53 protein-coding genes and 1 pseudogene (1 of these 54 running past the window's edge) are annotated in these 56,876 nt (G+C 70.3%); 20 read left to right on the top strand and 34 right to left on the bottom strand.

Annotated features, from left to right (window positions below; translation table 11 throughout):
• The 3 genes from ACFUJR_RS21550 to ACFUJR_RS21540 form a co-directional block, all read right to left on the bottom strand.
• Positions 1-727: the start of a bifunctional serine/threonine-protein kinase/ABC transporter substrate-binding protein gene (locus ACFUJR_RS21550; protein ID WP_383165876.1), read on the bottom strand. 1,460 nt of this gene lie to the left of the window's left edge; 727 of the gene's 2,187 nt are visible here — the first part of the coding sequence; it begins with the start codon at positions 725-727; the stop codon falls past the left edge of the window.
• Entirely contained in the window at positions 724-1,548 is an 825-nt protein-coding gene (locus ACFUJR_RS21545; protein WP_383165874.1) for a hypothetical protein, read from the bottom strand. Before ACFUJR_RS21545 ends, ACFUJR_RS21550 begins: the two co-directional genes overlap by 4 nt.
• An 84-nt stretch (positions 1,549-1,632) precedes the next feature.
• Positions 1,633-2,040 carry a winged helix-turn-helix transcriptional regulator gene (locus ACFUJR_RS21540; RefSeq protein WP_383165871.1) on the bottom strand — a complete coding sequence of 136 codons (408 nt, stop codon included), beginning with the start codon at positions 2,038-2,040 and terminating at the stop codon, positions 1,633-1,635.
• Between the two features lie 97 nt (positions 2,041-2,137).
• Here ACFUJR_RS21540 and ACFUJR_RS21535 point away from each other — a divergent pair, with 97 nt between their 5' ends.
• Entirely contained in the window at positions 2,138-2,998 is an 861-nt protein-coding gene (locus ACFUJR_RS21535) for an NAD(P)H-binding protein (RefSeq protein WP_383165868.1), read from the top strand.
• A 102-nt stretch (positions 2,999-3,100) separates the two neighbouring features.
• Complete coding sequence (rarD, locus tag ACFUJR_RS21530) at positions 3,101-4,099, top strand: EamA family transporter RarD (protein WP_383165865.1); 999 nt, start codon at positions 3,101-3,103, stop codon at positions 4,097-4,099.
• 207 nt (positions 4,100-4,306) lie between these two features.
• Here rarD and ACFUJR_RS21525 read toward each other — a convergent pair whose 3' ends face one another.
• Both ACFUJR_RS21525 and ACFUJR_RS21520 read right to left on the bottom strand, forming a co-directional pair.
• Positions 4,307-4,639, bottom strand: a complete 333-nt coding sequence (locus ACFUJR_RS21525; RefSeq protein ID WP_383165862.1) for a DUF6401 family natural product biosynthesis protein — start codon at positions 4,637-4,639, stop codon at positions 4,307-4,309.
• Between the two features lie 26 nt (positions 4,640-4,665).
• Positions 4,666-6,087: an MFS transporter gene (locus tag ACFUJR_RS21520; protein ID WP_383165886.1), complete on the bottom strand. Its 1,422-nt coding sequence runs from the start codon at positions 6,085-6,087 to the stop codon at positions 4,666-4,668.
• Between the two features lie 108 nt (positions 6,088-6,195).
• On the opposite strand from ACFUJR_RS21520, the gene ACFUJR_RS21515 reads away from it, so the two are divergent.
• Positions 6,196-6,654, top strand: coding sequence for a winged helix-turn-helix transcriptional regulator (locus tag ACFUJR_RS21515; protein ID WP_383165859.1), 459 nt, complete (start codon positions 6,196-6,198; stop codon positions 6,652-6,654).
• A 482-nt stretch (positions 6,655-7,136) separates the two neighbouring features.
• Positions 7,137-9,359, top strand: a complete 2,223-nt coding sequence (locus ACFUJR_RS21510; protein WP_383165857.1) for an FG-GAP repeat domain-containing protein — start codon at positions 7,137-7,139, stop codon at positions 9,357-9,359.
• 172 nt (positions 9,360-9,531) lie between these two features.
• Here the strand turns inward: ACFUJR_RS21510 and ACFUJR_RS21505 are convergent, their stop codons facing one another.
• The 3 genes from ACFUJR_RS21505 to ACFUJR_RS21495 form a co-directional block, all read right to left on the bottom strand.
• The gene (locus ACFUJR_RS21505; protein ID WP_383165854.1) at positions 9,532-10,038 is read right to left on the bottom strand and encodes a DUF1203 domain-containing protein; all 507 of its coding nucleotides are present in this window, start codon (positions 10,036-10,038) and stop codon (positions 9,532-9,534) included.
• A 61-nt stretch (positions 10,039-10,099) separates the two neighbouring features.
• On the bottom strand, positions 10,100-10,291 hold the full coding sequence (locus ACFUJR_RS21500; RefSeq protein WP_383165851.1) for a DUF397 domain-containing protein: 192 nt from the start codon (positions 10,289-10,291) through the stop codon (positions 10,100-10,102).
• Complete coding sequence (locus ACFUJR_RS21495; RefSeq protein ID WP_383165848.1) at positions 10,288-11,154, bottom strand: Scr1 family TA system antitoxin-like transcriptional regulator; 867 nt, start codon at positions 11,152-11,154, stop codon at positions 10,288-10,290. The genes ACFUJR_RS21500 and ACFUJR_RS21495 overlap by 4 nt, the downstream gene beginning before the upstream one ends.
• Before the next feature lie 142 nt (positions 11,155-11,296).
• On the opposite strand from ACFUJR_RS21495, the gene ACFUJR_RS21490 reads away from it, so the two are divergent.
• The 9 genes from ACFUJR_RS21490 to ACFUJR_RS21450 all read left to right on the top strand — a co-directional run bounded on the left by ACFUJR_RS21490 (position 11,297) and on the right by ACFUJR_RS21450 (position 19,063).
• Positions 11,297-11,716 carry an ATP-binding protein gene (locus ACFUJR_RS21490; protein WP_383165846.1) on the top strand — a complete coding sequence of 140 codons (420 nt, stop codon included), beginning with the start codon at positions 11,297-11,299 and terminating at the stop codon, positions 11,714-11,716.
• 38 nt (positions 11,717-11,754) lie between these two features.
• Positions 11,755-12,249 carry a hypothetical protein gene (locus tag ACFUJR_RS21485; RefSeq protein WP_383165843.1) on the top strand — a complete coding sequence of 165 codons (495 nt, stop codon included), beginning with the start codon at positions 11,755-11,757 and terminating at the stop codon, positions 12,247-12,249.
• A 133-nt stretch (positions 12,250-12,382) separates the two neighbouring features.
• Positions 12,383-12,832: a hypothetical protein gene (locus tag ACFUJR_RS21480; RefSeq protein ID WP_383165840.1), complete on the top strand. Its 450-nt coding sequence runs from the start codon at positions 12,383-12,385 to the stop codon at positions 12,830-12,832.
• Complete coding sequence (locus ACFUJR_RS21475; RefSeq protein WP_383165837.1) at positions 12,832-14,916, top strand: hypothetical protein; 2,085 nt, start codon at positions 12,832-12,834, stop codon at positions 14,914-14,916. Before ACFUJR_RS21480 ends, ACFUJR_RS21475 begins: the two co-directional genes overlap by 1 nt.
• Positions 14,916-15,452 carry a hypothetical protein gene (locus tag ACFUJR_RS21470; protein WP_383165834.1) on the top strand — a complete coding sequence of 179 codons (537 nt, stop codon included), beginning with the start codon at positions 14,916-14,918 and terminating at the stop codon, positions 15,450-15,452. Before ACFUJR_RS21475 ends, ACFUJR_RS21470 begins: the two co-directional genes overlap by 1 nt.
• Positions 15,453-15,516: 64 nt before the next feature.
• Positions 15,517-16,068, top strand: coding sequence for a hypothetical protein (locus ACFUJR_RS21465; RefSeq protein ID WP_383450635.1), 552 nt, complete (start codon positions 15,517-15,519; stop codon positions 16,066-16,068).
• Between the two features lie 299 nt (positions 16,069-16,367).
• On the top strand, positions 16,368-16,766 hold the full coding sequence (locus ACFUJR_RS21460; protein WP_383165829.1) for a hypothetical protein: 399 nt from the start codon (positions 16,368-16,370) through the stop codon (positions 16,764-16,766).
• 65 nt (positions 16,767-16,831) lie between these two features.
• Complete coding sequence (locus ACFUJR_RS21455) at positions 16,832-17,383, top strand: hypothetical protein (RefSeq protein WP_383165826.1); 552 nt, start codon at positions 16,832-16,834, stop codon at positions 17,381-17,383.
• Between the two features lie 363 nt (positions 17,384-17,746).
• The gene (locus ACFUJR_RS21450; protein WP_383165823.1) at positions 17,747-19,063 is read left to right on the top strand and encodes a M28 family metallopeptidase; all 1,317 of its coding nucleotides are present in this window, start codon (positions 17,747-17,749) and stop codon (positions 19,061-19,063) included.
• Positions 19,064-19,235: 172 nt separating this feature from the next.
• Here ACFUJR_RS21450 and ACFUJR_RS21445 read toward each other — a convergent pair whose 3' ends face one another.
• Together ACFUJR_RS21445 and ACFUJR_RS21440 are read right to left on the bottom strand one after the other, a co-directional pair.
• Positions 19,236-20,429 (bottom strand): outer membrane lipoprotein carrier protein LolA, encoded by a 1,194-nt coding sequence (locus ACFUJR_RS21445; protein WP_383165820.1) that lies wholly within the window; start codon positions 20,427-20,429, stop codon positions 19,236-19,238.
• A gap of 291 nt (positions 20,430-20,720) precedes the next feature.
• Entirely contained in the window at positions 20,721-21,731 is a 1,011-nt protein-coding gene (locus ACFUJR_RS21440; protein ID WP_383165817.1) for a polyprenyl synthetase family protein, read from the bottom strand.
• A gap of 297 nt (positions 21,732-22,028) precedes the next feature.
• Between ACFUJR_RS21440 and ACFUJR_RS21435 the strand changes: the two genes are divergently transcribed.
• On the top strand, positions 22,029-24,056 hold the full coding sequence (locus ACFUJR_RS21435; protein ID WP_383165814.1) for a CocE/NonD family hydrolase: 2,028 nt from the start codon (positions 22,029-22,031) through the stop codon (positions 24,054-24,056).
• Between the two features lie 60 nt (positions 24,057-24,116).
• Here the strand turns inward: ACFUJR_RS21435 and ACFUJR_RS21430 are convergent, their stop codons facing one another.
• Positions 24,117-25,373, bottom strand: a complete 1,257-nt coding sequence (locus ACFUJR_RS21430; RefSeq protein ID WP_383165811.1) for an LPXTG cell wall anchor domain-containing protein — start codon at positions 25,371-25,373, stop codon at positions 24,117-24,119.
• Positions 25,374-25,674: 301 nt separating this feature from the next.
• Between ACFUJR_RS21430 and fahA the strand changes: the two genes are divergently transcribed.
• Entirely contained in the window at positions 25,675-26,901 is a 1,227-nt protein-coding gene (gene fahA / locus ACFUJR_RS21425) for a fumarylacetoacetase (protein ID WP_383165809.1), read from the top strand.
• 75 nt (positions 26,902-26,976) lie between these two features.
• Here the strand turns inward: fahA and nuoN are convergent, their stop codons facing one another.
• Genes nuoN through ACFUJR_RS21355 form a run of 14 tightly spaced genes read right to left on the bottom strand, consistent with a single transcriptional unit; the run spans position 26,977 to position 42,778 of the window.
• Complete coding sequence (gene nuoN / locus ACFUJR_RS21420) at positions 26,977-28,638, bottom strand: NADH-quinone oxidoreductase subunit NuoN (protein ID WP_383165806.1); 1,662 nt, start codon at positions 28,636-28,638, stop codon at positions 26,977-26,979.
• Positions 28,635-30,254 carry an NADH-quinone oxidoreductase subunit M gene (locus ACFUJR_RS21415; RefSeq protein ID WP_383165803.1) on the bottom strand — a complete coding sequence of 540 codons (1,620 nt, stop codon included), beginning with the start codon at positions 30,252-30,254 and terminating at the stop codon, positions 28,635-28,637. The genes nuoN and ACFUJR_RS21415 overlap by 4 nt, the downstream gene beginning before the upstream one ends.
• Positions 30,255-30,259: 5 nt before the next feature.
• Complete coding sequence (nuoL, locus tag ACFUJR_RS21410; RefSeq protein WP_383165800.1) at positions 30,260-32,155, bottom strand: NADH-quinone oxidoreductase subunit L; 1,896 nt, start codon at positions 32,153-32,155, stop codon at positions 30,260-30,262.
• Positions 32,156-32,166: 11 nt separating this feature from the next.
• A complete protein-coding gene (gene nuoK / locus ACFUJR_RS21405) occupies positions 32,167-32,466 on the bottom strand; it encodes an NADH-quinone oxidoreductase subunit NuoK (protein WP_260229523.1) in 300 nt (99 codons plus the stop codon).
• On the bottom strand, positions 32,463-33,290 hold the full coding sequence (locus ACFUJR_RS21400; RefSeq protein ID WP_383165797.1) for an NADH-quinone oxidoreductase subunit J: 828 nt from the start codon (positions 33,288-33,290) through the stop codon (positions 32,463-32,465). The genes nuoK and ACFUJR_RS21400 overlap by 4 nt, the downstream gene beginning before the upstream one ends.
• Positions 33,287-33,883: an NADH-quinone oxidoreductase subunit NuoI gene (nuoI, locus tag ACFUJR_RS21395; RefSeq protein ID WP_383165794.1), complete on the bottom strand. Its 597-nt coding sequence runs from the start codon at positions 33,881-33,883 to the stop codon at positions 33,287-33,289. Before nuoI ends, ACFUJR_RS21400 begins: the two co-directional genes overlap by 4 nt.
• Positions 33,858-35,219, bottom strand: a complete 1,362-nt coding sequence (gene nuoH, locus ACFUJR_RS21390; RefSeq protein WP_383165791.1) for an NADH-quinone oxidoreductase subunit NuoH — start codon at positions 35,217-35,219, stop codon at positions 33,858-33,860. Before nuoH ends, nuoI begins: the two co-directional genes overlap by 26 nt.
• Complete coding sequence (locus ACFUJR_RS21385; protein WP_383165788.1) at positions 35,216-37,702, bottom strand: NADH-quinone oxidoreductase subunit G; 2,487 nt, start codon at positions 37,700-37,702, stop codon at positions 35,216-35,218. The genes nuoH and ACFUJR_RS21385 overlap by 4 nt, the downstream gene beginning before the upstream one ends.
• Positions 37,699-39,051 (bottom strand): NADH-quinone oxidoreductase subunit NuoF, encoded by a 1,353-nt coding sequence (nuoF, locus tag ACFUJR_RS21380; RefSeq protein WP_383165785.1) that lies wholly within the window; start codon positions 39,049-39,051, stop codon positions 37,699-37,701. Before nuoF ends, ACFUJR_RS21385 begins: the two co-directional genes overlap by 4 nt.
• Entirely contained in the window at positions 39,048-39,791 is a 744-nt protein-coding gene (nuoE, locus tag ACFUJR_RS21375; RefSeq protein ID WP_383165782.1) for an NADH-quinone oxidoreductase subunit NuoE, read from the bottom strand. Before nuoE ends, nuoF begins: the two co-directional genes overlap by 4 nt.
• Entirely contained in the window at positions 39,788-41,119 is a 1,332-nt protein-coding gene (locus ACFUJR_RS21370; RefSeq protein ID WP_383165779.1) for an NADH-quinone oxidoreductase subunit D, read from the bottom strand. Before ACFUJR_RS21370 ends, nuoE begins: the two co-directional genes overlap by 4 nt.
• Positions 41,119-41,850, bottom strand: a complete 732-nt coding sequence (locus ACFUJR_RS21365) for an NADH-quinone oxidoreductase subunit C (protein WP_383165776.1) — start codon at positions 41,848-41,850, stop codon at positions 41,119-41,121. Before ACFUJR_RS21365 ends, ACFUJR_RS21370 begins: the two co-directional genes overlap by 1 nt.
• Positions 41,847-42,401, bottom strand: a complete 555-nt coding sequence (locus ACFUJR_RS21360) for an NADH-quinone oxidoreductase subunit B family protein (protein ID WP_361265313.1) — start codon at positions 42,399-42,401, stop codon at positions 41,847-41,849. The genes ACFUJR_RS21365 and ACFUJR_RS21360 overlap by 4 nt, the downstream gene beginning before the upstream one ends.
• Before the next feature lie 17 nt (positions 42,402-42,418).
• On the bottom strand, positions 42,419-42,778 hold the full coding sequence (locus ACFUJR_RS21355; protein ID WP_030494815.1) for an NADH-quinone oxidoreductase subunit A: 360 nt from the start codon (positions 42,776-42,778) through the stop codon (positions 42,419-42,421).
• 680 nt (positions 42,779-43,458) lie between these two features.
• On the opposite strand from ACFUJR_RS21355, the gene ACFUJR_RS21350 reads away from it, so the two are divergent.
• Positions 43,459-44,283, top strand: a complete 825-nt coding sequence (locus ACFUJR_RS21350) for a C40 family peptidase (protein WP_383165773.1) — start codon at positions 43,459-43,461, stop codon at positions 44,281-44,283.
• 79 nt (positions 44,284-44,362) lie between these two features.
• On the opposite strand, the gene ACFUJR_RS21345 is transcribed toward ACFUJR_RS21350, so the two are convergent.
• The gene (locus ACFUJR_RS21345) at positions 44,363-45,235 is read right to left on the bottom strand and encodes an NAD(P)-dependent oxidoreductase (RefSeq protein ID WP_383165770.1); all 873 of its coding nucleotides are present in this window, start codon (positions 45,233-45,235) and stop codon (positions 44,363-44,365) included.
• An 87-nt stretch (positions 45,236-45,322) separates the two neighbouring features.
• Here ACFUJR_RS21345 and ACFUJR_RS21340 point away from each other — a divergent pair, with 87 nt between their 5' ends.
• Positions 45,323-46,318, top strand: coding sequence for a helix-turn-helix domain-containing protein (locus tag ACFUJR_RS21340; RefSeq protein WP_383165767.1), 996 nt, complete (start codon positions 45,323-45,325; stop codon positions 46,316-46,318).
• Here the strand turns inward: ACFUJR_RS21340 and ACFUJR_RS21335 are convergent.
• The 6 genes from ACFUJR_RS21335 to ACFUJR_RS21310 all read right to left on the bottom strand — a co-directional run bounded on the left by ACFUJR_RS21335 (position 46,284) and on the right by ACFUJR_RS21310 (position 53,340).
• Positions 46,284-47,570: a geranylgeranyl reductase family protein gene (locus ACFUJR_RS21335; protein WP_383165764.1), complete on the bottom strand. Its 1,287-nt coding sequence runs from the start codon at positions 47,568-47,570 to the stop codon at positions 46,284-46,286. The two genes, ACFUJR_RS21340 and ACFUJR_RS21335, sit on opposite strands and share 35 nt — an antisense overlap.
• A 194-nt stretch (positions 47,571-47,764) precedes the next feature.
• Positions 47,765-48,682, bottom strand: coding sequence for a glutaminase (locus ACFUJR_RS21330; protein WP_383165761.1), 918 nt, complete (start codon positions 48,680-48,682; stop codon positions 47,765-47,767).
• Between the two features lie 3 nt (positions 48,683-48,685).
• Positions 48,686-49,381: a demethylmenaquinone methyltransferase gene (locus ACFUJR_RS21325; protein ID WP_383165758.1), complete on the bottom strand. Its 696-nt coding sequence runs from the start codon at positions 49,379-49,381 to the stop codon at positions 48,686-48,688.
• A gap of 91 nt (positions 49,382-49,472) precedes the next feature.
• Positions 49,473-50,147, bottom strand: coding sequence for a hypothetical protein (locus ACFUJR_RS21320; RefSeq protein ID WP_383165755.1), 675 nt, complete (start codon positions 50,145-50,147; stop codon positions 49,473-49,475).
• A gap of 7 nt (positions 50,148-50,154) precedes the next feature.
• Positions 50,155-51,357 carry a cyclic dehypoxanthinyl futalosine synthase gene (gene mqnC / locus ACFUJR_RS21315; RefSeq protein WP_383165752.1) on the bottom strand — a complete coding sequence of 401 codons (1,203 nt, stop codon included), beginning with the start codon at positions 51,355-51,357 and terminating at the stop codon, positions 50,155-50,157.
• Between the two features lie 60 nt (positions 51,358-51,417).
• Positions 51,418-53,340, bottom strand: coding sequence for a protein kinase (locus tag ACFUJR_RS21310; protein WP_383165749.1), 1,923 nt, complete (start codon positions 53,338-53,340; stop codon positions 51,418-51,420).
• Positions 53,341-53,540: 200 nt separating this feature from the next.
• On the opposite strand from ACFUJR_RS21310, the gene ACFUJR_RS21305 reads away from it, so the two are divergent.
• Complete coding sequence (locus ACFUJR_RS21305; RefSeq protein WP_383165747.1) at positions 53,541-54,581, top strand: alpha/beta hydrolase; 1,041 nt, start codon at positions 53,541-53,543, stop codon at positions 54,579-54,581.
• Positions 54,582-54,624: 43 nt separating this feature from the next.
• Here ACFUJR_RS21305 and ACFUJR_RS21300 read toward each other — a convergent pair whose 3' ends face one another.
• Positions 54,625-55,497 carry a menaquinone biosynthetic enzyme MqnA/MqnD family protein gene (locus ACFUJR_RS21300; RefSeq protein WP_383165744.1) on the bottom strand — a complete coding sequence of 291 codons (873 nt, stop codon included), beginning with the start codon at positions 55,495-55,497 and terminating at the stop codon, positions 54,625-54,627.
• 269 nt (positions 55,498-55,766) lie between these two features.
• Between ACFUJR_RS21300 and ACFUJR_RS21295 the strand changes: the two genes are divergently transcribed.
• Together ACFUJR_RS21295 and ACFUJR_RS21290 are read left to right on the top strand one after the other, a co-directional pair.
• Complete coding sequence (locus ACFUJR_RS21295; RefSeq protein WP_003967102.1) at positions 55,767-55,970, top strand: cold-shock protein; 204 nt, start codon at positions 55,767-55,769, stop codon at positions 55,968-55,970.
• Positions 55,971-56,071: 101 nt separating this feature from the next.
• Positions 56,072-56,503 carry a DUF1992 domain-containing protein gene (locus tag ACFUJR_RS21290; protein ID WP_383165740.1) on the top strand — a complete coding sequence of 144 codons (432 nt, stop codon included), beginning with the start codon at positions 56,072-56,074 and terminating at the stop codon, positions 56,501-56,503.
• Positions 56,504-56,675: 172 nt separating this feature from the next.
• On the opposite strand, the pseudogene ACFUJR_RS21285 reads toward ACFUJR_RS21290, so the two are convergent.
• Positions 56,676-56,876, bottom strand: a pseudogene (locus tag ACFUJR_RS21285) (IS4 family transposase); the annotation flags it as partial.

The following is a 56,876-nucleotide window of genomic DNA, read 5'->3' as shown; positions in this document are numbered from 1 at the left end:
CCGGTACGCCGGCGAGGTCGGGCTCGTCGTGGACCGTGCGGTACAGCAGGGCGTCGATCGCCCCCGTGCCGAAGGGCGGGCGGCCGGTCGCCGCGTGGGCGAGGAGGCAGCCGAGCGCGAAGACGTCGCTGGGCGGGCCGATCTCGCCGGCGCGGGCCTCGGCCTGTTCGGGCGCGAGGAAGCCGGGGGTGCCGACGACCATGTCGGTGGAGGTGAGCGCGGTCTCCCCGGTCACCCGGGCGATGCCGAAGTCGATCAGGCGCGGCCCGTCGAGAGCGAGGAGGACGTTGCCGGGTTTGACGTCCCGGTGGACGAGTCCGGCCGCGTGCACCGCGGCCAGCGCGCGGGCGAGCGCGCCGCCGAGGATCCGTACGCTCCGCTCCGGCAGCGGGCCGTGCGCGGCGACGGCCTCGCCGAGGGAGGGGCCGGGGACGAAGGCGGTCGCCATCCACGGCTGGGGGGCGTCCGGGTCGGCGCCGGTGACGGGGACGGCCCAGGGGCTGGCGACCCGGCGGGCGGCCTCGACCTCGCGGCGGAACCGGGCGCGGAAGTCGGCCTGGTCGGCCTGGTCGCCGTGGGTGACCTTCACGGCGGCGAGTTCGCCGTTGTCCGTGCGGCCGAGGTAGACCACGCCCATGCCACCGGCGCCGAGCCGGCCGAGCAGCCGGTATCCGGCGATCGCCGACGGGTCGGAGGTCCGGAGCGGCTGAAGGACCGCGGGGCTCATGACTGCACCTCCAGATTGTCCTCGGCGCGCCCGACCATGGTCACCAGGGCCTGGACCTGCGCGCTGTCGACCTCCTTGGCGACATGGCCGGGAGCGCCCTTGACGACGGCCGCGACGGTGACCTGTCCCACGCGGGACTGGTGCCAGGAGTACGTCTGCTCGCCCTTGACCGCGTCGTTGACGTACGACCCCGCCTCTCTGAGCGTGTCCGCGGCGATGAAGTTGCCGCCGGCGCCGTAGAGGCTGCCGAGGGACAGCAGGCCGGTGATCCGCTCTCCGTCGCGCAGCCGCTGGTCGGGGCAGCGGAGCGCCTCCTCCAGGGTCTCGGCCATCTCCCAGTCGGCGTCCGTCTCGGTGCGGTGGACGGTGACGGTCGCGGAGACCCGGAGCGCCCCCCGGCCCGGCCGGGCGGGGATCTCACCGTAGGCGGTGACACTGTGGAGCACGGTCCGCGGGCGGGTCCCGGTCTCCCAGGTGCACTGTGCGGAGAGGACCGGCCAGTAGTCGTCGGCGCTCAGGTACGGGGTGCGCTTGACGAAGTCCGCCCCCCAGGACTCGGGGCCGGCGACGATCGCGAGGGCGAGCCGCTTGGCCTCGGCCTCGTTCTTCGGGGCCCGCTTCGGGTCGGCGGTGAAGCCGAGCTTCGAGGGCGCCGGCGCGGGCTGCGCGGTCGCCGCTCCGGACGCCGCCGCCGAGGGCGTACCCCCCTTGCCGTCGGTACGTCCGCCGTCGTCGCCCGCGTCGGAGCACCCCGTCAGGATCAGGCCGCACGCGAGAACTCCCCCGCAGGCGCGCAGCACTCTTCGGTACCCGTATGTCACGTATCCCCCACGCACGCTCACACTTGCCCCGAGTGGTGAGGAGATCGTACGACGCGTGGGCACCAACTCGCCGCGTTTACAACATCATTGGGGCGAACCTGTGGCCTTCCCGGGACGTGCCGCGTCATAGCGGGCACGGGCCTCCCGGACCGCCGGGACCCGGGCCTCGGTCCAGCGGGCCAGTTCCCAGACGCGGCCGGCGGCCTCCTCGCCGAGTCCGGTGAGGCTGTAGTCGACGCGTGGCGGGATGACCGGCTTGGCGTCGCGGTGCACGAAGCCGTCGCGCTCCAGGGTCTGGAGCGTCTGCGTCAGCATCTTCTCGCTGACCCCGCCGACCTGTCGGCGCAGCTCGCTGAAGCGGTAGGAGCGCTCCCGCAGGGCGATCAGGATCAGGACGCCCCACCGGCTGGTGACGTGCTCCAGGACGAGCCGCGCCGGGCACATCGCGCCGTCGGCACCGGCCGGCGGACTCTTCGGGTCACTTACTTCCATGCCAGTACCTTACTTCAAAGTGGGTACTTTCATATAGTTAGCGCCCCTCGTACGGTGAGTGCATCACCCACCGCACCCCACGGGAGCAGGAACCACCATGAGCATCGTCGTCACCGGAGCCACCGGACAGCTCGGCCGTCTCGTCATCGACGAGCTCCTCGCCCAGGCACCCGCCGAATCCGTCGTCGCCGTCGTCCGGGACGAGGCGAAGGCCGCCGACCTCGCCGAGCGAGGCATCGAGCTGCGGATCGCCGACTACGGCAGGCCGGAGACCCTCGCGGGCGCCTTCCGGCCCGGCGACCGCGTGCTGCTGATCTCCGGCAGCGAGGTCGGGCAGCGCGTGGCCCAGCACGCGGCCGTGATCGACGCGGCCAAGGCCGCCGGCGTCGCCCAGCTCGCGTACACCGGCATCCTCGGCGGGCCGGAGGCCGACTTCGACCTGGCCGCCGAGCACCGGGCGACGGAGACGCTGATCCTCGACTCGGGGCTGCCGTACACGTTCCTGCGCAACGGCTGGTACACCGAGAACTACACCGCGAACCTCGCCCCCGTCCTCGCCCACGGCGCCGTCGTCGCCAACGCCGGCGAGGGCCGCGTCGCCTCCGCCGCGCGCGCCGACTACGCCGCCGCGGCCGCCGCCGTCCTGACCGGCCCGGCCGAGGAGCACGTGAACAGGGCGTACGAGCTGAGCGGCGACACCGCCTGGTCGCTGGCCGAGTACGCGGCCGAGGTCGCCCGCCAGACCGGCCGGGAGATCGGGTACGACAACGTCCCGGCCGAGGCGCACGAGGCGATCCTGACCGCCGCCGGGGTCCCTGCGGCCTTCGCCGCGATCCTCGTGGACGTCGACAGGGCCATCGAGCGCGGGGCGCTCGCCCGGCGGACCGGCGACCTGTCCCGCCTCATCGGCCGCCCCACCACCCCGCTCGCCGAGACGGTCGCGAAGGCCCTCGCTTAGCGCCGCCGCGAAGGTCATGACCGTATCGCGGTACGGACATGACAGCCTGCCCTGTCCGGCGCTACCTTCATCAGGACGGCGTGGCGCAGGGCAGGAGGTTCGGTGAAGACGGACAACGAGGGACGAGCGGGTCTCCTCTACGGGATCGGTGCCTACGGGATGTGGGGTCTGGTCCCGCTCTTCTGGCCGCTCCTGAAGCCGGCCGGGGCGGTCGAGATCCTCGCCCACCGGATGGTGTGGTCCCTGGCCTTCGTCGTCGTCGCGCTCCTCGCGGTCCGCCGCTGGGGCTGGATACGCGAGCTGGTGCGCAGCCCGCGCAAGCTCGGCCTGATCACGCTGGCCGCGGCGGTGATCACCGTCAACTGGGGCGTCTACATCTGGGCGGTCAACGCCGGCCAGGTCGTCGAGGCGTCCCTCGGCTACTTCATCAACCCGCTCGTCACGATCGCGCTGGGCGTCCTGCTCCTGAAGGAGCGGCTGCGGCCCGCGCAGTGGGTGGCGGTCGGCGTGGCCGCCACGGCCGTGCTCGTCCTCTCCGTCGGGTACGGGCGTCCGCCGTGGATCTCGCTGATCCTGGCCTTCTCCTTCGGCGTCTACGGCCTGGTGAAGAAGAAGGTCAACATCGGCGGCCTCGAGTCCCTGGCGGCCGAGACCGCGATCCAGTTCCTGCCGGCCCTCGCCTACCTGCTGTGGCTCGGCTCGCGGGGTTCGGCCACCTTCGGCACCGAGGGCACCGGGCACGCGGCCCTGCTCGCCGCGACCGGCATCGTCACCGCCGTACCCCTGATCTGCTTCGGAGCGGCGGCGATCCGCGTACCGCTGTCGACCCTGGGGCTTCTCCAGTACCTGGCCCCGATGTTCCAGTTCGTGCTGGGGATCGCGTACTTCCACGAGGCGATGCCCCCGGAGCGCTGGGCGGGCTTCTCGCTGGTGTGGCTGGCGCTGACGATCCTGACCTGGGACGCGCTGCGGACGGCCCGGCGGAGCAGGGTGGCACTGGCGGTCGCCGAGCGCGCGGCGGCCGCGGCGGCGACGACCGGCACCGTGCGCCCCGACGCCGCGGCCGCCTCCGACCCCGGCCGGACCCCGGCCGTCTCCTGAGCACCCAGGCCGCCGTACCCCCGGGCCGCCGTACCCCTGAGGCCGCCGTGCCCCCGGGCCGCCGTACCCCTGAGGCCGTGGTGTCCCGGGGCGCCATGTCGCGGGACGCCGTGCCCCCGGGCCGTCGTACCCCTGAGGCCGCCGTGTCCCTGAGGCCGCCGTGCCCCCGGGCCGCCGTGCCCCTGAGGCCGTCGTGCGCGCGGCGGCTCAGGAAGCCAGCAGGTCGTGCTCCCGGATCAGCCAGCACACGGCCGTGAGGCGCAGGGTCGCGAAGTCGTGGCCGACCGGCTCGGTCCAGTCGGCCTCCGACAGCGAGTCCGTGAAGCCGAGGACGTACTCGGCGAGGTCCTCCCTGCGCACGACCCGCCGACGGGTGAGCGCGGTCTCGTGCGGGCGACGCGGGGCCGGGATCAGGGCGTCGCACACGGCCGCCGCGTGCTGGTCGACGGCGGCCACGAGCCCCGGCTCGAAGGCGAACTCCGAGAGCCGGGGCATGTACGTGGCGGCCACTCCGACCAGCGGACAGTCGGAATCGTTCATTCCTCCACACTAAGGGCGCCTCCCGGTCACCCCGCGGCGACCTTGGTCGCAGCCTCCGGGACCTCCCGGACCTCCGGGACCTCCGCGACCTCGTTCACGGCCCTGGCGCCCCGCAGCCCCGTCGCCGAGACCAGCGCCCCGAGCGCCACCATCGCCACCGGCACGGTCAGCGCGGCCCGGAAGCCGTCGAGCCCGCCGCCGACGATCCCGTACACCGCCGTCACCAGCGAGATGCCGACGGCCGAGCCGAACTGCGTCGCCGTGGTCAGGAGCCCGCTCGCCAGCCCCTGCTCCTCCTCGTCGATCCCCTCCGTCGCGGCGATCGTCAGCGGCCCGTACGCCAGCGAGAAGGCGAGCCCGGTCAGCAGCAGGGTCGGGAACATCGCCGCGTACGACCAGTCCGGCCCGACCGGCAGGAACAGCGCGTACGAGAGGACCGCGAGCACGAAACCGCCCAGGATCACCCGTCCGTTGCCGAACCGCGCCACGAGCCTGGGCGTGAGCGTCGGGGCGAGGACCGCGTCGACGCCCATGACCATCAGCGCGAGGGCCGTCTCCAGGGAGGACCAGCCGCGCAGCTCCTGGAGGTAGAGCGTGGCGACGAACTGGAAGCCGAAGAAGGAGCCGACGAAGAGCAGCGCCCCGAGGTCGGCCCGGACGGTCGACGCCTTGCGCAGCAGCCCGAGTCGGACGAGCGGGGAGGCGGCACGGCGCTCCACGGCGACGAACAGCCCGGCGAGGGCCACACCGGCGGCGGCCACCAGGGCGGTCAGCGGCCAGCCGTCGAAGCCGTGCTCCAGCCGTACGATCCCGTACGCGAGCAGCAGCATCGCCCCGGCCGCGGTCAGCGCGCCGGCGACGTCGAAGCCGCCGGCCGCGCGCTCCGGCCGCGCCTCGCCCGGGATCAGCCGCAGCGCGGCGAGCAGGATCGCCGCCGCCAGCAGGACGGGGGCGAAGAAGACCCAGCGCCAGCCGAGCTGGGTGAGCAGTCCGCCGATGACCAGGCCGAGGGAGAAGCCTCCGGCGGCCGTGCCGGCGAAGACCAGCAGCGCCTGGTTGCGCTGCGGACCCTCCTCGTACGACGTCGTGATGATCGACATCGCGGCGGGGGTCATGAACGCGGCGGCGACACCCGTCACGAAGCGGGCCGTGATCAGCATCCAGCCCTCGGTCGCGAAGCCGCCGAGGCCGGAGAAGAGCAGGAAGACGGTGAGCCAGCCGAGGAACATCCGGCGGCGGCCGAGGAGGTCGGCGGCGCGTCCGCCGAGGAGGGTGAAGCCGGCGTAGCCGAGGACGTACGCGGACATCACCCAGGCCGCACTGGCCGTGGACAGGTCCAGATCGGATCTGATGCTGGGCACCGCGACGGCGAGCATGGCGACGTCGATGCCTTCGAGGAAGATCGTTCCGCAGAGGACGAGGAGGAGGGCCCAGGCACGTGCGGGCAGGGATGTGGACACAGCTGTCTCCAGGGCGGGGAAGGGGAAGGGTGGTTACCGGCCATGGGGTCGGTTCTCTCTTGTAACCACCCCGATCCTGCGGCAGGATCCGATGCCATGGAAGAAGGCACTTCGAAGTCACCGAGTCACTGCGAAGTGACCTACGCGGACGGCTACTCCGGGGACGCGTCCCCCTTCCAGTGGGACACGCGGGAGGACTGCGAGGTACGGCAGATCCTCGACCGGGTCGCCGACAAGTGGTCCCTGCTCGTCATCGCCCTGCTCGACCGCCGCAAGCTGCGCTTCTCGGAGCTGCGGCGGGAGATCGACGGGATCAGCCAGCGCATGCTGACGGTGACCTTGCGCCAGTTGGAGCGGGACGGCCTCGTGAAGCGGACGGTCCACCCGGTGGTCCCGCCGCGCGTGGAGTACGAACTGACGCCGCTGGGCGGCACGTTGCACACGACGATCCGCTCGCTGGTCCTCTGGACGGAGCTGCACCAGAACGAGATCGCGGCCGCGCGGCAGGAGTACGACGCGAAGGAGGCGGCCGAGGCGCAGGCCGCCCTGGCCTGACCGGGCGCGTCATCCCTGCGCCGGATGTCGGGACACGGTCCGCCCGGGTCGTCATGACCGATACCGGGGGAACGATTCCCGCGCGCAGTGACGCCCCCGCAAAGGCGCCGGATCTACACCGGAACGGCATCGGAACGGCATCGGAACGGCTACGGAGCGACACCGGAACGGCCCCGGCGCGGCTACGGAGCGAGACCGGAAAGCCGACCGAACGAAGATGCGGTTTTCCGTACAACCGTTCACGCCGGCGGGGAGTCGTATCAGGCGGTGCGTACGGGTACGCGCACCCGCTCCTGTCGCCCGGGGGCCTCACGTGGTCGCAGCCGGCGACGTCGACCACATCGCGTGAGGCCTACCGTGCCGCGCCGTCGCGGACGCGCGCTGCGGAGTGCGGTCGCTGAGCGGCGCCCGCCCCTCCGTGCGCTCGGACACCTCGCGTGTCCGCTCCCTCATGAAGCAACCTTCGGAAGGTCACCTCACACGTGAAGCACCGCATTTCCGGTCGTCGGCTCGCCGCCGCGGTCCTCACCCTGTCCACGGTCACGGCCGTGACGGGGACCCTCGTCACCGTCCCGGCCGTAGCCGCCGTCCCCGCGGCGGCGGCCACGGCCGGTGCCGAGGCCGCCGACGTGGCGCCGCTGCCGGTCGACGCCGACATCGTCAGCGTCGGCGACACCGGCTACCTCACGTCCCGCGAGGACGCCGAGGGCAGGACCGCCCTGGAGTGGCGGAAGACCGACGGCTCGGTGGAGCCGGTCAGCGGCGCCACCGTCGGCCACGACACCACGTCCGACTTCGTCGTCACGAGCGAAGGCGGCAGCACGATCACCGTCCGGGACATGACGGCCCCCGCCGTCCCGCCCCTCACGGTCGACCTCGCCACCGAGTTCGCCGCCGGGGCCGAGCTGGTCGGCGTGGTCGGCAGGAACCTGTTCGTACAGGTCCCCAGGGCGGGGAACTTCCACGACCTGTGGCTGTACACCCCGGACGGCGAGCGGACCAGGAAGGTCCAGCTCTCCGGGTACGGCAACCACGTGAGCTTCAAGGTCGTCGCGTCCGCCGGGAACGAGGCGCTCGTCCTGGTCACCACCCGGTACGACTCGGGGGCGACGTTCCGCAACCAGGACTCGCTGGCGCGGGTCGACTTCGTCCACGGCACGCCTCTCAAGCACGAGAGGGACACCGGCAAGCTCGTGACGGACGCCTCCGGGGCCCTCACCCACGACTACACCGCCCGGGTCGAGGCCCGTACCGAGGGCAACAGGGTCATCGTCGACAGGGCCGGCAAGCTCCCCAAGGAGATCCGGCTCGACAGCTTCACCCAGAAGGCCGTGATCGTCGGCATCGTCGGTGACGTGCTGCTGTACGGCGTCCCGGGCGAGGCCGCCGGCCATTCGATCAACCCGCTGTACGCGGTGGACCTCTTCGCGTCCGACGCCCAGCCGTACGAGCTTCTGGAGCGCTTCTCCAGCGTCGCCCACGCCCCGGACGGCGCTGTGCACGTGCGGGGCGTCAAGGACGACGCCGACGGCCTGTACCGGCTGTTCGACGGCGTCCAGGGAAGCGTCCCCGTGGTGACCGAGATCGCGAGCACGGGCCGCGACTTCGCCGTCACCGTGGTCGACTCGAAGGTTCCCGCGACGGTGGACCTCCAGCAGCCGGGCACCTCCGTGCGGTTCGAGTGGACGATCTCGCGGTCCGCGTTCGCGATGGTGACGCTGACGCACGTGGCCACCGGCAAGAAGATCACCCTGCCCGGTCCGGACGACCGCTCCACGAATCCGGTCATGGAGTGGGACGGAAAGATCGCCGGCGCCGACGCCCCGAACGGCGCCTACACCTGGCACTTCGTCGCCATCCCGGGCGGCATCGGCAGCGCCGCGCGCGCCTCCGGCACGTTCCAGGTCACCCGGCAGGCCAACCCGCACGACTACAACGACAACGGCTCGACCGACCTGCTCGCGCGGGACTCCTCGGGCATGCTGTGGCGGGACGACCTGTTCGACGGGCCGGTGGACGGCCAGTACAAGTCGGCCGACCGGACGGCCATCGGCGGCGGATGGCAGACGTACAAGCACATCGAGGCGGCCGGGAACATCGTCGGCGCCCCGAACGGCGATCTCGTCGCCGTCGACAACGCCGGTTCGCTGTACTACTACCTCGGCAAGGGCGACGGGAGTTTCGAGAGGCGCGTCCGCGTGGGCGGCGGCTGGCAGATCTACCGGCAGATCACCGCGGGCTCCGACCTCGACGGCGACGGGCGGGCCGACCTCGTCGCGGCCGACACCTCGGGTGTCCTCTGGTTCTACAAGGGCACCGGCGACACCGCCCAGCCGTACGCCAAGCGCGTCCGTGTGGGCGGCGGCTGGCAGCAGTACAACCGGCTCACCGCCGTCGGGGACATCGCCGGCTCGGCCGCCGGTGACCTCGTCGCCCGCGGCACCGACGGCGTTCTCTGGCTCTACCAGGGCAACGGCCGCGGCAACTTCACCGCCCGCGTGAGGATCGGCGGCGGCTGGAACGCCTACACCCAGCTCGTCGGCGCCGGAGACGTCACCAACGACGGCCGCCCCGACCTGATCGCCTACGGGGCGGGCGGCACGTACCTCTACCGCTCCACCGGCTCGGTCACCGCACCCTTCGAGCGGCGCCTGACGACCGGTCTGTACGCGGGCGAGGGCACCACGTTCAACAGCGTGGTCTGACACACAGGTCCCAGGGGTACGCCTTCGCCCCCGCCCGGGACCCCGTCGGCGGCCGCCCCGGCCGACGTGATCCGGCCGTCGTCCGACATCCGGACGGCGGCCCGACGACGGCCCGACGACGGCCGACGGGCAGCCGAGAGGCGGCCCGCCGGCCGCCCTACGGCCGCCGGACTCAGGCGCGCCGTACCTCGAACTGGAAGCAGCCGTACTCGACGGCCCTGACGTGCACGAGTGCGACCCGGGGGTCGGCGAAGGCCTCCGCGAAGCCCTTGTCGAAGGCCGCGGTCGCCTCCGCCGGGATCTCCAGGAGCCGCCCGCCGACGATCCGCCCCTCGGCGTCGTAACGGCGCAGCGTACGCAGCGCGCCAGGCCGGTCGAAGGGGTACGACTCCGGGGCGGCGGGCGGCCCGGCGCACTGCTCGGCGTGGACGAAGACCGGCCCCTGCTCGTCGTACGCCCCGGGGGCTGCCCCGCTCGCGGCGGCCCAGCGGCGGAGCGGCGCGTACGAGACGAGGGCTATCCGCTCCCCCTCGCGAGCGGCGCGCAGGCAGCACCGCAAGGGGCTGCCTGCGGCCTCCGTGTCCGCCGTGAACGGTGCGCAGGGCCGCCCCGCGTCATCGGTGCGGCGCAGTTCGGCGAGGGCGGCGGGCGGGACAGGCAGTGCGGTGTAGGTGGTCATGCGCCCAGCCTCGCGCTCGGGCAAGGCCGGGCGCTGGCGGCATTCGGACGCCGTGCTCCCGCTATTCGCCGGAGGCGTACGCCACGAAACCGGCCCACGAGGCGGCACCGAAGGCGAGACGGGCACCTTCGGCGTCCTTGGAGTCACGGACGTGGACGGTGCCGGGGGTGGAGGCGACCTCGACGCAGTCCTCGCCGTTGCTGCTGCTGCTGTAGCTGCTCTTGAACCAGTCCAGCTCGGGGTTGCGGATCATGTCTCTCCCAGCAGTTGCTCGATGAAGTCCCGCGACTCCGCCGGAGTAAGGGCCTTGGACCGGATGATGCCATAGCGCAGGTCCAGGACTCGGAGTCGCTTGAGGTCAGAAACGGGACGACCGCCGAAGTCGCCATCCATCCGCCCCACCGCCGTCCCGTCCCCGAACTTGAGGACTTCGATCAGCCCTCCGGTACCCGGATGGTCTGCACGGTCGGTCGGCATCACCTGGATCTCGACGTTGGGCAACTCGCCCACCTCCAGCAGATGCTCAAGCTGACGACGCAACACCATTGTTCCTCCGATGGGCCGTCGCAGCGTCGCCTCTTCCTGGACGAAACTGAACTCAGGCCCGGGCGACTTCTCCAGGACCGAGCGGCGCGCCACCCGTGCCGCGACGAACCGCTCCAGCTCCTCGGGCCCGTACGCCGGTCGCCACGTCCGCAGCAGCGCCCGGGAGAACTCCTCCGTCTGCAACAGGCCGTGGACGTTGAAGGTGGAGTAGAGGCAGAACTCGACCGCCCGCCCCTCCAGCTTCGCCAGGTCCCTGACCTTCTTGGGGTACCTGACCTCCACCACGTCCCGCTTCATCGCGGAGACGAGCCCGTTCGCGCCCAGCGCCCCGTCCGCCTTGTCCAGGAACTCCGGGCGCGGGATGCGGTCGCCCCGCTCCACCTTCCGGATCATGTCCTCGCCGTAGCCGATCAGCTCCCCGAACTCGGCCACCCGCAGGCCCTTCGACTCCCTCCACAGCCTGATCTGGCGACCGACCGTGGCGACGACGGCCGCGCCCGACTCGTCGCCGGGGTCGATCTCCCAACCGGTGTCCTCGACGCCCGTGTTGTCCACTTCGTCCACGCTCAAGCGTGCCCACCTCCTTTGGCGGCGCCCTACCCGGGGCGTGGCCCGGGACAGTCGAGACAAGGCGGGACAGTCGCGAGACAGTAACCGTACGTAAGGGCTTGTTCGATGGGCAGCGTACGCACGCACCGCCACGCTGGGTGACATGAACGACGAACCCACCCGACTCTTGGCGTCCGTACGCCAATTCGGAATCCAACTCTCCGCAACCAGCCGTGGCGCCCGCCTCGCCCGGCTCCTCGCCGTCGAGCAGCTGCGTTCCTGGGGGCTGGACGCCCTGGTGGAGCCGACGGAGCAGATCGTGGCGGAGCTGGCGGCCAACGCCGTGACGCACGGTCGGGTTCCGGGGCGGGACTTCCGGCTCGGGCTCCTCGTCGTGGAGGGCGCCGTCCTGCGGATCGAGGTGACCGACACTCGGGGTGACCGTCTCCCGGCGCTGGGCCGTCCGAGCGGCACGGAGTCGGGACGCGGGCTGCTGATCGTGGAGGCGCTGTCACAGAGCTGGGGCGTCCGCACGGGGCCCGTACCCCGGAAGACGGTCTGGGCCGACGTCGCCCCGAGGTGACGCGTGGGGTGCCGGAGGAAGGACCGTACGCTCGCCCCATGAGCAGAGAGCCTCACGACGAGCCGGTCTTCATACGATCCCGCGGTCACTACTACTACAACCGACGGAACCCGGTCGGCCGGTTCCTCATCGTCGCGTCCCTGCTCGTCTCGGGATGGATCCTCTACGACTACTACGACAGCGTCTACTGGACCGAGGGCGAGCTGCGCGACGCCGTGCAGGCGGCGGCCGAGGATCTCCAGGCGGAGGAGAAGCGGGAGACCCTCCTCAGCTCCTTCGGATACGACAGCCTGATCCGTGACGCCGTCAACGCCGCGGACGGCGGGCCGGGGCACGGCGCCGACGTCCGGACGGTCGGCGAGGAGGGCGCCGGCGACGGACCGGGACCGGACCGGTTCGAGGTCTCGACGGACGACACCGAGACGGTCTACTGCATGTCCGTCTCGCCCCCGCGCCCGAAGTACACACTGGGCCTCGACTCCCCCGTCCGCACGATCCGCCTGTCGGTGACATTCGACGTCGGCCGGTGCTGACCGGAGTGGCTCGGTTCGGGGGCCTGCGCTTCCCCCGTCTCCCCAACGATGGTTGCAACAGCGACGGTTAAAGTAGAGGATCGAGTGCGATTGTCTGACTGGCTCGAACGGGCGGCACGGGGGTAGGAATCCGATGGCATGGGACGAGTGGGAGCAGCTCAAGACACAGGCCGCCGAGAAGAACTCGACGGCGATGCAGCTGAACCGGGTCCCGGACGAGGGCCCCGGCGCCGCGCCCCCCGGGGGCGACCTGAAGGTGAGCCAGCAGGACCTCGCCGCCGTCGGTGACGCCGCGTTCAAGCTCTTCGACAACCTCGGCAAGTACGGCCGCGACGCCTGGTCCATCAGCCAGACGGCCGCCAAGGACCTGTCCACCCAGGGCTTCGCACTGGGCGGTGCGCTCGACCATGTGCAGGAGCGCTGGGAGAAGCAGCTCAAGACTTTGCTGGACGCCTGCGCGCACATCTCCAACCACATGGACTTCACCCAGGGCGCGCACGCGGGTGACGAGTACTACATCTACGGCGTCGTGAGCAGCATCGCGACCCTGGACGACGGCTTCACCGAGAGGACGCAGCGCTGATGGACCTCGAAACGCTGCGGCAGGGCAGCTTCGGTCAGCTCAGCCAGGCCATCACCGCCTGGAAGGGAGTGGCGGACAAGCTCAAGACGCTGGAGACCGACGCCCGGGACGATCTGAAGGCGAAGGCGGACAAGGCCGACTGGGCCGGTGTGAACGCCACGGTCTCCCGCGGGTTCATCACCAAGACGGCCGGCGAGTTCACGGACGCCCACACCCAGGCGACGACGATCCACGACATCCTCAAGGACACCCACGACGAGCTGGTCAGCTACAAGCAGCAGCTTGAGCAGGCCCTGGAGCGGGGCCGTAAGAAGAACCTCACGGTGACCCCCATCGCCGGCGGCGGCTTCACCGTGACCATGCTCATCCACCCGGACCGCGCCGCCAAGGGCCACGACGTCCCGGACCACTCCCCGCAGGACGCCGAGCACCTGCGGGACGACGTCCAGCGGATCCTGAACCGGGCGACGGAGAGCGACACGACGGCCGCGACCGTCCTGCGCGCCATCGTCGACCAGGCCGAGGTCGGATTCTCGGGTGCGAAGTACGGCGATCGGGACTCCGCGATCGAGGCCGTGCGCAACGCGGAGGAAGCGGCCAAGCTGATCAAGGAGAAGGGCGACGAGATGTCGCCCGCGGAACTCCAGCGGCTGAACGGGCTGCTCTCCTCGAACAAGAACGACCCGCTGTTCCAGGAGAAGTTCGCCACGCAGGTGGGCCCGAAGGGGATGCTGGAGTTCTGGGCGGACCTGTCGAGCCCGGACAACCCGAACGAGCTGACCCGGACGCTGACCAGGACCGAGCTCAACCAGCTGGGTGAACTCCAGAAGAACCTCGGTGTCGTCCTGGCCGGCGCCACCCAGTCGGACAGCCCGGCCATGCGGCAGTGGGAGAACGACATGGTGCGGCTCTCCGGCGAGCGCTACAAGATCCGCACCGGCGAGGTGTACGGATACCAGGTCATGAGCAACCTCATGCGCACGGGCGACTACGACGACCAGTTCCTCAACAAGTACGGGAACCAGCTGGTCGCCACCGAGGAGAAGATGCGGGTCCCGGGCAACTACTGGCAGGGCATGGGCCAGATGATGCCGAAGATGAACTTCATCGGTGACGACGAGTTCGGCCGCGACCCGATGACCGGCTTCATGACGGCTCTCTCCAACAGCCCGGACGCGGCGACGGAGTTCTTCAACACGAAGGAGCCGCAGGACAACGCGCAGTGGGTCCTGAAGGACCGCCCCTCGTTCGACGACTCCCCACTGAAGGACGGCCCGAACGAGGCCCTCGAAGCGACGGGTGCCGCGATGTTCACCGCCGTTTCGGGTATCACCGATCCCGAAGCCGAGGGCGTCACGTTCGTCGAGCACACGGAGGAACACCGAGAGGCACTCAAGCGGTCGATGAAGTTCCTTTCCGAGACGGGCGACGACTTCCCGCCGGAGTTGAGGAAGGACATGGCGTGGGCTCTCGGAAACCACGGGGAGACGGTCCACAAGGTCATGAGCGACCCGCTCGGTTCCAACGAACTGGATGACGAGCAGCTCCTGGAGGTGACCAAGCAGATCTCCAGGAACAAGGACTCCTACGCCCTTCTGAACGAGCAGATGAACTACGCAATCATCGCCGACATCAACACCGAGACGAAGCACCCCGAGGACAGTCTCCTCAATGCGGGAAGCACCGTGGGCTTCCTGGAGCAGGCAAGGCAGTTGACCATCAACGCGGACGAATCCAAGGACTTGCGCGACGCCTCATGGAAGCAGAGGTGGAGCTACCACGTAGTCGGCGGCATCGCCAACCAGTTCGGGGGAGACTGGGCGCAGCGCGGTGTGGATGTCGTCACGGCCGCATGGGCGGAGGAGGAAGGCAACCGGATCGGGGAAGAGGCCAAGGAAGAGCGCAAGGTGAACAGTGAGGCTCGAAACCTGCAACTGAGTGCCCTGGCCGACCGTTGGCAGCAGGTGAACGGCGAATGGGCCGAGGGGCGAGAAGGCTTCTCCGACCGAGGCGTGGACCGGCAGATCCGTCACTCGGCCGATCATGGCAACGACAAGGTCGACCGAGTTGGCGGAGAGAGCTAGTGACGAACCATCTCAGCCGAGTATCAGGGCTCGCACTCGCGGGAGCCCTCGCGATCACGGCCACGGCGTGCACCGAGCAAGAGCGGGAGTACGCCGTACCCGACAGTCTCTGCGGTGTGCCAGTGACGAAGGATGCTCTGGCACCGCTGCTTCCGAGCGGTAAGGAACTGAGGGAGCAGAAGGATCCGCCCAAGGCCACGAGAGACGGCTGCAAGCTCTTCGTGGACGACCAACTCGTTCTCTTCGTCAGGATCTGGCAGGTGAACGAGTACCCCGACCCGATGGGTCCCAAGGAGCACGTGCCACCGGTCAACCGCAAGGAGATCGAGGGGCTCCCCTCCGGCCAGCGAGGAGCGCTGGGCGACGAGCGCGCGATGATCTCCGCCACGTGCGCCGCGCCGGACAGGAACATCGTGCTGGAAGTGAGCGTCAGTGAAAGCTTCACCAAGGACGTGGAGAAGCGACGCGAGGACATCGAGCGGTTCACCAAGAGCTTCACGAATGACATCAAAAAGAAGCTGAAGTGTACGGAGTGACTCACTACAGCGGTAGGCAGAGACACGACGACGGCATGAGGACCGAAGGCGCTACGGGGGATCGGTGACGAGACCGAGCATGCGGCACGTCGCCGCTGCGACACTGACCTGCTGTCTCGCGCTGTCGCTCACCGCGTGCGGCGGCGGACGCGGGTACGCGGTTCCGAAAGAGGCGTGCGGGGTGCCCCTGAACGAGAAGGCGCTCGAACCGTTTCTCGTCGAGGGCGAGAAGCTGGAGGTCAAGGGTGATTCCGTGATCGAGACGGGCACGAAGACCTACGGTTCGTGCGACATCGGGGTGGACGACTGGCTCGTGGTCCGCCTGCAGGTCGACAAGGTCGACAAGATCTACGACCCCATGGCCCCTCTGGACGAGTTCCGGTTCAAGAACCGGGCGAAGATGGAGAACCTGCCGTTCTCCGGCCTGGGCGCGGTGGGCGACTTCAACTCCATGGTCAGTACGGCCTGCTCGGGTCCCGCAGCGGATTACCTCGTCGCGCATGTCAGCGTCAGCCTCAAGTCCGAAGGCGACGCCGCCGAACGCCGCAAGGACATCGCGGCCTTCACTCTCGACTTCGTACCGAAGGTGAAGAAGGCCCTCGGCTGCACGGCCTGACACCCGCCCGCGGGGACGGGGAGGGCAGCGCGTGCGGTCAGGCGGGCGCCGCCATGTGGCGTTCATATTCGGGGGATTCCCATCCGATACGTAGACCGGCAGATCCGCCACTCGGCCGATCACGGCAACGACAAGGTCGACCGAGTTGGCGGAGAGAGCTAGTGACGAATCATCTCAGCCGAGTATCAGGGCTCGCACTCGCGGGAGCTCTCGCGATCACGGCGACGGCGTGCACGGGTCAGGATCGGGAGTACGCAGTCCCCGAAGCCCTCTGCGACGTCCCTGTGACAAAGGAGGCGTTGGCGCCCCTGCTCCCGCCCGGGGACACCCTGGAAGAGGACAAGGGGCCGGTGGAGGCGAAGACCATCAGCTGCAAGCTCTTCGCCGACAAGCGCTTCGTCCTCTTCGCCACCATATGGCAGCTGAGCGAATACCCCGATCCGATGGACCCAGAACAGAGCTTCTCCTTCACCAACCGCAAGGAGATCAAGGGTCTTCCCGTCGACCAGAAGGGAGCCCTCGGCGACAGAGCCGCGATGATCATCGGCAAGTGTGCCGCGCCGGACAAGAACGTCCTGGTGGAGGTAAGCGTCAACGCGAGTTTCGCCAAGGACGTGGAGCAGCGACGCAAGAACGTTGAGCGGTTCACGAAGAGCTTCATGGGTGACATCAAGAAGGACCTGGGCTGTACGGCGTGACTCGCTACAGAAGTAGGGAGAGCCACGAACGACGACATGAGGACCGAAGGCGCTACGGGGGATCAGTGACGAGACCGAGCATGCGGCACGTCGCCGCCACGACACTGACCTGCTGTCTCGCGCTGGCTCTCACCGCGTGCGGCGGCGGGCGCGAGTACACCGTGCCGGAGGCGGCGTGCGGGGTGCCTCTCGGCGAGAAGGCGCTCGAACCGTTCCTCGTCGACGGCGAGAAGATCGAGGTCGTGGGCGATTCGCTGGTCGAGTCCGGCACCGGCACCCAGGGGACGTGCGAGCTCCGGGTGGACGGCAAGGAGATGGTCCACCTCAGGGTCCACAAGGTCGACAAGATCTACGACCCGATGGCGGACCTGGACGCCTTCCGATTCACCAACCGGGCGAAGATGGAAGCCCTGCCGTTCTCCGGGCTCGGGGCGCTCGGCGACCGCAACTCCATGGTCAGCACCGAGTGCGCGAGTCCGAAGGCGGACTACCTCGTCCTGCACACCGTGGTCCGCAGCCCTGCCGAGGACGACGTCGCCGAACGCCGCAAGGACATCGCGGCCTTCACTCTCGACTTCGTACCGAAGGTGAAGAAGGCCCTCGGCTGCACGGCCTGAACGTCCGCGCGCGGTGGGTCCGGGGTTGCCGCCGGGGCACCGCGCACGGCTCAGGCCGACGGCCCCCACACCACGCCGGACGGCAGCCCCCGGCCTCCGGGCCTGCCTCGACCCCGGCCTCCGGCTCCCGTTCGGCTACGGCTCGATCGTGCCGTGGAGGCGACACCGGGCCGACCAGGGGCGGAGCGCCTCGTCCGGTGAGCGAACACGCCTGACCGGTTTTCGCTCTTGACGCACAGTCGAATTCTCGCCGAACATTCAGCCCACGAACCACCCGTACAGCTCCAGCGCCTCGCGGCACCCACGCCACGGGGCGTCTCGCACGTTTCCGTCCCATCCCCGTTCGGAATCCGGAGCCCCCACATGAACCTCTCCGTACCCAGACGTGCCGCCGCGCTCGCGGCCGTGACCGCCATGGCCCTCGCCGGGTTCACCGGCGCCACGGCGAACGCCGCGCCCAGCGCGCCCTCCGTCGCCGCTGCCGCGCCGGACATACCGCTCGCCAACGTCAAGCAGCACCTCACCGACCTCCAGGCCATCGCCACCGCCAACGGCGGCAACCGCGCGCACGGCCGCCCCGGCTACAAGGCGTCCATCGACTTCGTGAAGGCCAAGCTGGACGCGGCCGGATTCACCACCAGCGTCCAGCAGTTCACCTCCAGCGGCGCCACCGGCTACAACCTGATAGCCGACTGGCCCGGCGGTGACCCCAACCAGGTCCTCATGGCCGGCGCGCACCTCGACTCCGTCTCGTCCGGTGCCGGCATCAACGACAACGGCTCCGGCTCCGCCGCCGTCCTGGAGACCGCGCTCGCCGTATCCCGTGCCAACCTCCAGCCCACGAAGCACCTGCGCTTCGGCTGGTGGGGCGCCGAGGAGCTCGGGCTGGTCGGGTCGAAGTACTACGTCAACCAGCTTCCCAGCACGGAGCGTTCGAAGTTCTCCGGGTATCTGAACTTCGACATGATCGGGTCGCCCAACCCCGGCTACTTCGTCTACGACGACGATCCCACCATCGAGCAGACCTTCAAGGACTACTTCGCGGGCATCGGTGTGCCCACCGAGATCGAGACCGAGGGCGACGGCCGTTCCGACCACGCCTCGTTCAAGAACGTCGGTATCCCCGTCGGCGGGCTGTTCACCGGCGCCAGCCGGGTCAAGTCCAGCGCCCAGGTACAGAAGTGGGGCGGTACGACCACGGCCTTCGACCGCTGCTACCACTCCTCCTGCGACACGACGTCGAACATCAACGACACGGCCCTGGACCGCAACAGCGACGCCGTCGCCCACGCGATCTGGACCCTGTCGGCCGGTTCGACCACCCCGCCGCCCGGCACGGTCTTCGAGAACACGGCCGACGTGTCCATCCCGGACAACGGCGCCGCGGTGACCTCCACGGTCAACGTCACCGGCATCACCGGCAACGCCCCCTCCACCCTCAAGGTGGACGTGAACATCGTCCACACCTGGCGCGGTGACCTCGTCGTCGACCTCGTCGCCCCCGACGGCTCGGTCTACAACCTGCACAACCGTTCCGGCGGCAGCGCCGACAACATCGTCCAGACCTACACCGTGAACGCCTCCTCGGAGGTCGCCAACGGCGCCTGGAAGCTGCGGGCCCAGGACACGGCCCGGTACGACACCGGCTACATCAACAGCTTCAAGCTGACGTTCCCGTAAAGCCCCAGGCCGTACGCAGGCCTGCACGCAGGCCGTACGCAGGCCTGCACGCAGGCCGTACGCAGGCCTGCACGCAGGCCGTACGCAGGCCGTACGCAGGCCGTACGCACGAAGAACTCCCGGGTGGGTCGGTGACCATCGCCCCCGACCCGCCCGGGGTCCCAATCGCGCGTTACTTCCCGGCGTTCGCCGCGTCCACGAGCGCCTGCTTCGTCACGGCGCCGACGTAGACCTTGCCGTCGTCCGTCATCAGCGCGTTCACGAGCTTCGTCTTGAAGACGGTGCCCGAGCCGAACTTCCCGCTGACCTTGTCCCCGAGCGCGTCCAGGAAGCCCTGGAACTCCTTCGGGGCCTCGCCCGTCTTCGGGGCCGGGGCGCCGGTGTCGATCTTCGCGATCGCGGTCCAGCCCTCGCCGATGACGTTCATGCCCTCGGCCCCCGCACCGCCGGCGCCGGCGCCGGGAAGCATGCCGCCGAAGAGGCCGTCGAACTCCTTCTCCAGGTCCTCGGGCGCCTTGCCGTGCTCCGCGCCGTCCGCGCCCTCCGAGCCCTCGGTCACCTTCGCGCCCTTCGGCGCCTTGAAGTCGAACGTCGAGGCCGCCGGCCTGGCGAAGTCGACCTTCGTGAAGCCCGCGTCGAGGACCGGCTTGCCACCCTCGACCGACGCCAGCGTGAACTTCAGCGGCGTCCCGGTCTTCGCGTCCACCGCGATCTTGACCGACTCGACCGTCGAGCCGCTCTGCTTCGGCTTGACGACGAGCTGGTACGCGTCCCGGCCGGCCACCTTCGCCGTACCGCCCACCGTGATCGACGTCGTGTCGCCCGCCGCCTTCAGGACCTCGTCCGCGAGCTCCTTCGGGGTGCCCGGGAGCTCCCCCTTCTCCTCGGCGGGGCGGCCCGAGGCGTCGCCCTTCTCGTGGAACACCTCGTTCGACGCGCTGTCGTACGCCCACACGTCGTCGCCGTTGTGGATCAGGCTGTACTCGTCCGAGCCGTCCACGATCGTCAGCTTCTGCTTCTCGGGGCCGTCCGCCGCCACCCGCAGGGTGTGCGTGCCCGAGACCAGCTGCGTCAGCCGCTCCTGCGGGTCCAGGGACGACGAGCCGCCGGACGCCGAGCCGCCCGCGAAGCTGTCGGCCAGGCCCGCCACCGACGGCAGACCCAGGTCAGTGGTCACCTTGAACGTGCCGGACAGCGTCTGCGTGTCCGACGCCGCGATCTTCTCGATCAGCTGCTGTGCCGTGATCTCCGGCAGGTCGGGGTCGCCGGACGCCGCCAGTGCCGGTACGAGTCCGATGGTCGCCGCGGCCACTCCGGCCACCGCCAACGGGACGACGTAGCGGCTCGCCTTACGGGTCTCTGCCATGGTCTGTCCTAACCTCCGTGGTCGATGACTCCATCTGACCAAAGCGGCGGGGCGGAATCGTCAGCCTCCGGCATCAACCTGGCGTACTGCTACGGGATGACAACCCCTAGGGTCTCTAGCCCGTCCGGCCATCCAGCCCGGAGTCACCCCGTCCGGCGTCAGCCCGTCCGGCCATCCAGCCCGGAGTCACCCCGTCCGGCGTCAGCCCGTCCGGCCATCCCGCCCGGAGTCAGCCCGTCCGGCGTCAGCCCCCAGCCCGGCGTCACCCCGTCCGGCGTCACCCGCCCGGCGTCAGCCCGCCCGGTGGACCACCGCGTCGCACAGCTCCTCCAGAGCCGACTTCGCGTATCCCTCGGGCAGCGGCGCCAGCATCGCCCGCGCCTCCTCCGCATAGCGCACGGTGTCCCGTCGGGCCTGCTCCAGGGCCGGGTGGACGCGCAGCCGGCGCAGGACCTCGGCGTGCCGCTCGTCGTCCGTCAGGTCGCCGTCGATGAGCTCGACCAGCTCCACGTCCTCGGAACGTCCGAAAGTCGCCGCAGCGGCGCGCAGGCGGAGGACCGGAAGGGTCGGGATGCCCTCCCTGAGGTCCGTCCCCGGGGTCTTGCCGGACTCGTGGGAGTCGGAGGCGATGTCGAGGACGTCGTCGGCGAGCTGGAAGGCGACGCCGAGCCGCTCGCCGTACTGGGTGAGGATCTCGACGACGGTCTCGTCCGCGCCGGACATCATCGCGCCGAAGCGGCAGGAGACGGCGACGAGCGAGCCGGTCTTGCCGGCGAGGACGTCCAGGTAGTGGTCGACGGGGTCGCGGTCGCCCTGCGGTCCGGCGGTCTCCAGGATCTGACCGGTGACCAGGCGTTCGAACGCCTCGGACTGGATGCGTACGGCCTCGGGTCCGAGGTCCGCCAGCGTGTGCGACGCGCGGGCGAACAGGAAGTCACCCGTCAGGACGGCGATGGAGTTCCCCCATCGGGTGTTCGCGCTGTCGACGCCGCGCCGCACGTCCGCCTCGTCCATGACGTCGTCGTGGTAGAGCGTGGCGAGGTGAGTGAGCTCGACGACGACGGCCGAGGGCACGACACCCGGCGCGTGGGGGTCGCCGAACTGGGCGGCGAGCATCACGAGCAGCGGCCTGAAGCGCTTGCCGCCTGCCAGCACGAGGTGCTGGGCGGCCTCCGTGATGAACGGGATCTCGCTCTTGGTGGCGTCGAGGAGCCCTGCCTCCACGGCCGCCAAACCGTTCTGGACATCGGCCTCAAGAGCCTGGTCCCGCACGCTAAGACCGAACGGCCCGACGACGGTCACGAGGGGGTCTCCTGTCTGCTGACGCCTGCTTCTGCTGCCGACGATCACACGGATTGTCGATGTGTCGCTCGATTCACTCAAGTCAGCGTATCCGGTCGCCTTTCGATCACCATGGGCGCCTTCCCGCCACCCCCGGTATGTTCGTGATCAGCTCATACGACCAGGAGTAGGCGATTTATCCCGAACAGTGATCGATATCGACGCGAACGACGAGCGGCCTCCCTCCGAAGACGATCATGCCTTCCTCGGCCGCCCGAAGGGGCGTCGCACCGTGCACCCCGTCCCCTGAGGTACCTCATGCGCATCCGCACCGAGTTCCCGTACGAGACCACCCACGAGGACGTCCGGATCCCCCTCCCCGGGGGTACCTCCCGGGCCGAAGGCTCCGGGCAAGGCGCGAGGCTCTACGCCCGGATCTGGCGGCCGGTCACCGAGGAGCCCGTCCCCGCCCTCCTGGAGTACCTGCCGTACCGCCTGACCGACTGGACGGCGCCCAGGGACCGGCAGCGCCACCCCTGGTACGCCGGGCACGGCTACGCCTCCGTACGGGTCGACGTGCGCGGGCACGGGAACAGCGAGGGCCTGCCTGGCGACGAGTACGACGCCGTCGAGCTGGCCGACGGTGTGGCGGTGGTGAACTGGCTCGCCGAGCAGCCCTGGTGCACGGGGAAGGTCGGCATGTTCGGGATCTCCTGGGGCGGCTGCAACGCGCTCCAGATCGCCGCGCTGGCCCCCGAGCCGCTGAAGGCGATCGTCACCGTCTGCTCGACCGACGACCGCTACGACAACGACGTCCACTACATGGGCGGCTCCGTCCTCGCCGTGGACATGCACGCCTGGGCCGCGACCATGCTCGCCTTCGCGTGCCGGCCGCCGGACCCGCGATACCTGGGCGAGGAGTGGCGCGAGCTGTGGCTGCGGCGTCTGGAGGCCGTGCAGCCTCTCGTGCACACCTGGCTCGCCCACCAGACCCGGGACGCGTACTGGCGGCACGGGAGCGTCTGCGAGGACTACGGGGCGATCCGCTCCGCCGTGCTCGCCGTGGGCGGCTGGCACGACCCGTACCGGGACACCGTGCTGCGGCTGGTCGAGCACCTCCCCCAGGACCGGGTCCGGGGGATCATCGGGCCGTGGCCGCACCAGTACCCGGACCGCGGTCTGCCGCCCGGCCCGGCGATCGGCTTCCTCCAGGAGACCCTGCGCTGGTGGGACCACCACCTGAAGGGCGCCGACAACGACGTGATGGCCGAGCCTCTGCTGCGCTCCTGGATCAGCGAGTCCCACCCGCCGGCGACCGTCTACGACGAGCTCCCGGGCCGGTGGGTCGCCGACCCCGCCTGGCCGTCCCCGAACGTCACACCCGTCACCTACGCCTTCGCGGGCGAACCGGTCCTGGTCGACTCCCCGCAGCAGACCGGCCTCGACGCCGGGCGCTTCCTCCCCTACGGCAACGACGCCGATCTGCCGCCCGACCAGCGCGAGGAGGACGCCCATTCGGCCTGCTTCGACTTCCCCGTGCCGGAGGGCGGCGAGCCGATCGAGATCCTGGGCCGCCCGCGCGTGAGCCTGAACCTCCGGGCAGCCGCCCCCACCGGGCAGGTGATCGCCCGGCTGTGCGACATCGCCCCGGACGGCTCCTCGACCCTGGTCACCCGGGGCGTCCTGAACCTCTCCGCCCGCTACGGCCGCGACCGGGCCGTGGAGGCGCAGATCGGGGAGCCGGAGGACGTCGTCCTCGAGCTCAACGGCATCGGCCACGCCTTCCCGCCCGGCCACCGGGTCCGCCTCGCCGTCTCCTCCGCGTACTGGCCGTGGATCTGGCCCCAGCCGGACGCGGGGGGCTTCACCCTCGACCCGGTCACCTCCCACCTGACGCTGCCGGTGCGCCGCCCGACGGACGACGCGGTGGAGTGGGAGCCGCCGGAGCAGTCCGAGCCGCTGGGCGTGAGCATCCCGGAGACGCTGGAGGAGCCCCGCCCGGAGCGGCTGGTGGTACGGGACGTGGCCAGGGGCGAGTGGCGGCTTGAGGTGGATCCCCGGTACGGCGGAACGCGGGTCTGTCCGGACGGCCTGGAGTTCACCGAGGACGCCCTGGAGACGTACACGATCGTCGAGGACGATCCGCTGTCGGCCCGTGCCCGCTCGGACTGGTCGATCCGCCTGCACCGGCCGGAGATGGCGTGGGACGTGACGATCGAATCGCGCTCGGAGATCTCCTGCGACGCGGACGCGTTCCTCACGTCGAACGAGGTGGTGTGCAAGCGGGGCGAGGAAGTCGCCTTCCACCGGACATGGGAGAAACGCATTCCGCGTACGGCGGGGTGAGCGGAAAGCGAAAGGGCTCGCATTCCCGGTGGAATGCGAGCCCTTTGCCCATGGCGCGGATCAGGCGTCGGCGTCGGCCTTGCGGCGGCGGACGGTGAACATCGCGCCGGCACCGAGGGCCACGGCCGCGGCGCCCGCGAGGGCGAACTGCGGCATGACGTCGTTCGCACCGGTCTTCGCGAGCTGGCCGGTGGACGTCACGGACGTGGTGGAGGTGCCGCCCTGCTGGGTGGTACCGGTGTTGCCACCGGCGGTGGAGCCGCCCGTCGAGCCCGTGGAGGGCTTCTCCTCGTCCTTGGCCTTGGCGACGACGTCGAACTCGGAGTAGGCGGCGGTCTGCACGTAGCCGCAGGACCCGTCCACGTTGTCGTAGCCGGTGTGGATGAGGAGGCCCGACTCCGCGGCCGGCGCCTTCTCGTCGATCGTGATCCGCACCAGGGCGGTGATCTCCTGGCCCGGCTTCACGAGGCCGATCTCGGTGAAGCCGCCACCCTGACTGGGCTCGTCCCACTCGCTGTTCGGGTAGCCCCACTCGACGTCCACGTGGCCGTACAGGTCGCCCTCGTCGACGGCGACCTCGGTCTCCGCGTACACCTGGTCGAGCCTGTGCCCCGTGTCATTGGTGAGCTTGACGGTGAAGGTGGCGCTGGTACCGGCGGAGATCTTCGCCGGACCGCTCAGGTCGACGGTCAGCCGGTCGCTGACGTCCTTGCAGTCGGCGTGCGGCGGCTCGGCGTCCGCGAGCGCCTTCTTGGCCGCGTCGAGGGTCTTCAGCGCGTCCTTCTTGGCCGTGTCGGCCGCGTGGGTCTTCTTGAGGAGTTCGAACCGCGCGTCCTCGATCGCCTTGTTCGCCTTGGTGACGTTCCCGTCGGCGGTCGTCTTGTCGGTGGCGGCGGTGGCGGCCTTCGTCTTCGCCTCGTCGAGGGCCGTCTGCGCGGCGGCCTTCTCCTCGTCGGTGACGGCGGCGTCCAGCTCGGCCTGGGCGTCCACCACGGCCTCGTCGGCGGCCGTCTTGGCGGCATCGGCCTTCTCGGCGGCCTTCTTGGCGTCGGCGAGAGCGACCTGGAGCAGGTGCTCGGGCTTGTCGAGCGCGTCGAGGGCCTTCTGCAGTTCGTCGTAGGCGGCCACGGCGTCGTCGTACGCCTTCTGCGCCTCGGCGACCTTCTTCTGCAGCTGCTCGATCGTCGGCTGCTGTTCCTGCGTCTGCGACGGCGCGGACGGCTTCGTGTCGGCGAACGCCGGAGCGGCCGAGAGGAGGACGACGGGAGTCGTCACGGCGGCGGCCACGGCCGTCGCGAGAATACGGCGGATCTTCAAGGTGGACCTTCTGGTCAGGATCGGTCGGTGAAGAGAAAGAAAAGGTGGGTCGCGCCTGCGGGGAAACTCACGCGGTGCGACTTCTCCAAGATCGTATGACCCGGAATCAGCCCGGGAAAGAGGGAATTGAACGCGCTCAGTCGCATGGCCGGCACACACACCACGCACCGGACGCATAAAGCACGTGAACATGGACAGTTGTGCACGGAGCCCCATGTTTTTGTGTGACCCATGTCATCCGCGCCGAGCGGCCCGCCCCGTAACGTGTCCCCCACACCCGTGGAAAGCGAGGCAAGCACCGATGCCCGAGCAGTCCCCGCTCGACCTGGCCGAAGGCGATCCCTTCGGCCCGCACAACCTTCCGTACGGCGTCTTCTCACCCGCCGACGAGCCCGACCGGCGGAGGGTCGGCGTCCGCATCGGCGGTCATGTCCTCGACGCGGGGGCCGCCGCGCACGCGCTCGGCTCGCCCTACGCCGCGCTGCTCGACCGGCCGAGCCTCAACCCGCTGCTCGCCGCCGGCCGCACCGCCTGGCGCGATGTACGCCGGGCGCTCACGGCCTGGGTGACGGTGCCCGCGCACCGCCCCGTCATAGAGCCGCTGCTCCACCCGCTGGACACCGTGACGCTGCATCTGCCGTTCGAGGTCGCGGACTACGTCGACTTCTACGCGAGCGAGCACCACGCCACCAACGTGGGCCGGATCTTCCGCCCCGACGGCGACGCGCTCACCCCCAACTGGAAGCACCTGCCCATCGGTTACCACGGCCGGGCGGGCACCGTCGTGGTCTCCGGCACCGATGTCGTACGGCCCGCGGGGCAGCGCAAGGGGCCCACGGACCCGGCGCCGGTCTTCGGGCCCTCGGTGAAGCTGGACATCGAGGCCGAGGTCGGCTTCGTCGTCGGCACCCCCTCCACGCTGGGCACCCCGGTCCCGCTGGCCGACTTCCGGGAGCACGTCTTCGGCCTGACGCTCCTCAACGACTGGTCGGCGCGGGACGTCCAGGCCTGGGAGTACGTGCCGCTCGGTCCGTTCCTCGGCAAGTCGTTCACGACGTCCGTCTCGGCCTGGGTGACCCCGCTGGAGGCCCTGGACGCGGCCCGTACGACCCCGCCGGCCCGGGACTTCGACCTGCTGCCGTACCTGGACGACTCCGCCGACGAGGAGCCCGGCGGCTTCGACCTTCGGATCACGGTCGAGATCAACGGCGAGGTCGTCTCCGAGCCGCCGTTCGCCACGATGTACTGGACCGCCGCCCAGCAGCTCGCCCACATGACGGTCAACGGCGCCTCACTGCGGACCGGCGACCTGTACGGCTCCGGCACGGTCTCCGGGCCCGAGACGCACCAGCGCGGCTCGCTGCTCGAACTGACCTGGAACGGCCGCGACCCGCTCGAACTGCCCACCGGGAAGCGCACGTTCCTGGAGGACGGCGACGTGGTCACGCTCACCGCGTGGGCTCCGGGACCCGACGGCACGCAGGTCGCGCTCGGCGAGGTGACGGGCCGGATCGTTCCGGCGCCGTAGCGGGCCGCACCCACACGTCAGGGCCCGGCCCCCGCGCGAGCGGGGGACCGGGCCCTGAGACGTTCGGGCGCTCGACTACCGTACGAACACGCTCGCCTGGCCCGCCAGGTCCAGGAAGTACTGCGGCGCGAGGCCGAGCACCAGCGTGACCGTGACGCCGACCGTGATGGTGGCCGCGGTGAAGGCCGAGGGCACGGCGACCGTGGGACCGTCCGCCTTCGGCTCGCTGAAGAACATCAGCACGATTACCCGGATGTAGAAGAACGCGGCGATCGCCGACGAGATGACACCGACGACGACCAGCGCGCCCGCGCCGCCCTCCGCCGCCGCCTTGAAGACCGCGAACTTGCCGGAGAAGCCCGACGTCAGCGGGATGCCGGCGAAGGCCAGCAGGAACACCGCGAAGACCGCCGCCACGAGCGGCGAACGGCGCCCGAGCCCGGCCCACTTGGACAGGTGCGTCGCCTCGCCGCCCGCGTCCCGCACCAGCGTGACGACCGCGAAGGCGCCGATCGTCACGAAGGAGTACGCGCCCAGGTAGAAGAGCACGGACGAGATGCCGGTGGGCGTGGCGGCGATGACACCGGCCAGCAGGAAGCCGGCGTGCGCGATGGAGGAGTACGCGAGGAGCCGCTTGATGTCGGTCTGGGTGATCGCGACGATCGCGCCGCCCAGCATGGTGACGATGGCGACGCCCCACATGACCGGCCGCCAGTCCCAGGTGAGACCCGGCAGGACCACGTACAGCAGGCGCAGCAGGGCGCCGAACGCGGCGACCTTCGTCGCGGCCGCCATGAAGCCGGTGACGGGGGTCGGCGCGCCCTGGTAGACGTCCGGGGTCCACATGTGGAACGGCACGGCGCCGACCTTGAAGAGCAGCCCCATGAGGACCATGGCGAAGCCGATGAGCAGCAGGGCGTCGTTGCCCATGGTGTCGGCGAGCGCCGGGTCGATCGAGCCGACCGAGCCGTCGACGACGTTCGCGATGGTGGCGTACGAGACGGAGCCCGCGTAGCCGTAGAGCAGCGCGATGCCGAAGAGCAGGAACGCCGAGGAGAAGGCGCCGAGGAGGAAGTACTTGACCGCGGCCTCCTGCGACATGAGCCGCTTGCGGCGGGCGACGGCGCAGAGCAGGTAGAGCGGGAGGGAGAAGACCTCCAGGGCGATGAAGAGCGTCAGGAGGTCGTTGGCGGCGGGGAAGACCATCATGCCGGCGATGGCGAACAGCGCCAGCGGGAACACCTCGGTGGTGGTGAACCCGGCCTTGGCCGCGGCCTTCTCCTGATCGCTCCCGGGGACGGCTGCCGCCTCGGCGGCGAAGGAGTCGACCCGGTGGCCGTGGCCGGCCGGGTCGAGCCTGCGCTCGGCGAACGTGAAGACGGCGACGAGCGAGGCCAGCAGGATGGTGCCCTGGAGGAAGAGCGCCGGGCCGTCGACGGCGATGGCGCCCATGGCGGCGATGTGCGCCTTGGTGGAGCCGTAGCCGCCGGCGGCGAGGCCGACGATCGCGGCGAAGGCGGCGACCAGCGCGAGCACGCTGAGGAACACCTGGCTGAGCCAGCGGCCCTTGCGGGGCACGATGGCCTCGACCAGGACGCTGAGGACCGCGGCGCCGACCACGATGAGGACGGGCGAGAGCTGCACGTACTCGATGTGGGGTGACGGGATCCTGGTCACCGGCTCGGCGGCGGTCGTCCACAGGCTGTGGACGGCGGGCGCGACGGCGGATGCACTCACTTGGCCGCCTCCAGGTTCTGAACGGGCACAGCGGGCTGGGGGTCCTTCTGCTGGACGTCGGACATGGTGTGCGTGACGGCGGGGTTCACGATGTCCGTCAGCGGCTTCGGGAACACCCCGAGGAAGATCAGCAGGGCGATCAGCGGGGCGACCACGACCAGCTCCCGCACCCGCAGGTCCGGCATGGTCCGGACCTCCTCCGTCACCACCGGGCCCGTCATCGTCCGCTGGTAGAGGACGAGGGTGTAGAGCGCGGCGAGGACGATGCCGGTGGTGGCGATGATGCCGGCCACCGGGTAGCGGGCGAACGTGCCGACCAGGACCAGGAACTCGCTGACGAAGGGCGCGAGGCCCGGCAGCGAGAGCGTGGCCAGTCCGCCGACCAGGAACGTGCCGGCGAGGACCGGGGCGACCTTCTGCACACCGCCGTAGTCGGCGATGAGCCGCGAGCCGCGCCGGGTGATCAGGAAGCCGGCCACCAGCATCAGGGCGGCCGTCGAGATCCCGTGGTTGACCATGTACAGCGTCGCGCCGCTCTGGCCCTGGCTGGTCATCGCGAAGATGCCCATGATGATGAAGCCGAAGTGCGAGATCGAGGCGTAGGCCACCAGGCGCTTGATGTCCCGCTGGCCGACCGCGAGCAGAGCCCCGTAGACGATGCTCACCAGCGCGAGGGCGATGATCACCGGGGTCGCCCACTTCGACGCCTCGGGGAAGAGCTGGAGGCAGAAGCGGAGCATCGCGAACGTGCCGACCTTGTCGACGACCGCGGTGATGAGCACGGCGACCGGTGCGGTCGCCTCCCCCATCGCGTTCGGCAGCCAGGTGTGCAGCGGCCACAGCGGCGCCTTCACGGCGAAGGCGAAGAAGAAGCCGAGGAACAGCAGCCGTTCGGTGTTGGTCGCCATCTCCAGCTGACCGGACGCCCGCGCCTCGGCGATCTCCGTGAGGGAGAAGTTCCCGGCGACGACGTAGAGCCCGATGACGGCGGCCAGCATGATCAGTCCGCCGACCAGGTTGTACAGCAGGAACTTCACGGCCGCGTACGAACGCTGGGCCGCCGCGTTCTCGTCCGAGCCCGCGTGGGCCCGGTCGCCGAAGCCGCCGATGAGGAAGTACATCGGGATGAGCATGGCTTCGAACAGGACGTAGAAGAGGAAGACGTCGGTGGCCTCGAAGGAGAGGATCACCATCGCCTCGACCATCAGGATCAGGGCGAAGAAGCCCTGCGTCGGCCGCCACTTGTAAGGCTTCTTCGTCTCCGTGGGAGCACCCCCGCCGGAGGCGGGGGAAGGGTCGGCGTCGTGCCAGCCCGCCAGGATGATGAAGGGGATCAGCAGCGCGGTGAGCGCGATCAGCGCCACCCCGATGCCGTCCACGCCCAGTTCGTAGCGGACTCCGAAGTCCTTGATCCAGGAGTGGGACTCGACGAGCTGGTACCGGTCGCCGCCGGGCTCGAAGCGGACCATGACGACCGCCGCGAGCGCCAGCGTGACCAGCGAGACCAGCAGCGCCAGCCACTTGGCCGCGGTACGGCGGGCGGCGGGCACGGCGGCGGTGAGGATCGCACCGACCGCCGGTACCGCTGCCGTCACCGTGAGAAGCGGAAATGACATCGCGGTTACACCGCCCTCATCAGCAGGGTCGCGGCGATCAGCACCGCAGTACCTCCGAACATGGAGACCGCATACGAGCGGGCGTAGCCGTTCTGCAGCTTGCGCAGCCGGCCGGACAGACCGCCGACCGAGGCGGCGGTGCCGTTGACCACCCCGTCGACGAGGGTGTGGTCGACGTAGACGAGCGAGCGGGTGAGGTGCGTGCCGCCCGTCACGAAGACGGCGTGGTTGAAGTCGTCCTGGAGCAGGTCGCGGCGGGCGGCCCGGGTGAGCAGCGAGCCGCGCGGGGCGGTGACCGGGACGGGCCTGCGTCCGTACTGGAGGTAGGCGATCCCGACGCCGATCACCATGACGGCGACCGTGGCCGAGGTGATGGCTCCGGCGCTGATCGGGGGGTGCCCGTGCTCGAACGAGGTCACGGGCTCCAGCCAGGTGATGAACCGGTCGCCGATGGAGAAGAAGCCACCCGCGAGGACGGAGCCGAAGGCCAGCAGGATCATCGGGATCGTCATCGACTTCGGCGACTCGTGCGGATGCGGCATCTCGCCCTTCTCGTCGGCCTGCCAGCGCTTCTCTCCGAAGAAGGTCATCAGCATCACGCGCGTCATGTAGTACGCGGTGATGGCCGCGCCGAGCAGGGTGACCGCGCCGAGGATCCAGCCCTCGGTGCCGCCCTTGGCGAAGGCCGCCTCGATGATCTTGTCCTTGGAGAAGAAGCCGGACAGGCCCGGGAAGCCGATGATCGCGAGGTAGCCGAGGCCGAAGGTGACGAAGGTGACCGGCATGTACTTCCGCAGACCGCCGTAACGACGCATGTCCACCTCGTCGTTCATGCCGTGCATGACCGATCCGGCGCCGAGGAAGAGCCCGGCCTTGAAGAAGCCGTGCGTGACCAGGTGCATGATCGCGAAGACGTAGCCGATGGGGCCGAGGCCCGCCGCCAGGACCATGTAGCCGATCTGCGACATCGTCGAGCCGGCCAGCGCCTTCTTGATGTCGTCCTTCGCGCAACCGACGATCGCACCGAAGAGGAGCGTGACCGCGCCGACCACGACGACCACGAGCTGGGCGTCCGGGGAGGCGTTGAAGATGTCGGCGGAGCGGACGATCAGGTAGACACCGGCGGTGACCATCGTGGCCGCGTGGATGAGGGCCGAGACCGGGGTCGGGCCCTCCATCGCGTCCCCGAGCCAGGACTGCAGCGGCACCTGGGCCGACTTGCCGCAGGCGGCGAGGAGCAGCATCAAGGCGATCGCCGTCAGCGTGCCCTCGCTCGCCTCACCGGTCGCCTCCAGGACCGGCCCGAAGGCGAAGGTCCCGAAGGTGGTGAACATGAGCATGATCGCGATCGACAGGCCCATGTCGCCGACCCGGTTGACCAGGAAGGCCTTCTTCGCGGCGGTGGCCGCGCTGGGCTTGTGCTGCCAGAAGCCGATCAGGAGGTACGAGGCGAGGCCGACGCCCTCCCAGCCGAAGTACAGCAGCAGGTAGTTGTCGGCGAGCACGAGGAGCAGCATCGCCGCGAGGAACAGGTTCAGATAGCCGAAGAAGCGGCGCTTGCGCTCGTCGTGCTCCATGTACCCGATCGAGTACACATGGATCAGCGAGCCCACGCCGGTGATCAGCAGCACGAACGTCATCGACAGCTGGTCGAGCTGGAACGCGATGTCCGCCTGGAAGCCCTCGACCGGGATCCAGCTCCACAGGTTCTGGTACATGGCCCGGTCGTCGACGCTCCTGCCGAGCATGTCGGCGAAGAGGACGAGACCGATGACGAAGGAGGCGGCCGCGAGCAGCGTGCCGAGCAGGGGCCCGGCCTTGTCGAGGCGCCGCCCGCCGCAGAGCAGGACGGTCGCCCCCAGCAGAGGCGCCGCGACGAGCAGCGCAATCAGGTTCTCCACGATTCAGCCCCTTACAGCTTCATCAGGCTGGCGTCGTCGACCGAAGCCGAGTGGCGGGAACGGAACAGCGACACGATGATCGCGAGCCCGACCACGACCTCCGCGGCGGCGACGACCATCGTGAAGAAGGCGATGATCTGGCCGTCGAGGTTGCCGTGCATCCGGGAGAAGGTGACGAGCGCGAGGTTGCAGGCGTTGAGCATCAGCTCCACGCACATGAAGACCACGATCGCGTTGCGCCGGATCAGCACCCCGGCCGCGCCGATCGTGAACAACAGGGCGGCGAGGTAGAGATAGTTCACGGGGTTCATCGCGGGGCCTCCTCGTCGTCCCGGTCACGGCCGAGCCGCTCCTGCGCGCGCTGCTCCAGCGCCTTGAGGTCGGCCAGGGCCTCGCCGGACACATCACGGACCTGGCCGCGCTTGCGCAGCGTCTGCATCACGGTCAGCTCGGCGGGGGTGCCGTCGGGCAGCAGACCGGCGATGTCCACCGCGTTGTGCCGGGCGTATACACCCGGCGCGGGAAGCGGCGGAAGGTGCTTGCCCTCGCGGACACGCCGCTCGGAGAGCTCGCGCTGCGTGTGGGCCCGTTCGGTGCGCTCGCGGTGCGTGAGGACCATCGCACCGACCGCCGCGGTGATGAGCAGCGCGCCGGTGATCTCGAAGGCGAAGACGTACTTCGTGAAGATGAGGGCGGCGAGGCCCTCGACGTTCCCGCCGTACGCGCCGTTCGCCGCGCCGAGCCCGTTGAACTCCGTCAGGGAGGCCTGGCCGATGCCGCCGATGAGCAGGATGCCGAAGCCGAGCCCGCAGGCGGCGGCCCACCAGCGCTGCCCCCTGATGGTCTCCTTCAGGGAGTCGGCGGCGGTGACGCCGACGAGCATGACGATGAAGAGGAACAGCATCATGATCGCGCCGGTGTAGACGACGATCTGGACGATGCCCAGGAAGTACGCGCCGTTGGCGAGGTAGAAGACCGCCAGGACGATCATGGTGCCGGCCAGCGACAGAGCACTGTGCATGGCCTTCTTCATCAGGACCGTGGCCAGCGCGCCGACGACGGCGATCGTGCCGAGGACCCAGAACTGGAAGGCCTCGCCGCCGGAGGTGCTGTAGGCCGCGAGTGTGGCGTTCATGCGTCCACCTCTTCCGGCTCGCCCTTCTCCCCCTTGGAGGTGGCGGCCTGCTGGACGGTGCCCGGCGCGGCCTCGGTGACCAGGCCCCGGTAGTAGTCCTGCTCGTCCATCCCCGGGAAGATGGAGTGCGGCGAGTCGACCATGCCCTCCTCCAGGCCCGCGAGGAGCTGCTCCTTGGTGTAGATCAGGTTCTCGCGGGAGGAGTCGGCCAGTTCGAACTCGTTGGTCATCGTCAGCGCCCGGGTGGGGCAGGCCTCGATGCACAGTCCGCACAGGATGCAGCGGGCGTAGTTGATCTGGTAGACGCGGCCGTAGCGCTCGCCCGGGGAGTAGCGCTCCTCCTCGGTGTTGTCCGCGCCCTCCACGTAGATGGCGTCCGCGGGGCAGGCCCAGGCGCACAGCTCGCAGCCCACGCACTTCTCAAGTCCGTCCGGATGACGGTTGAGCTGGTGGCGGCCGTGGAAGCGCGGCGCCGTCGTCTTGCGCTCCTCCGGGTACTGCTCGGTCAGCCGCTTCTTGAACATGGCCTTGAAGGTCACGCCGAAGCCGGCCACCGGATTCTGGAAATCAGACACCGTCCGTCTCCTTTCCATCACTCGCAGTAGCAGTATCGGTGGCACCACTGACAACCAGGTCCCGGTCCCCGCGCGGCCTGCGCCGCGGTACGGGCGGCAGGGTCTGGCCGGGCTTGGGCGGTACGGGGAAGCCGCCCGCCATCGGGTCGAAGGGGAGTTCGTCCTCGGCCGGACCCTCGGCCTCCTTCGCCCTCCTGTCGCGGAACATGTCGGCGACGAAGGAGATGAGCAGGACGCCGATCACGGCTCCGGCGACGTACAGCACGATCGTCTGGAACGCGAAGTTCTCGTTGCGCAGGGCCCGGACGGTGGCGACCAGCATCAGCCAGAGCACCGAGACCGGGATGAGGACCTTCCAGCCGAGCTTCATCAGCTGGTCGTAGCGGACCCGGGGCAGGGTGCCGCGCAGCCAGATGAAGAAGAAGAGCACCAGCTGCACCTTGAGGATGAACCAGAGCATCGGCCACCAGCCGTGGTTCGCGCCCTCCCAGAAGGTGGAGACCGGGTACGGGGCCCGCCAGCCGCCGAGGAAGAGCGTCACGGAGACGGCGGAGACCGTCACCATGTTCACGTACTCGGCGAGCATGAACATCGCGAACTTGATGGAGGAGTACTCGGTGTTGAAGCCGCCGACGAGGTCGCCCTCGGACTCGGGCATGTCGAACGGGGCTCGGTTGGTCTCGCCGACCATCGTGACGACGTAGATGATGAACGAGACCGGCAGCAGGATGACGAACCAGCGGTCCGCCTGGGCCTCCACGATCGCCGAGGTCGACATCGACCCGGAGTAGAGGAAGACGGAGGCGAACGCGGCGCCCATGGCGATCTCGTAGGAGATCATCTGGGCGCAGGAGCGCAGGCCGCCGAGAAGCGGGTACGTGGAGCCGGAGGACCAGCCGGCGAGGACGATGCCGTAGATGCCGACGGAGGCGATCGCGAGGACGTACAGCATCGCGATCGGCAGGTCGGTGAGCTGCATCGTGGTGCGGTGGCCGAAGATCGAGACCTCGTTGCCGGCCGGGCCGAACGGGATCACGGCGATGGCCATGAACGCGGGGGCCGCGGCGATGATCGGCGCGAGGATGTAGACGACCTTGTCGGCGCGCTTGACGACGACGTCCTCCTTGAGCATCAGTTTGATGCCGTCCGCGAGGGACTGGAGGAAACCCCAGGGTCCGTGCCGGTTGGGCCCGATGCGCAGCTGCATCCAGGCGACGACCTTGCGCTCCCACACGATGGAGAAGAGCACGGTGACCATGAGGAAGGCGAAGCAGAAGACGGCCTTGATCGCGACGAGCCACCAGGGGTCCGTCCCGAACATCGAGAGGTCTTCCGCGGCGAGCAGCGTGGTCATGCCTGCACCTCCGTCGAGGTCGCCGGGCCGATGCGGACCAGGTCGCCCGGGTGGGCGCCCGTGTCGGAGAGCACGCCGCCCTCGGCCGAGTTGAGCGGGAGCCAGACCACACGGTCGGGCATCTCGGTGACCCGCAGCGGGAGTCGGGTCGAGCCCGCCGGGCCGGAGACGGCGAGGAGGTCGCCGTCCTTGACGCCCGTCTCCTCGGCGGTCGCGGCCGAGAGGCGGGCGACGGCCGCGTGGCGGGTGCCGGCCAGCGCCGTGTCGCCCTCCTGGAGGCGGCCGAGGTCGAGCAGGAGCCGGTGTCCGGCGAGGACCGCCTCGCCCTCGCCCGGGCGGGGCGCGGCCTGTGCGGGCTCGGTGGGCTCGGAGGCCCGCTCGCCGTCCCAGCCGCCGAGCCGGTCCAGTTCGCGGCGGACCGAGCGCAGGTCGGGCAGGGCCAGGTGCACGTCGAGGGCGTCGGCGAGCATGTGGAGCACGCGCGCGTCCGCCGGCGGCAGCGTCCGGGTCATCTGCTCGGGCTTGAGCGCGGCCTCGAAGAGCCGTGCCCTGCCCTCCCAGTTGAGGAACGTGCCGGGCTTCTCGGCGACCGCGGCGACCGGCAGGACCACGTCGGCCCGCTCGGTGACCTCGCTCGGCCGCAGCTCGAGGGAGACCACGAACGCCGCGTCGAGCGCCTCACGCGCGCGTGCCGGGTCGGGCAGGTCGCGGACCTCGACACCGCCGACGAGCAGCGCGCCCAGTTCGCCGGTGGCCGCGGCCTCGACGATCTGGCCGGTGTCGCGGCCGTAGCCGTGCGGGAGTTCGCGTACGCCCCAGGCCGCCGCGACCTCCTCGCGCGCGCGTGGGTCGGTCGCGGGGCGGCCGCCGGGAAGCAGCGTCGGGATCGCGCCGGCTTCGAGCGCGCCGCGCTCCCCGGCCCGGCGCGGGATCCACACCAGCTTCGCGCCGGTCGCCGTCGCGGCCCGGACGGCGGCGGTCAGCCCCCCGGGCACGGCGGCCAGCCGCTCGCCGACCACGATGACGGCGCCGTCCTGGCGCAGCGCCTCCGCGGCCCGTGTGCCGGCCTCGTCGAGTCCGACGCGGGAGGTGAGCGCGTCCAGCCACTCGGTCTCGGTGCCGGGCGCCGCCGCGAGCAGCGTGCCGCCCGCCTTCACCAGGCCCCGGGTCGCGAACGCGGCCAGCGCGTAGGTCTTCTGGCCCTTCGTCCGCCAGGCCTTGCGCAGCCGCAGGAAGACGCCGGGCGCCTCCTCCTCGGACTCGAAGCCGACGAGCAGCACCGCCGGGGCGGCTTCCAGGGAGGTGTACGTGACACCCGAGCCTCCCCCGAGGTCGCGTCCGCGTCCGGCGACGGTGGAGGCCAGGAAGTCGGCCTCCTCGCTGGAGTGGACCCGGGCCCGGAAGTCGACGTCGTTGGTGTCGAGGGCGACACGGGCGAACTTGGCGTACGCGTAGGAGTCCTCGACGGTCAGCCGCCCGCCGGCCAGGACGCCGGTACGGCCCCTGACCAGTCCGCGGGCCGCGGCCTCCAGGGCCTCCGGCCAGGAGGCGGCCTCCAGCCGGCCGGTGTCGGGGTTCCGCACGAGCGGCGTCGTCAGCCGGTCACGCTGCTGGGCGTACCGGAACGCGAACCGCCCCTTGTCGCACACCCACTCCTCGTTGACCTCCGGGTCCTCCGCCGCGAGCCGCCGCATGACCTTGCCGCGCCGGTGGTCGGTGCGCGTGGCGCAGCCGCCCGCACAGTGTTCGCAGACGCTCGGCGAGGAGACGAGGTCGAAGGGGCGGGAGCGGAACCGGTACGCCGCCGAGGTCAGCGCGCCCACCGGGCAGATCTGGATCGTGTTCCCGGAGAAGTACGACTCGAACGGGTCGCCCTCGCCGGTGCCGACCTGCTGGAGCGCGCCGCGCTCGACCAGCTCGATCATCGGGTCGCCGGCGATCTGGTTCGAGAACCGGGTGCAGCGCGCGCAGAGCACGCACCGCTCACGGTCGAGCAGCACCTGGGTCGAGATCGGCACCGGCTTCTCGTAGGTCCGCTTGTGACCCTCGAAGCGGGACTCCGCCTGCCCGTGGGACATCGCCTGGTTCTGCAGCGGGCACTCGCCGCCCTTGTCGCAGACCGGGCAGTCCAGCGGGTGGTTGATGAGCAGCAGCTCCATCACGCCGTGCTGGGCCTTCTCGGCGACCTGCGAGGTCAGCTGGGACTTCACCACCATGCCGTCGGTGCAGGTGATGGTGCAGGACGCCATCGGCTTGCGCTGGCCCTCGACCTCGACGATGCACTGGCGGCAGGCGCCGGCCGGGTCGAGGAGCGGGTGGTCGCAGAACCGCGGGATCTCGATGCCGAGCTGTTCGGCGGCGCGGATGACCAGGGTCCCCTTGGGGACGGAGATCTCGGCGCCGTCGATGGTCAGCGTGACCATGTCCTCCGGCGGTACCGCCGGGGAACCGCCGCCCGCGGGGCCGGCCGTGGTGACCGTCATGCCGTCACCTCCTTGTGGTTGTCCGCCCAGGCGGTCGACTTGGCCGGGTCGAAGGGGCAGCCCCGGCCGGTGATGTGCTGCTCGTACTCGTCGCGGAAGTACTTCAGCGAGGAGAAGATCGGGGAGGCCGCGCCGTCGCCGAGCGCGCAGAACGACTTGCCGTTGATGTTGTCGGCGATGTCGTTGAGCTTGTCGAGGTCGGACATCACGCCCTTGCCGGCCTCGATGTCACGGAGCAACTGCACCAGCCAGTACGTGCCTTCGCGGCAGGGCGTGCACTTGCCGCAGGACTCGTGGGCGTAGAACTCGGTCCACCGGGTCACCGCGCGGACCACGCACGTCGTCTCGTCGAAGCACTGGAGCGCCTTCGTGCCGAGCATCGAGCCGGCCGCGCCCACCCCCTCGTAGTCGAGCGGGACGTCGAGGTGCTCGTCGGTGAACATCGGGGTGGAGGAGCCGCCCGGGGTCCAGAACTTCAGCCGGTGCCCGGGGCGCATCCCGCCGCTCATGTCGAGGAGCTGGCGCAGCGTGATCCCGAGCGGGGCCTCGTACTGGCCGGGTGAGGCGACGTGGCCGCTGAGCGAGTAGAGCGTGAAGCCCGGGGACTTCTCGCTGCCCATCGACTTGAACCAGTCCTTGCCCCGGTTGAGGATCGCGGGAACGGAGGCGATGGACTCGACGTTGTTCACCACGGTGGGGCAGGCGTACAGACCGGCGACCGCGGGGAAGGGCGGACGGAGCCGGGGCTGGCCGCGCCGTCCTTCGAGCGAGTCGAGCAGCGCGGTCTCCTCGCCGCAGATGTACGCGCCGGCGCCCGCGTGCACGGTGATGTCGAGGTTCAGGCCGCTGCCGAGGATGTTCCGGCCTAGGAGGCCGGCGTCGTAGGCCTCACGCACCGCCTCGTGCAGGCGGCGCAGGACGGGCACGACCTCGCCGCGCAGGTAGATGAACGCGTGCTCGGAGCGGATCGCGTAGGAGGCGATGATCATTCCCTCGATGAGGGAGTGCGGGTTGGCGAAGAGGAGCGGGATGTCCTTGCAGGTGCCCGGCTCGGACTCGTCGGCGTTGACGACGAGGTAGTGCGGCTCGCCGTCGCCCTGCGGAATGAACTGCCACTTCATTCCGGTGGGGAAGCCGGCGCCGCCACGGCCGCGCAGACCGGAGTCCTTGACGTACGCGATGAGGTCGTCGGGCGACATCGCGAGGGCCTTGCGCAGACCCTCGTACCCCTCGTGCCTCCGGTACGTCTCCAGGGTCCAGGACTCGGGCTGGTCCCAGAACGCCGAGAGGACCGGCGCCAGAAGCTTCTCGGGGCTGCTGTTGTTGATCTCGGCTGCCAAGGTCATCACTCCCCCTCCCCACTGGCCGATTCGCCGCGCGGGTGGACGATCTTGTGGTGCGGGGTCTCGCCCTTGGCCAGCCGAAGCCCGACGAGCGAGGCCGGGCCGGCCCCACCGGTGGCCTCGACGGCCCCCTCGCGCTCGTCGGGGAAACCGGCCAGGATGCGGGCGGTCTCCTTGTACGTGCAGAGCGGCGCGCCCCGCGTCGGCTCGACCGGACGGCCGGCCCGCAGGTCGTCGACGATCTTCTTGGCGGACTCGGGCGTCTGGTTGTCGAAGAACTCCCAGTTGACCATCACGACGGGCGCGAAGTCGCAGGCCGCGTTGCACTCGATGTGCTCCAGCGTGACCTTGCCGTCCTCGGTCGTCTCGTTGTTGCCGACGCCGAGGTGCTCCTTCAGCTCCTCGAAGATGGCGTCGCCGCCCATGACCGCGCAGAGCGTGTTGGTGCAGACGCCGACCTGGTAGTCACCGGAGGGCTTGCGCCGGTACATCGTGTAGAAGGTGGCGACCGCGGTGACCTCGGCGGTGGTCAGGCCGAGGACCTCGGCGCAGAACTTCATGCCGGTACGGGTCACATGCCCCTCCTCCGCCTGCACGAGGTGCAGCAGCGGCAGGAGCGCGGAGCGGGACCCCGGGTACCGGGCGATGATCTCCCGGGCGTCCGCCTCCAGCCGGGCGCGTACCTCGGCCGGGTAGTCGGGGGCGGGGAGCTGGGGCATCCCGAGACTGGTCTGTCCGTCCGTCATCGGTCGACGCCTCCCATCACGGGGTCGATGGACGCGACGGCGACGATGACGTCGGCGACCTGGCCGCCCTCGCACATCGCCGCCATGGCCTGCAGGTTGGTGAAGGACGGGTCACGGAAGTGGACCCGGTAGGGGCGGGTGCCGCCGTCGGAGACGACGTGGACGCCGAGCTCGCCCTTGGGCGACTCGACGGCCGCGTAGGCCTGCCCGGCCGGGACGCGGAAGCCCTCGGTGACCAGCTTGAAGTGGTGGATCAGGGCCTCCATGGAGGTGCCCATGATCTTCTTGATGTGGTCGAGGGAGTTGCCGAGTCCGTCCGGTCCGAGCGCGAGCTGCGCGGGCCAGGCGATCTTCTTGTCGGCGACCATGACCGCGCCGGGCGCCAGGCGGTCGAGGCACTGCTCGACGATCCGCAGCGACTGGCGCATCTCCTCCAGGCGGACGAGGAAGCGGCCGTAGGAGTCGCAGGTGTCGGCGGTCGGGACGTCGAACTCGTAGTTCTCGTAGCCGCAGTACGGGTCGGTCTTGCGCAGGTCGTGCGGGAGGCCCGCGGAGCGCAGGATCGGTCCGGTGGCGCCGAGTGCCATGCAGCCGGCGAGGTCGAGGTAGCCGACGTCCTGCATACGGGCCTTGAAGATGGGGTTGCCGGTGGCGAGCTTGTCGTATTCCGGCAGGTTCTTCTTCATGGTCTTCACGAACTCGCGCACGGCGTCGACGGCGCCGGGCGGCAGGTCCTGGGCGAGGCCGCCGGGGCGGATGAACGCGTGGTTCATGCGCAGGCCGGTGATCAGCTCGTAGAGGTCCAGGATCATCTCGCGGTCCCGGAAGCCGTAGATCATGATCGTGGTGGCGCCCAGCTCCATGCCGCCGGTGGCGATGCACACCAGGTGGGAGGAGAGCCGGTTGAGCTCCATGAGGAGCACCCGGATGACGCTGGCACGGTCCGGGATCTGGTCGGTGATGCCGAGCAGCTTCTCGACGCCCAGGCAGTACGCCGTCTCGTTGTAGAACGAGGTGAGGTAGTCCATGCGCGTGACGAAGGTGGTGCCCTGCGTCCAGTTCCGGAATTCGAGGTTCTTCTCGATGCCGGTGTGGAGGTAGCCGATGCCGCAGCGGGCCTCGGTGACGGTCTCGCCGTCGATCTCCAGGATCAGCCGCAGCACGCCGTGCGTGGACGGGTGCTGGGGACCCATGTTGACGATGATCCGCTCGTCGTCGGCCTTGGCGGCGGACTCGACGACCTCCTCCCAGTCGCCACCGGTGACCGTGTAGACGGTGCCTTCGGTGGTCTCCCGGGCGGAGGCGGCGGAGGCTTCTTCGGTGCTCATCAGCTGTACGACCTCCGCTGGTCAGGAGCCGGGATCTGGGCGCCCTTGTACTCGACGGCGATGCCGCCGAGGGGGTAGTCCTTGCGCTGCGGGAAGCCCTGCCAGTCGTCCGGCATCATGATCCGGGTGAGGGCGGGGTGGCCGTCGAAGACGATGCCGAAGAAGTCGTACGTCTCGCGCTCGTGCCAGTCGTTGGTCGGATAGACCGCGACGAGCGACGGGATGTGCGGGTCGGCGTCCGGGGCGGACACCTCCAGGCGGATCAGCCGGCCGTGGGTGAGCGAGCGCAGGTGGTAGACGGCGTGCAGCTCGCGGCCCTTGTCGCCGAGGTAGTGGACGCCGGAGACGCCCGTACAGAGCTCGAAGCGCAGCGCCGGGTCGTCGCGCAGGGTGCGGGCGACGCGGACGAGGTGCTCGCGGGCGATGTGGAAGGTGAGTTCGTCGCGGTCGACGACCGTCTTCTCGATGGCGTTCCCGGGGAGGAGCCCCTGCTCGTCGAGGGCGCCCTCGAGTTCGTCGGCGACCTCGTCGAACCAGCCGCCGTACGGGCGGGTGGCCGCGCCGGGCAGGCGTACGGAGCGGACGAGGCCGCCGTAGCCGGAGGTGTCGCCGCCGTTGTCGGCCCCGAACATCCCGCGCTGGACGCGGACCTCCTCGCCGTGCTCCCCGCGCTGCCCGGGCAGGTTCTGCTCGGAGAGCTCCTTCTCGGGGTTCGGTGTCTCGTCACTCACCGGAGAAGACCCTTCATCTCGATCGTCGGCAGGGCCTTGAGCGCCGCTTCCTCCGCCTCGCGGGCCGCCTCCTCGGCGTTCACGCCGAGCTTGGAGGTCTGGATCTTCTGGTGGAGCTTGAGAATCGCGTCCATCAGCATCTCCGGGCGCGGCGGGCAACCCGGCAAATAGATGTCGACCGGGACAACGTGGTCGACGCCCTGCACAATCGCGTAATTGTTGAACATTCCGCCCGATGATGCGCAAACCCCCATGGAGATGACCCACTTGGGGTTCGGCATCTGGTCGTAGACCTGCCGCAGGACGGGCGCCATCTTCTGGCTGACACGGCCCGCCACGATCATCAGGTCGGCCTGGCGCGGCGAGCCGCGGAAGACCTCCATACCGAAGCGCGCCAGGTCGTAGCGGCCCGCGCCGGTCGTCATCATCTCGATGGCGCAGCAGGCGAGGCCGAAGGTCGCGGGGAAGACGGACGCCTTGCGCACCCAGCCCGCGGCCTGTTCGACCGTCGTCAGCAGAAAGCCGCTCGGCAGCTTCTCTTCGAGTCCCATAGGTGCCCCTCAGCCCCTCAGTCCCATTCCAGGCCGCCGCGCCGCCACACGTAGGCGTAGGCGACGAAGACGGTGAGCACGAAGAGCAGCATCTCCACGAGCCCGAAAAGCCCCAGGGCGTCGAAGGTGACCGCCCAGGGGTAGAGGAAGACGATCTCGATGTCGAAGACGATGAAGAGCATCGCCGTCAGGTAGTACTTGATGGGGAAGCGGCCGCCTCCGGCCGGAGTGGGCGTCGGCTCGATGCCGCACTCGTATGCCTCAAGTTTTGCCCTGTTGTACCGTTTTGGGCCGATTAGCGTGGCCATGACCACGGAGAAGATCGCAAACCCCGCACCCAGGGCACCGAGCACGAGGATGGGCGCGTACGCATTCACGCTCCTCGCTCCTTCCAGTCGTCCTTGACCGTTGGACCGCACGGTCGGGCCGCGGAAGATCGCCCCCATGTGAGGCAGTTCACAAGCCCGACTGCCCCGCATCCTATGCCCGCCCCTCTGTGATCTGCGACACGGGGTACGGCAACGGCTTTGTGATCTCCACCACCTGACGAAGGATCATGAAGTCGGATGAGCGGTGATCTTGGCACTCGAAGCGCCCATGTGATCACCAGATGTGACATCCGGACCGGAAACCGCTGGTCGGAGGGGTGTCGCACTATCAAGGGGTGGCGTCTACAAGCAAATTGGCGATGGACTCTGTCGGGTGATAAAGGACCGGTCCGTCGCCCGGTCGGGGGTCCCGCGGGAGCGAAGTGGACGTGTGCACCGATTCACGAGCGGCCCGACCGCCTGATGGACGCCATACTGTGACCTGCATCACATCATTCCGCCCCCGAGAAAACGGGGCTTGGCCATCGGTGTGAAGAGGTGGTAAGTGGCGGTCAATTCGGACGTTTCATTGAAAACCCGTGATCAAGGCCCAGATGAGGCGCGCCCGTATTGTCCGTTACGGCGTCAATAAGGGCGCCGGATAAGCGGATTAGGTGGTTCCGAACGTAACTGTGGCGCAACCCACGTTTCTTGAAGGGAACCGTGAAGCCCTGATAGCGGTTGTACTCATGTCCCACACCGCTCACATACCCAGCCACCGGAAGCCCCGCCGAAGCGCCTCCAAGCTCGCGCTCCGCGCCGGAGTTGCCGGTGGCGTCCTCAGCACCATCGCGGTGGCCGGTGCTGCCGGGCCGGCGAATGCCGAGCCGGTGACCGAGACCATCGAGATGCCCACGCTCGGCTCGCTCGACGCCGACCTGGCGAGCGCCGTCTCCGCCTCCGCCGAGGCCTCCCAGCAGGAGGCCCTCGACCTGAGCCTCCAGGCCCAGGAGAACGCCGCTCTGGAGAAGGCCGCCAAGGAGGCCAAGAAGGCCAAGGCCGAGGCCGACCGCAAGGCGGAGGCCGAGAAGGCGGAGAGGGCCGAGAAGGCCCGCGCCGAGGCCCGCGAGCGCGCCTCCCGGACCCAGGAGCGCACCACGCTCTCCTCGTCCTCCGGCTCCTCCGACAGCGGCTCCTCGTACAGCAACAGCGCCCCCACCGGGTCCGCCGCCGCGATCGTGGCCTTCGCCCGCGCCCAGATCGGCGACGCCTACATCTCCGGCGGCACCGGCCCCAACTCCTGGGACTGCTCCGGTCTCGTCCAGGCCGCCTACCGCCAGGCCGGCGTCGACCTGCCGCGCATCTCGTACCAGCAGTCGTCCATGGGCACCTCCGTCTCGCTGAGCAACCTCCAGCCGGGCGACATCCTGTACTGGGGCAGCCGCAGCGGCTCGTACCACGTGGCGATCTACGTGGGCGGCGGCAAGTACGTGGGCGCGCAGAACCCGTCGACCGGTGTCGTCGAGCGCTCCCTGGACTGGGACAGGCCCTCCGGCGCGGTCCGCATCCTCTGATCGTCCGTACGCCGACGTACGCGAAAGGCCGTCACTCCTCGGGGGAGTGACGGCCTTCGCTGCTTGGGGTAGATATGCCCTACTTGCGGAAGGCCTCGATGATCCGGGCGTAGCTGTCCCCGCCGTGGCCCGCCTCCACCGCGGCGCGCATCAGCTCCAGATGCAGCCTCGGCAGCCGGTCGTCGATGCCCCGCGCCTCCCCCGCGTGCAGCAGATGCCCGATCGCCGCCACCTGGACGTCGATCGTGGCGTCCGCGCCCGGATACTCCCCGGCGTCGATCTGCTCGGCGTACCCCGTCATGAACCAGGAGACCGTCGACAGCCAGCGGGTGGCCACCGCCGTGAAGTCCCGGGCCGGCACCCCGTCCGCGCCCGCGAGGGCGGTGGCGTGCAGCCAGCCGCCGAAGACGGACCACATGAGGCCGAGCAGCCCGGCGTCGTAGAGCGAGGCGAGCCCCGCGTCCGGACCGAGGTCCACCGGGTCGCCCAGGACCGCGAGCGTCGCCCGGTGGGCGGCGAACAGCTCGGGGGCACCCGCGTAGAGGATCATGTTGGAGCTGTCGCCGACCCCCGGCGGGGTCGTCATGACGGCGCCGACGAGATGGCCGATGCCGTGCTCAACGGCCCATCGCGCCTCGTCGCGGGCCTGCTCGGGCGAACCGGTGGTGAGGTCGACCAGGGCCTTGCCCCGCAGCGAGTCGGCGACGGGGGCCAGGAGTTCGCGTACGGCGGTGTGGTCGAGGACGCAGACCACGACGAGATCACTCGCGGCGACGGCCTCGGCGACGGTGGCGGCGCGGACGGCGCCCCGGGCGACCAGGGCGTCGGCCTTCGCCGGCGTGCGGTTCCAGACGGTGGTGGGGTGGCCGGCGGCGAGGAAGGCGTCGGCGAGGGCGGAGCCCATCTGCCCGAGACCGATGACCGTGACGTTCTGTGCGTTCATGGGATCCACGCTCGCAGCGGCGGAATCCGGCCGACAGTGGCGGGACCGACGGCGACCGCACGATTCCTGCCGCACTCCTGGCGTACGGTCGAGGGCATGAGCACAGGGGTGGTGGCCATCGCCGTCGTACCGGACCGGCGGACCGGGACGTCGCTCTGGGAGCTGTACGAACTCTCCCTGGCGTGCGGGGTCTTCGGCATCCCGCATCCCGACCTGGCCGACCCCTGGTACGAGCTGCGGCTCTGCGGGGACTCCGGCCACGGCGGGATCTTCTCCCTGCGCACCACCCACGGTCTCGACGGACTCGTCGGCGCGGACACCGTCATCGTGCCCTCCGTGCCCGACGCGGTCGTCGAGGAGGGCGAGGAGGTGCCGGCCGAACTCGTCGAGGCGCTGCGCGCGGCGGCCGCCTCCGGTGCCCGGATGGTCTCGCTGTGCACCGGAGCCTTCGCGCTCGCCGCCGCCGGGCTGCTCGACGGCCGCCGGGCCACCGCCCACTGGCAGCACACCGCCCACCTGGCGGCCCGCCACCCCGGGGTGATCGTGGACGACTCGGTGCTCTACACGGACGAGGGAACGGTGCTGACGAGTGCCGGAGCCACCGCCGCGCTCGACCTCTGTCTGCACCTGGTACGCACCGACCTCGGCGCGGCCGTCGCCGGGCAGCTCGCCCGCCGCCTCGTCGTCCCGGCCCACCGTCCCGGTGGCCAGGCCCAGTTCATCGAGGCCCCGCTCCCGCCGAGCGACGACGACAGCCTGGGACCCGTACTGCAGTGGGCGACCGAGCACCTGGCCGAGCCGCTGACCGTGGAGGAGCTGGCCCGGCGGGCCCGGATGAGCCCGCGCACCTTCCACCGGAGAGTGCGCGAGGAGTACGGGACCACCCCGCTGCAGTGGCTGCTCCAGCAGCGCGTGGCCCGGGCCCAGTCCCTGCTGGAGTGCACCGACCTGCCCGTGGAGCTGGTCGGTGACCACAGCGGCCTGGGGTCGGCGGCCAACCTGCGCCGCCACTTCACCCGTGCCGTCGGGGTGTCCCCGTCCGGGTACCGGAAGGCGTTCAGGCCTTCGGGGCCACCTTCGACAGACCGTTGATGATGCGGTCCATCGCGTCGCCGCCCGTCGGGTCGGTCAGGTTGGCCAGCATCTTCAGCGTGAACTTCATCAGGACCGGGTGCGTCAGGCCGCGCTGGGTCGCGATCTTCATGATCTTCGGATTGCCGATGATCTTCACGAAGGCACGGCCGAGCGTGTAGTACCCGCCGTAGGTGTCCTTGAGGATCTTCGGGTAGTTGTGCAGGGCCAGTTCGCGCTGGGCCGGGGTCGCGCGGGCGTGCGCCTGGACGATGACGTCGGCCGCGATCTGGCCCGACTCCATGGCGTACGCGATGCCCTCGCCGTTGAACGGGTTGACCAGGCCGCCCGCGTCACCGACGAGCAGCAGGCCCTTGGTGTAGTGCGGCTGGCGGTTGAAGGCCATCGGCAGCGCGGCGCCCCGGATCGGGATCGTCATGTTCTCCGGGGTGAAGCCCCAGTCCTCCGGCATCGAGGCGCACCAGGCCTTGAGGACCTCGCGCCAGTCCAGCTCACGGAAGGCGGACGAGGAGTTGAGGATGCCGAGGCCGACGTTGGAGGTGCCGTCGCCCATGCCGAAGATCCAGCCGTAGCCCGGCAGCAGGCGGTCCTGCGGGCCGCGCCGGTCCCACAGCTCCAGCCAGGACTCCAGGTAGTCGTCGTCGTGGCGGGGGCTGGTGAAGTACGTCCGTACGGCCACGCCCATCGGCCGGTCCTCGCGCCGGTGCAGGCCCATGGCGAGGGAGAGCCGGGTCGAGTTGCCGTCGGCGGCGACGACGAGCGGCGCGTGGAAGGTGACCTCGCGCTTCTCCTCGCCGAGCTTGGCGTGCACGCCCGTGATGCGGCCGGTGCGGTCGTCGATGACCGGGGCGCCGACGTTGCAGCGCTCGTACAGCCGCGCGCCGGCCTTCTGCGCCTGGCGCGCGAGCTGCTCGTCGAAGTCGTCGCGCTTACGGACGAGTCCGTAGTCGGGGTACGAGGCGAGGTCCGGCCAGTCCAGCTGGAGCCGGACACCGCCGCCGATGATGCGCAGGCCCTTGTTGCGCAGCCAGCCGGCCTCCTCGGAGATGTCGATCCCCATGGCGACGAGCTGCTTGGTGGCGCGGGGCGTGAGCCCGTCGCCGCAGACCTTCTCGCGCGGGAACGCGGTCTTCTCCAGGAGCAGGACGTCGAGCCCGGCCTTGGCCAGGTAGTACGCCGTCGTGGATCCGGCCGGGCCCGCCCCGACGACGATCACGTCTGCGCTGTGCTCGGAGAGAGGCTGCTCGGTCACTGCGGGATCTCCCGGAGGCTCGATGAGGCGTGCCGCTACAGCACGGGACGGACCCAGTCTATGCAGGGGGCGAGAGCGCGAATCGAAGGGCCCGGCGTGGGTCCGTGTCGCGGGGGCCCGCGGAGCACACGCCGCCTGGCACGCGCGCTCACCGCGAGGCCTTCAGGCGTACGGCGCCATGTTCGCCGTACGCCTCAGAAGACCGACAGACCGGTCAGGGTCGTGAACCGGTCCAGGGCCGCGACGCCCGCCACGCTGTTGCCCCGCTCGTCCAGGCCGGGGCTCCAGACCGCGAGGGCGCAGCGCCCCGGGACCACCGCGACGATCCCGCCGCCCACCCCGCTCTTCCCGGGCAGCCCGACGCGGTAGGCGAACTCGCCCGCCGCGTCGTACGTTCCGCAGGTCAGCATCACCGCGTTGATCTGCTTGGCCTCGCTGCGGGACAGGAGACGGGAACCGTCCGCCCGCAGGCCGTGACGGGCCAGGAAGCGGGCGGCCAGGGCGAGGTCCGCGCAGCTGGTCTCGATCGAGCACTGCCAGAAGTAGTGGTCGAGCAGGGCCGGCACCGGGTTGTCGATGTTGCCGTACGCGGCCATGAAGTGGGCCACGGCCGCGTTCCGGTCGCCGTGCTCGTGCTCGGAGGCCGCCACCTCGGCGTCGAAGCCCAGGTCCGGGTTCTGGCTCTCCTGACGCAGGAACTCCAGCACCTCGCTGCTCGCGTCGCCCGTCAGGGTCTGCAGCCGGTCGGTGACCACCAGCGCACCCGCGTTGATGAACGGATTACGCGGGATGCCGTTCTCGTACTCCAGCTGCACCAGCGAGTTGAACGGGTTGCCGGAGGGCTCTCTGCCGACCCGCTCCCACAGGCTGCCACCCCCCTCGGCGAGCGCCAGGGCGAGTGCGAAGACCTTGGTGATCGACTGCGCGGAGAACGGGGTGCGCCAGTCCCCCACTCCGTACAGCCCGCCGTCGACGTCGGCCAGGGCCATCCCGAACTGCGCCGGGTTCACGGACGCGAGAGCCGGTATGTACGCGGCCGGGGCTCCGGCCCCGACCAGCGGGGCGATCTCCGACGCGATCTGCGTCAGAACCGTCTGGTAGTTCGGCTCCATGCGTCAGGCGGCCTTCAGGCCTCGGTGCAGCGCGACGATGCCGCCGCTGAGATTCCGCCACGCGACGCGGCCCCAGCCGGCCTTCTGGAGCAGACCGGCGAGGGTCGGCTGGTCCGGCCAGGACCTGATGGACTCGGCGAGGTAGACGTACGCGTCCGGGTTGGAGGAGACCGCGCGGGCCACCGGCGGCAGGGCGCGCATCAGGTACTCCTCGTACACCGTGCGGAACGGCGCCCAGGTCGCGTGCGAGAACTCGCAGATCACGACCCGCCCGCCGGGCTTCGTCACCCGGTACAGCTCGCGCAGCGCCGCCTCGGTGTCCTGGATGTTGCGCAGGCCGAAGGAGATCGTCACGGCGTCGAAGACGTCGTCGCGGAAGGGGAGACGCATCCCGTCGCCGGCCGTGAACGGCATCCACGGGTGCCGCTTCTTGCCGACCTGGAGCATCCCCAGGGAGAAGTCGCACGGCACGACGTACGCCCCCGCGCGGGCGAAGGGCTGCGAGGAGGTCGCCGTCCCGGCCGCCAGGTCCAGGATCCGCTGCGCCGGGCGCGCGTCGACGGCCTTGGCGACCTCCTTGCGCCAGCGCCGGTCCTGACCGAGCGAGAGCACGTCGTTGGTGAGGTCGTAGTTCGCCGCCACGTCGTCGAACATCGAGGCGACTTCGTGCGGCTGCTTGTCCAGGGATGCTCGGGTCACCGGCGCTCTGCCTCGCAGACTTGGGTACGGACGGGCCCGCTCATTCTCGCAGGCGGCCCACCCGGGGCGACGGCGGGCATGCCGGGTGCGGTCAGCGGGACCGGTACAGCAGTCGTCCGCCCAGGACGGTGGCCACGCAGGTCGACGCACCGCGTGCGAGGAGTTCGGCCTCGTCCGCGACGCCGAAGACGGCGAACCGGGCGTGGTTGCCGGGCAGCAGCACGTGGGTGTGCACGACGGGGCCGCCCGTCGCGTACGGGTCGAGGGCGGGGACACCCGCCGGCGCGGAGGCCCGGCCCGCCGTGATCAGCCCCGACCGGCGCACCGCCTCCTGGACCGCCGGACGCGTGTACGTCCCGGCGACAGCCACCGTGCCGTGCGCCAGCATCCGCTGGAGGCCGCGCCGGGCACTCGGGCCCCAGCGGCTCTCGTCCGGTCCCAGCCGGTCGAGCGCCGCGCCGGTGATCGGCTCGGTGCCGAGCTCGTCCGCCTCACGCGGGTCCGGGTGGTAGGTCTCCTCCAACAGCTCGGGGCCGAACGGCTGGAGGAGCGCCGGTGTCAGGACGCCCGGCCACCGCCGTACCCGCGCCGCCATGGGGGTCCCCCCTGTTCGGGCGGAGCCGAGACCCTGGGTGAAGGCGGCGGACACCTCCTCGTACGGGCCGACGGCCGCGATCTCCGCGTCCCGTACGACGACGGCGCCGCCGGGCACGGGGGCGTGGCCGCCGCCCGGCAGCACCAGGTCCGCGGCGTGGATCGTCAGCACGGAGGCGTCAGTTGGCGTTCAGGAGCTTCAGCTCCGGGTGCGCCGCGGCGTCCCCGTCGAACGCTGTGGAGGAGATGTGCGAGGTGACCCGCTCGTCGACCGGGTCGTTCGCCGGGTCGTCGTGGACGACGAGGTGCTCGTACGTCGTGGAGCGCTGCGCCGGCACCCGGTCCGCCGTACGGATCATGTCGATCATCTCGCGCAGGTTGGAGCGGTGCCTGGCGCCCGCGGAGGAGACGACGTTCTCCTCCAGCATGATCGAGCCGAGGTCGTCCGCGCCGTAGTGCAGTGTCAGCTGGCCGATCTCCTTGCCCGTGGTCAGCCACGAGCCCTGGATGTGGGCGATGTTGTCCATGAAGAGCCGGGAGATCGCGATCATCCGCAGGTACTCGAAGAGCGTGGCCTGCGTGCGGCCCTTCAGGTGGTTGTTCTCGGGCTGGTACGTGTACGGGATGAAGGCCCGGAAGCCGCCCGTCCGGTCCTGCACGTCACGGATCATCCGCAGGTGCTCGATGCGCTCGGCGTTCGTCTCGCCGGTGCCCATCAGCATGGTGGACGTCGACTCCACGCCCAGGCCGTGCGCGATCTCCATGATCTCCAGCCACCGCTCGCCGCTCTCCTTGAGCGGGGCGATCGCCTTGCGCGGGCGCTCCGGCAGCAGTTCGGCGCCGGCACCGGCGAACGAGTCGAGACCGGCCTTGTGGATGCGGGTGATCGCCTCCTCGACGGAGACGCCCGAGATGCGGGCCATGTGCTCGACCTCAGACGCGCCGAGGGAGTGGATGACCAGCTGCGGGAAGTCCTTCTTGATGGCCGCGAAGTGCTTCTCGTAGTACTCGACGCCGAAGTCCGGGTGGTGGCCGCCCTGGAACATGATCTGGGTACCGCCCAGCTCCACGGTCTCCGCGCACCGGCGCAGGATGTCGTCGAGGTCGCGGGTCCAGCCCTTGGCGGTGTCCTTCGGCGGGGCGTAGAAGGCGCAGAACTTGCAGGCCGTCACGCAGACGTTCGTGTAGTTGATGTTCCGCTCGATGATGTACGTCGCGATGTGCTCCGTACCGGCGTAGCGGCGGCGGCGAACGGCGTCGGCCGCCGCGCCCAGCGCGTGCAGCGGCGCCGAGCGGTAGAGGTCGAGCGCCTCCTCGGGGGTGATCCTGCCACCCTCTGCGGCGCGGTCGAGGACGGACTGAAGGTCGGCCTTCTCGGTCACCGGCTGAGTCCCTTTCGGAGGGTGGAATCTAAGGACTGAGCCAGCCTACGCCAGCGCTTCTCAGGACTTCCGCAGGGTGCCGCTCGGGCGGCCCGCGGCCACCTCGTCGGAGCGGTACCGGAGCGTCCCGTCGGGGGTGAGGGTGAGGGTGAAGGAGGACTCGCCGGTGGTGCACAGGCCCTCGGTGCCGGGGCGGTCGGGGTCGGTGCGGTCCTCGATCCGGAGTTCGGTGGCGGTGGCGGAGCCGAGTTCGCCGATGCCGTGACACCGCACGGTGGTGCCGAGGATGCTGATGGTGTGGGTGGTGCGGACGACGTCCTCACCGGTACCGCCCTTGGTGACCACGGCGGTCAGGGTCCCGTGCGGCGAGCCGTTGCGCTCTGTGGTGGGCCCGGTCCAGGTGCCGACGAAGGCGGCGGGGACCGAGCCGACGGTCGGGGTGGCTGTCGGAGTGGCTGTCGGGGTGGCGGTCGGAGTGGCTGTCGGGGTGGGCGTGGGCCCGGTGGTCGGGGTCCTGTTCGTGGGCGCGGTGCCGGCGGGGGGGCTCGCCGTGCTCCCGCCGGTCTTGCCGGCGTCGGCGGCGCGCCGCCCGCCGGGCATCAGGTCGAAGAGGTACCCCGCCCCCAGGGTCACCCCGGCGAGCGCACCGGCGACGGCCAGCGCGACCGTGCAGCTGACCCGCCGGCCCGCGGCGAGCGAGAGCGTGGCCTGCCGACACCGGGGGGCTTCGCCGCCGGGGGCGGTGGAGTCCTGACCCCCGGCCGGGGTGATCGGGAAGTCGGGCGAGTCCGAGGAGAACGAGGCGTTCGGGGAGAACGAGGAGGGCGGCGGGCCGAAGGCGCCGGCTGGCCGGGGAGCGGGCGGGCCGAAGGCGGCTGGCTCGGGAGCGGGCGGGCCGAAGGCGCCTGGCTCGGGAGCGGGCGGGCCGGGGCGACCGTCCGGCCCGCCCGGCGTCAGGAGAGGCGGCGGGCCGAAGACCCCTGACGGCGGACCGGTCGTGGGCCCCTCGGGGGCGGGCTCCCACGCCGAAGGGGCCGTGAAGGGCACGGGGCCCGAGGCGTTCGGATCGGCCCCGATCCCTCCCGTACGCGCGTCGAGCTCCAGGAGCTGCACGGCCGTCCGGCTGATCTGCTCCACCAGCGGGGTCGGCAGCCAGCCCGCCGACACCAGGGCGGCCGCACCCGCGGGGGCCAGCGCGGCCGCGAGCGCGGACGGGGCCGGGCGGGCTGCCGGGTCCTTCGCGAGGCACGCCGCCACCAGCTCGCGCAGATCCCCCTCCAGCGCGCCCAGTTCGGGCTCCTCGTGGACCACCTTGTAGAGCAGGGCGGCCGAGGTGTCCCCGGGGAAGGGCGGTGCGCCCGTCGCCGCGTACGCGAGGACCGCACCGAGCGAGAAGACGTCGGACGCGCCGGACGCGCCCTGGCCGACGATCTGCTCGGGCGCCATGTAGCCGGGCGAACCGATCGAGACCCCGCTCGCGGTGAGCGACGCCGTGCCGTCCGTGGCCCGCGCGATGCCGAAGTCGATGAGCCGGGGGCCTTCCAGGGTGGCCAGGACGTTCGAGGGCTTCACGTCACGGTGCACCAGGCCGAGCGCGTGCACGCCCGCCAGCGCCTCCGCGAGGCCGGCGCCCAGCGTCCGTACCGTGTGCTCGGGCAGCGGGCCGACCGCCTCCACGGCCCGGGCGATCGTCGGCCCGGCGACGTACCCGGTGGCGACCCACGGCACGGGCGCCTCGGGGTCGGCGTCCAGGACGGGCGCGGTCCACCGGCCGCCGACCCGGCGGGCGGCCTCGACCTCGCGCCGGAACCGCGCCCGGAACTGCTCGTCCAGGGCGAAGTGCGGGTGCACGATCTTGACGGCGACGGTCCGGCCGCCCTCGTTGCGGGCCAGATAGACACGCCCCATCCCGCCGGAACCGAGTCGGCCGAGGAGCCGGTAGGCGCCGATGGTCCTCGGCTCCCCTGCGTCGAGCGGCTGCATCTCTCCCCCTGAATGGACCGAAACGTGGACCGGGCCGGGCCGTGGGCCGACCGTTCACCGGGCCCCGTAGGCCGACTGTGTCACCGAACCGTGGGCCGGATCACCACGATTCGGAACCGTACCCAGCCAACCGATCGCCCACCACGCCCCTCCTCCCTTCCGTAATCACCCGCCGTGTCCGAAACACCCGGAGTCGCCCCATGTCCCGCCTCCCCAGGTACCTCGCCACCGCCCTCGCCCTCGGTACGGCCGCCGCACTGGTGACCGGCTGCTCGGGCGAGGGCGCGCCGGTCACGTTCGACACCCCGGAGTCGACGTCGCGGGCGCAGGGCGCCGGTGCCGGGGGCGTCTCGAAGAACGGCGACGGGCGAGGCCCCGAAACGGTTCTCCCCACCGGCCCCAAGGCGAGTTTCACGACCGCCAACACCCTGGACGACGGCACCAAGATCGGCGTGACCACGCTCGCGGGCGCGAAGTCCGGTTTCACGGGCAAGGTGTGGGTGTGGGCACCGAAGCAGTATTTCGACCCGAAGTACGCCGACAGCGGCTTCCCGGTCCTCGTGGCACTGCCGGGCGGAAACGGTTATCCGATGAATTACTGGATGGGTACGGACCTCAAACTCCAGTCCAGCATCAGCGCGTGGGCGCAGGAGGGAAAGAGCCTGCCGTTCATTGTCGTGATGCCCGTCCTCAACCCGGACGACAACTACTACTACGACGGCAGCGATATACCCGGGCAGCCGAGAATGGGCACCTGGCTCGCCGAGGACGTGCCCGATTTCGTCCGGGCGAATTTCCGTACCTTCGCGTCCCGTGACGGCTGGGCTTTCATGGGCTCGTCCTCGGGCGGCTTCGCCGGGCTCAAGACCGTGCTCCAACGGCCGGACCGGTTCAAGGCGGTGATCGCGTCGGGCCCGGACACGGTCCCCGACTCCCCGCTGTGGGCGGGGCACGAGGCCGAGCGGCAGGCGAACAACCCGGAGAAGCTGGCCGAGGCGCTCGGCGCCAAGCCGGACAGGGAGGAGAACCGGGTCTGTCTCGCGTTCCAGATCGGGACCGAGGAGTCCGGCATGGGCCGCCTGAAGTCCTTCATGAGGAACCACACCGAAGGCCCGGTGAAGACCCGGCTGCAGGTCATCCAGGGCGGCGGGCACAACGCGAAGAGTTACGTCCAGGGCATGGGGGACGGTTCTCTCGCGTGGATCAGCCGGCAGATGCAGGGACCGGTCCCGTCCCCCTGACCCGTCAGCGCCGAGCAGCTCGACCCGTACGCCCCCTGACCTGTCAGCGCCGCGTGGCGCCGAGCAGCTCGACCCGTACGTCCGCCGGGAAGCCGGTCGTCGGACCGGTCCGGCGAGCGAACTCCCGTACCCCCGCCAGCTGCTCGGGGCCGAAACGGAAGTCCAGGGTCCGGAAGTACCGCTCCAGAAGCTCGGCGTCGAAGGACTCCCAGCGGGCGGCCTGCTCGGCGACCTTGGCCACCTCCACCAGCGACAGGTCCCGCGAGGCCAGGAACGCCTCGTGGACCTCGCGCACGGTCTCCGGCTCGCGGGCCAGGAAGTCCTTGCGCGCCGCCCACACGGCGAAGACGAACGGCAGTCCCGTCCACTCCTTCCACATCAGCCCCAGGTCATGGACCTGGAGACCGAGCCGCGGGGCGTCATGCAGGGAGGCCCGCAGCGCGGCGTCGCCGATGAGGACGGCGGCGTCCGCCTCCTGCATCATCAGACCGAGGTCGGGCGGGCACGAGTAGTAGTCGGGCCGTACGCCGTACTGCTCGGCGAGCAGCAGCTGCGCGAGCCGTACAGAGGTACGGGAGGTGGAGCCGAGCGCCACCCGCGCGCCGTCGAGCCGCTCCAGGGGCCGCTGGGAGACGACCACGCAGGACATGACGGGGCCGTCGCAGCCCACGGCGATGTCCGGCAGGGCGACGAGATCGTCCGCGTTGCGGAGATACTCGACGAGGGTGATGGGGCCGATGTCGAGCGCGCCGCCCACCAGCCGCTCGCTGAGCTTCTCCGGCGTGTCCTTCGTCAGCTCCAGATCGAGCAGCGTTCCGGTGCGCGCCAGGCCCCAGTAGAGGGGCAGACAGTTCAGGAACTGGATGTGTCCGACGCGGGGCCGGCTGCGCGGGTGGTCATCGGTTGCATTGTCCACAGCGCGAGGCTAGCCCGTCTCGCACGGTGGACGTCGACGGGGCCACGCGAGGCCCGGACGTCAGCACATCGGGAGTTCGTCAAACGTGTGAGTGACGTGATCTTTCCCTCTAGTGCCACGCACACCCTGCGTGCTACGCTCATCGCAAGTTGCAGTTTGGTTTCCCTTGCAGTACAGAGCCTGCGGAGCATGTGACCCGCAGGCTTTTGTAGTTTTCAGACTTGTTTCAGGTTCTGGAGCAGGGCAACCCTTTGGCCCAAGGAGGGCTTATGGCTACCGGAACCGTCAAGTGGTTCAACGCTGAAAAGGGCTTCGGCTTCATCGCCCAGGACGGCGGCGGCCCGGATGTCTTCGTCCACTACTCCGCGATCAACGCGTCCGGGTTCCGCTCCCTCGAGGAGAACCAGGTCGTGAACTTCGACGTCACCCAGGGCCCGAAGGGCCCGCAGGCGGAGAACGTCACCCCGGCCTAAGTTGCCCGGGTCGGCGATCGCGCACGGCTAGAGAAGTACCCAAGGAGCCCCGCTCCGTGCTTTCGGGCACGAGCGGGGCTCCTGCCTTCTAGTCTGGACACATGACCGAACGCAAGCCGCCCGGGGTCAGCTTCGAGTCGTTCGTGGACAAGCAGATCCGCGAGGCGACGGAGCGCGGCGAGTTCCGGAACCTGCCCGGCTTCGGCAAACCGCTCGACGACGACACCGCGCCGTACGACGCGCTGTGGTGGGTCAAGAGCAAGCTGCACCGCGAAGGCACGCCCGTCCTCCCGCCCTCGCTGGCGCTGCGCAAGGAGGCCGAGGACGCGCGGGAGGCGGTCGACCGGGCCGTCTCGGAGTCCCAGGTCCGCCGGATCCTCGGCGAGATCAACACCAAGATCGCCGCGGCGCTGCTCCGCCCGCCGGCGGGTCCGCCGCTGAACCTCAAGCCGTTCGAGGTGGAGACGGTACTGAGGGAGTGGCGGGCGGCCCGGGAGGGACAAGCGGCACGAACGGAGAAGGATCAGGCCTAGTCGCAATGCCGGTGACTTAGGTTGTGCCTTGTCGGGTGGTGGTGATGGTGTTCGGTGCGGTTGGTGTCCGGTTGCGGTGCTCGGCCCGTTTGAGCGGCCAGTTCGACATCTTGCGTTTGATCACTCGGGGCAGGTCCGATGACGGCGGGCGGGCAGCAGGCGTTCGGTGATCTCAGCCAGGGTGCGGGTCAGTGCCCGGGCGAGTCTGCCGGGGGGAAAACGCCGCCTGGGCCGGGACCTGGCGGCGCACGATCCGCAGGGACCGGGTGAAGGAGAGGCGGTCGGGATCAAGGCCCCGGCCGGTGGCGGCCTGGTGCATCAGCTGCCGGATGGCGTGGTGCACCAGGAGGAAGCCGTAGATCTCCTGCTCCAC

The organism is Streptomyces sp. NPDC057271, assembly GCF_042668715.1.
Taxonomy (GTDB): Bacteria; Actinomycetota; Actinomycetes; order Streptomycetales; family Streptomycetaceae; genus Streptomyces.
This window is presented reverse-complemented; position numbering and strand designations above follow the sequence as displayed.

Coding starts and splice junctions, on each gene's coding strand:
- ACFUJR_RS21540 (WP_383165871.1), bottom strand. CDS start 2,040: ATGGAAGTAAGTGACCCGAAGAGTCCGCCGGCCGGTGCCGACGGCGCG.
- ACFUJR_RS21535 (WP_383165868.1), top strand. CDS start 2,138: ATGAGCATCGTCGTCACCGGAGCCACCGGACAGCTCGGCCGTCTCGTC.
- ACFUJR_RS21525 (WP_383165862.1), bottom strand. CDS start 4,639: ATGAACGATTCCGACTGTCCGCTGGTCGGAGTGGCCGCCACGTACATG.
- ACFUJR_RS21515 (WP_383165859.1), top strand. CDS start 6,196: ATGGAAGAAGGCACTTCGAAGTCACCGAGTCACTGCGAAGTGACCTAC.
- ACFUJR_RS21505 (WP_383165854.1), bottom strand. CDS start 10,038: ATGACCACCTACACCGCACTGCCTGTCCCGCCCGCCGCCCTCGCCGAA.
- ACFUJR_RS21500 (WP_383165851.1), bottom strand. CDS start 10,291: ATGATCCGCAACCCCGAGCTGGACTGGTTCAAGAGCAGCTACAGCAGC.
- ACFUJR_RS21490 (WP_383165846.1), top strand. CDS start 11,297: ATGAACGACGAACCCACCCGACTCTTGGCGTCCGTACGCCAATTCGGA.
- ACFUJR_RS21485 (WP_383165843.1), top strand. CDS start 11,755: ATGAGCAGAGAGCCTCACGACGAGCCGGTCTTCATACGATCCCGCGGT.
- ACFUJR_RS21480 (WP_383165840.1), top strand. CDS start 12,383: ATGGCATGGGACGAGTGGGAGCAGCTCAAGACACAGGCCGCCGAGAAG.
- ACFUJR_RS21475 (WP_383165837.1), top strand. CDS start 12,832: ATGGACCTCGAAACGCTGCGGCAGGGCAGCTTCGGTCAGCTCAGCCAG.
- ACFUJR_RS21450 (WP_383165823.1), top strand. CDS start 17,747: ATGAACCTCTCCGTACCCAGACGTGCCGCCGCGCTCGCGGCCGTGACC.
- ACFUJR_RS21445 (WP_383165820.1), bottom strand. CDS start 20,429: ATGGCAGAGACCCGTAAGGCGAGCCGCTACGTCGTCCCGTTGGCGGTG.
- ACFUJR_RS21435 (WP_383165814.1), top strand. CDS start 22,029: ATGCGCATCCGCACCGAGTTCCCGTACGAGACCACCCACGAGGACGTC.
- fahA (WP_383165809.1), top strand. CDS start 25,675: ATGCCCGAGCAGTCCCCGCTCGACCTGGCCGAAGGCGATCCCTTCGGC.
- ACFUJR_RS21415 (WP_383165803.1), bottom strand. CDS start 30,254: ATGTCATTTCCGCTTCTCACGGTGACGGCAGCGGTACCGGCGGTCGGT.
- nuoK (WP_260229523.1), bottom strand. CDS start 32,466: ATGAACCCCGTGAACTATCTCTACCTCGCCGCCCTGTTGTTCACGATC.
- ACFUJR_RS21400 (WP_383165797.1), bottom strand. CDS start 33,290: ATGAACGCCACACTCGCGGCCTACAGCACCTCCGGCGGCGAGGCCTTC.
- nuoI (WP_383165794.1), bottom strand. CDS start 33,883: ATGGAAAGGAGACGGACGGTGTCTGATTTCCAGAATCCGGTGGCCGGC.
- nuoH (WP_383165791.1), bottom strand. CDS start 35,219: ATGACCACGCTGCTCGCCGCGGAAGACCTCTCGATGTTCGGGACGGAC.
- ACFUJR_RS21385 (WP_383165788.1), bottom strand. CDS start 37,702: ATGACGGTCACCACGGCCGGCCCCGCGGGCGGCGGTTCCCCGGCGGTA.
- nuoE (WP_383165782.1), bottom strand. CDS start 39,791: ATGACGGACGGACAGACCAGTCTCGGGATGCCCCAGCTCCCCGCCCCC.
- ACFUJR_RS21370 (WP_383165779.1), bottom strand. CDS start 41,119: ATGAGCACCGAAGAAGCCTCCGCCGCCTCCGCCCGGGAGACCACCGAA.
- ACFUJR_RS21360 (WP_361265313.1), bottom strand. CDS start 42,401: ATGGGACTCGAAGAGAAGCTGCCGAGCGGCTTTCTGCTGACGACGGTC.
- ACFUJR_RS21350 (WP_383165773.1), top strand. CDS start 43,459: ATGTCCCACACCGCTCACATACCCAGCCACCGGAAGCCCCGCCGAAGC.
- ACFUJR_RS21340 (WP_383165767.1), top strand. CDS start 45,323: ATGAGCACAGGGGTGGTGGCCATCGCCGTCGTACCGGACCGGCGGACC.
- ACFUJR_RS21330 (WP_383165761.1), bottom strand. CDS start 48,682: ATGGAGCCGAACTACCAGACGGTTCTGACGCAGATCGCGTCGGAGATC.
- ACFUJR_RS21310 (WP_383165749.1), bottom strand. CDS start 53,340: ATGCAGCCGCTCGACGCAGGGGAGCCGAGGACCATCGGCGCCTACCGG.
- ACFUJR_RS21305 (WP_383165747.1), top strand. CDS start 53,541: ATGTCCCGCCTCCCCAGGTACCTCGCCACCGCCCTCGCCCTCGGTACG.
- ACFUJR_RS21295 (WP_003967102.1), top strand. CDS start 55,767: ATGGCTACCGGAACCGTCAAGTGGTTCAACGCTGAAAAGGGCTTCGGC.
- ACFUJR_RS21290 (WP_383165740.1), top strand. CDS start 56,072: ATGACCGAACGCAAGCCGCCCGGGGTCAGCTTCGAGTCGTTCGTGGAC.